At 69.9% G+C, this 55,854-nt stretch carries 56 protein-coding genes and 1 tRNA gene (2 of these 57 only partly in view); 35 read left to right on the forward strand and 22 right to left on the reverse strand.

The features are described from left to right. The 3 genes in view from ACFWHT_RS14590 to ACFWHT_RS14600 are tightly spaced (each overlapping or abutting the next) and all read left to right on the forward strand, a layout consistent with a single transcriptional unit that may run on beyond the window. On the forward strand, positions 1-160 hold the 3' portion of the coding sequence (locus ACFWHT_RS14590; RefSeq protein WP_378829835.1) for a response regulator. It extends 500 nt beyond the left edge of the window; 160 of the gene's 660 nt are visible here — the last part of the coding sequence; the start codon falls outside the window, past its left edge; it ends in the stop codon at positions 158-160. Next, a complete protein-coding gene (locus ACFWHT_RS14595; protein ID WP_378829837.1) occupies positions 153-1,385 on the forward strand; it encodes a sensor histidine kinase in 1,233 nt (410 codons plus the stop codon). The genes ACFWHT_RS14590 and ACFWHT_RS14595 overlap by 8 nt, the downstream gene beginning before the upstream one ends. Further along, positions 1,382-2,383 carry a hypothetical protein gene (locus ACFWHT_RS14600; protein WP_378829839.1) on the forward strand — a complete coding sequence of 334 codons (1,002 nt, stop codon included), beginning with the start codon at positions 1,382-1,384 and terminating at the stop codon, positions 2,381-2,383. Before ACFWHT_RS14595 ends, ACFWHT_RS14600 begins: the two co-directional genes overlap by 4 nt. A 211-nt stretch (positions 2,384-2,594) precedes the next feature. Here the strand turns inward: ACFWHT_RS14600 and ACFWHT_RS14605 are convergent, their stop codons facing one another. The 12 genes from ACFWHT_RS14605 to ACFWHT_RS14660 all read right to left on the reverse strand — a co-directional run bounded on the left by ACFWHT_RS14605 (position 2,595) and on the right by ACFWHT_RS14660 (position 12,219). Continuing rightward, positions 2,595-2,813 (reverse strand): acyl-CoA carboxylase subunit epsilon, encoded by a 219-nt coding sequence (locus ACFWHT_RS14605; RefSeq protein ID WP_378829841.1) that lies wholly within the window; start codon positions 2,811-2,813, stop codon positions 2,595-2,597. A 58-nt stretch (positions 2,814-2,871) separates the two neighbouring features. After that, entirely contained in the window at positions 2,872-4,470 is a 1,599-nt protein-coding gene (locus ACFWHT_RS14610) for an acyl-CoA carboxylase subunit beta (RefSeq protein WP_378829844.1), read from the reverse strand. 91 nt (positions 4,471-4,561) lie between these two features. Continuing rightward, complete coding sequence (locus ACFWHT_RS14615; protein WP_378829846.1) at positions 4,562-5,260, reverse strand: hypothetical protein; 699 nt, start codon at positions 5,258-5,260, stop codon at positions 4,562-4,564. 155 nt (positions 5,261-5,415) lie between these two features. Continuing rightward, entirely contained in the window at positions 5,416-5,961 is a 546-nt protein-coding gene (locus ACFWHT_RS14620) for a hypothetical protein (protein ID WP_378829848.1), read from the reverse strand. A 172-nt stretch (positions 5,962-6,133) separates the two neighbouring features. Further along, positions 6,134-6,664: a hypothetical protein gene (locus ACFWHT_RS14625; RefSeq protein WP_378829850.1), complete on the reverse strand. Its 531-nt coding sequence runs from the start codon at positions 6,662-6,664 to the stop codon at positions 6,134-6,136. A 302-nt stretch (positions 6,665-6,966) separates the two neighbouring features. After that, positions 6,967-7,506, reverse strand: a complete 540-nt coding sequence (locus ACFWHT_RS14630; protein WP_378829853.1) for a hypothetical protein — start codon at positions 7,504-7,506, stop codon at positions 6,967-6,969. Between the two features lie 80 nt (positions 7,507-7,586). After that, complete coding sequence (locus tag ACFWHT_RS14635; RefSeq protein WP_378829855.1) at positions 7,587-9,008, reverse strand: HNH endonuclease; 1,422 nt, start codon at positions 9,006-9,008, stop codon at positions 7,587-7,589. Beyond that, positions 8,971-9,135, reverse strand: coding sequence for a hypothetical protein (locus ACFWHT_RS14640; RefSeq protein WP_378829857.1), 165 nt, complete (start codon positions 9,133-9,135; stop codon positions 8,971-8,973). Before ACFWHT_RS14640 ends, ACFWHT_RS14635 begins: the two co-directional genes overlap by 38 nt. 37 nt (positions 9,136-9,172) lie before the next feature. Continuing rightward, complete coding sequence (locus ACFWHT_RS14645; RefSeq protein ID WP_378829859.1) at positions 9,173-9,478, reverse strand: hypothetical protein; 306 nt, start codon at positions 9,476-9,478, stop codon at positions 9,173-9,175. A 77-nt stretch (positions 9,479-9,555) separates the two neighbouring features. Then, the gene (locus ACFWHT_RS14650; RefSeq protein ID WP_378829861.1) at positions 9,556-10,473 is read right to left on the reverse strand and encodes a hypothetical protein; all 918 of its coding nucleotides are present in this window, start codon (positions 10,471-10,473) and stop codon (positions 9,556-9,558) included. An 84-nt stretch (positions 10,474-10,557) separates the two neighbouring features. Beyond that, positions 10,558-11,250 carry an NTP transferase domain-containing protein gene (locus ACFWHT_RS14655; protein WP_378829862.1) on the reverse strand — a complete coding sequence of 231 codons (693 nt, stop codon included), beginning with the start codon at positions 11,248-11,250 and terminating at the stop codon, positions 10,558-10,560. 252 nt (positions 11,251-11,502) lie between these two features. Beyond that, positions 11,503-12,219, reverse strand: a complete 717-nt coding sequence (locus ACFWHT_RS14660) for a hypothetical protein (protein WP_378829863.1) — start codon at positions 12,217-12,219, stop codon at positions 11,503-11,505. 100 nt (positions 12,220-12,319) lie between these two features. On the opposite strand from ACFWHT_RS14660, the gene ACFWHT_RS14665 reads away from it, so the two are divergent. The 3 genes from ACFWHT_RS14665 to ACFWHT_RS14675 are packed head-to-tail and all read left to right on the forward strand — an operon-like array spanning position 12,320 to position 15,351. Continuing rightward, positions 12,320-13,507 (forward strand): ATP-binding cassette domain-containing protein, encoded by a 1,188-nt coding sequence (locus tag ACFWHT_RS14665; RefSeq protein ID WP_378829865.1) that lies wholly within the window; start codon positions 12,320-12,322, stop codon positions 13,505-13,507. After that, positions 13,483-15,051 (forward strand): hypothetical protein, encoded by a 1,569-nt coding sequence (locus ACFWHT_RS14670; RefSeq protein ID WP_378829867.1) that lies wholly within the window; start codon positions 13,483-13,485, stop codon positions 15,049-15,051. Before ACFWHT_RS14665 ends, ACFWHT_RS14670 begins: the two co-directional genes overlap by 25 nt. A 33-nt stretch (positions 15,052-15,084) precedes the next feature. Next, positions 15,085-15,351 (forward strand): DUF3039 domain-containing protein, encoded by a 267-nt coding sequence (locus tag ACFWHT_RS14675; RefSeq protein ID WP_378829869.1) that lies wholly within the window; start codon positions 15,085-15,087, stop codon positions 15,349-15,351. Positions 15,352-15,393: 42 nt separating this feature from the next. Here the strand turns inward: ACFWHT_RS14675 and ACFWHT_RS14680 are convergent, their stop codons facing one another. Then, a complete protein-coding gene (locus tag ACFWHT_RS14680) occupies positions 15,394-16,713 on the reverse strand; it encodes a nicotinate phosphoribosyltransferase (RefSeq protein WP_378829870.1) in 1,320 nt (439 codons plus the stop codon). 91 nt (positions 16,714-16,804) lie between these two features. Here ACFWHT_RS14680 and ACFWHT_RS14685 point away from each other — a divergent pair, with 91 nt between their 5' ends. The 6 genes from ACFWHT_RS14685 to ACFWHT_RS14710 all read left to right on the forward strand — a co-directional run bounded on the left by ACFWHT_RS14685 (position 16,805) and on the right by ACFWHT_RS14710 (position 22,482). Next, entirely contained in the window at positions 16,805-18,277 is a 1,473-nt protein-coding gene (locus ACFWHT_RS14685) for a glycoside hydrolase family 3 N-terminal domain-containing protein (RefSeq protein WP_378829872.1), read from the forward strand. 15 nt (positions 18,278-18,292) lie between these two features. Then, complete coding sequence (murQ, locus tag ACFWHT_RS14690; protein ID WP_378829873.1) at positions 18,293-19,231, forward strand: N-acetylmuramic acid 6-phosphate etherase; 939 nt, start codon at positions 18,293-18,295, stop codon at positions 19,229-19,231. A 27-nt stretch (positions 19,232-19,258) separates the two neighbouring features. Beyond that, positions 19,259-20,119 (forward strand): glutamate racemase, encoded by an 861-nt coding sequence (gene murI / locus ACFWHT_RS14695; protein ID WP_378829875.1) that lies wholly within the window; start codon positions 19,259-19,261, stop codon positions 20,117-20,119. A gap of 15 nt (positions 20,120-20,134) precedes the next feature. Further along, positions 20,135-20,887 (forward strand): ribonuclease PH, encoded by a 753-nt coding sequence (gene rph, locus ACFWHT_RS14700; protein ID WP_378829878.1) that lies wholly within the window; start codon positions 20,135-20,137, stop codon positions 20,885-20,887. Beyond that, positions 20,887-21,480, forward strand: coding sequence for an RdgB/HAM1 family non-canonical purine NTP pyrophosphatase (gene rdgB / locus ACFWHT_RS14705; protein ID WP_378829881.1), 594 nt, complete (start codon positions 20,887-20,889; stop codon positions 21,478-21,480). Before rph ends, rdgB begins: the two co-directional genes overlap by 1 nt. An 81-nt stretch (positions 21,481-21,561) precedes the next feature. After that, a complete protein-coding gene (locus ACFWHT_RS14710) occupies positions 21,562-22,482 on the forward strand; it encodes a cation diffusion facilitator family transporter (protein WP_378829883.1) in 921 nt (306 codons plus the stop codon). A gap of 15 nt (positions 22,483-22,497) precedes the next feature. On the opposite strand, the gene ACFWHT_RS14715 is transcribed toward ACFWHT_RS14710, so the two are convergent. After that, on the reverse strand, positions 22,498-24,957 hold the full coding sequence (locus ACFWHT_RS14715; protein WP_378829885.1) for an ATP-dependent DNA ligase: 2,460 nt from the start codon (positions 24,955-24,957) through the stop codon (positions 22,498-22,500). A 67-nt stretch (positions 24,958-25,024) separates the two neighbouring features. Between ACFWHT_RS14715 and ACFWHT_RS14720 the strand changes: the two genes are divergently transcribed. Further along, entirely contained in the window at positions 25,025-25,891 is an 867-nt protein-coding gene (locus ACFWHT_RS14720) for a Ku protein (protein WP_378829887.1), read from the forward strand. A gap of 40 nt (positions 25,892-25,931) precedes the next feature. On the opposite strand, the gene ACFWHT_RS14725 is transcribed toward ACFWHT_RS14720, so the two are convergent. The 5 genes from ACFWHT_RS14725 to ACFWHT_RS14745 form a co-directional block, all read right to left on the reverse strand. Beyond that, complete coding sequence (locus ACFWHT_RS14725; protein ID WP_378830021.1) at positions 25,932-26,720, reverse strand: DedA family protein; 789 nt, start codon at positions 26,718-26,720, stop codon at positions 25,932-25,934. Between the two features lie 54 nt (positions 26,721-26,774). Next, a tRNA-Leu gene (locus tag ACFWHT_RS14730) sits at positions 26,775-26,856 on the reverse strand. Positions 26,857-26,929: 73 nt separating this feature from the next. After that, on the reverse strand, positions 26,930-27,865 hold the full coding sequence (locus ACFWHT_RS14735; protein WP_378829889.1) for an alpha/beta fold hydrolase: 936 nt from the start codon (positions 27,863-27,865) through the stop codon (positions 26,930-26,932). Positions 27,866-27,877: 12 nt separating this feature from the next. Next, positions 27,878-29,305: an amidase gene (locus tag ACFWHT_RS14740; protein ID WP_378829891.1), complete on the reverse strand. Its 1,428-nt coding sequence runs from the start codon at positions 29,303-29,305 to the stop codon at positions 27,878-27,880. Beyond that, positions 29,302-29,877 (reverse strand): TetR/AcrR family transcriptional regulator, encoded by a 576-nt coding sequence (locus ACFWHT_RS14745; RefSeq protein WP_378829893.1) that lies wholly within the window; start codon positions 29,875-29,877, stop codon positions 29,302-29,304. Before ACFWHT_RS14745 ends, ACFWHT_RS14740 begins: the two co-directional genes overlap by 4 nt. Positions 29,878-29,996: 119 nt before the next feature. On the opposite strand from ACFWHT_RS14745, the gene ACFWHT_RS14750 reads away from it, so the two are divergent. The 16 genes from ACFWHT_RS14750 (at position 29,997) to ACFWHT_RS14825 (ending at position 45,595) form a co-directional block, all read left to right on the forward strand. Beyond that, positions 29,997-30,974 (forward strand): LysR family transcriptional regulator, encoded by a 978-nt coding sequence (locus ACFWHT_RS14750; RefSeq protein ID WP_378829896.1) that lies wholly within the window; start codon positions 29,997-29,999, stop codon positions 30,972-30,974. A gap of 280 nt (positions 30,975-31,254) precedes the next feature. Next, positions 31,255-32,898 carry an LPXTG cell wall anchor domain-containing protein gene (locus tag ACFWHT_RS14755; RefSeq protein ID WP_378829898.1) on the forward strand — a complete coding sequence of 548 codons (1,644 nt, stop codon included), beginning with the start codon at positions 31,255-31,257 and terminating at the stop codon, positions 32,896-32,898. Positions 32,899-32,968: 70 nt separating this feature from the next. Beyond that, positions 32,969-34,693, forward strand: coding sequence for an ABC transporter substrate-binding protein (locus ACFWHT_RS14760; protein ID WP_378829900.1), 1,725 nt, complete (start codon positions 32,969-32,971; stop codon positions 34,691-34,693). After that, positions 34,693-35,649, forward strand: a complete 957-nt coding sequence (locus ACFWHT_RS14765; protein ID WP_378829903.1) for an ABC transporter permease — start codon at positions 34,693-34,695, stop codon at positions 35,647-35,649. Before ACFWHT_RS14760 ends, ACFWHT_RS14765 begins: the two co-directional genes overlap by 1 nt. Beyond that, a complete protein-coding gene (locus ACFWHT_RS14770; protein WP_378829905.1) occupies positions 35,646-36,644 on the forward strand; it encodes an ABC transporter permease in 999 nt (332 codons plus the stop codon). The genes ACFWHT_RS14765 and ACFWHT_RS14770 overlap by 4 nt, the downstream gene beginning before the upstream one ends. Further along, positions 36,641-37,531 (forward strand): ABC transporter ATP-binding protein, encoded by an 891-nt coding sequence (locus ACFWHT_RS14775; protein ID WP_378829906.1) that lies wholly within the window; start codon positions 36,641-36,643, stop codon positions 37,529-37,531. The genes ACFWHT_RS14770 and ACFWHT_RS14775 overlap by 4 nt, the downstream gene beginning before the upstream one ends. Next, entirely contained in the window at positions 37,528-38,397 is an 870-nt protein-coding gene (locus tag ACFWHT_RS14780; protein ID WP_378829908.1) for an ATP-binding cassette domain-containing protein, read from the forward strand. Before ACFWHT_RS14775 ends, ACFWHT_RS14780 begins: the two co-directional genes overlap by 4 nt. Beyond that, positions 38,394-39,683, forward strand: coding sequence for an alpha/beta fold hydrolase (locus ACFWHT_RS14785; protein ID WP_378829909.1), 1,290 nt, complete (start codon positions 38,394-38,396; stop codon positions 39,681-39,683). Before ACFWHT_RS14780 ends, ACFWHT_RS14785 begins: the two co-directional genes overlap by 4 nt. After that, positions 39,680-41,140, forward strand: coding sequence for an aminopeptidase P family protein (locus ACFWHT_RS14790; RefSeq protein WP_378829911.1), 1,461 nt, complete (start codon positions 39,680-39,682; stop codon positions 41,138-41,140). Before ACFWHT_RS14785 ends, ACFWHT_RS14790 begins: the two co-directional genes overlap by 4 nt. 26 nt (positions 41,141-41,166) lie before the next feature. Continuing rightward, positions 41,167-42,309 (forward strand): CpaF family protein, encoded by a 1,143-nt coding sequence (locus ACFWHT_RS14795; RefSeq protein WP_378829913.1) that lies wholly within the window; start codon positions 41,167-41,169, stop codon positions 42,307-42,309. After that, positions 42,306-43,163, forward strand: coding sequence for a type II secretion system F family protein (locus tag ACFWHT_RS14800; RefSeq protein WP_378829914.1), 858 nt, complete (start codon positions 42,306-42,308; stop codon positions 43,161-43,163). The genes ACFWHT_RS14795 and ACFWHT_RS14800 overlap by 4 nt, the downstream gene beginning before the upstream one ends. After that, entirely contained in the window at positions 43,160-44,098 is a 939-nt protein-coding gene (locus ACFWHT_RS14805) for a type II secretion system F family protein (protein ID WP_378829916.1), read from the forward strand. Before ACFWHT_RS14800 ends, ACFWHT_RS14805 begins: the two co-directional genes overlap by 4 nt. A 22-nt stretch (positions 44,099-44,120) precedes the next feature. Beyond that, positions 44,121-44,306 carry a hypothetical protein gene (locus ACFWHT_RS14810; RefSeq protein WP_378829917.1) on the forward strand — a complete coding sequence of 62 codons (186 nt, stop codon included), beginning with the start codon at positions 44,121-44,123 and terminating at the stop codon, positions 44,304-44,306. An 11-nt stretch (positions 44,307-44,317) separates the two neighbouring features. Further along, complete coding sequence (locus ACFWHT_RS14815) at positions 44,318-44,716, forward strand: TadE/TadG family type IV pilus assembly protein (RefSeq protein ID WP_378829918.1); 399 nt, start codon at positions 44,318-44,320, stop codon at positions 44,714-44,716. Next, the gene (locus ACFWHT_RS14820) at positions 44,709-45,164 is read left to right on the forward strand and encodes a TadE family protein (protein WP_378829920.1); all 456 of its coding nucleotides are present in this window, start codon (positions 44,709-44,711) and stop codon (positions 45,162-45,164) included. Before ACFWHT_RS14815 ends, ACFWHT_RS14820 begins: the two co-directional genes overlap by 8 nt. After that, positions 45,161-45,595 carry a pilus assembly protein TadG-related protein gene (locus ACFWHT_RS14825; RefSeq protein WP_378829921.1) on the forward strand — a complete coding sequence of 145 codons (435 nt, stop codon included), beginning with the start codon at positions 45,161-45,163 and terminating at the stop codon, positions 45,593-45,595. The genes ACFWHT_RS14820 and ACFWHT_RS14825 overlap by 4 nt, the downstream gene beginning before the upstream one ends. Before the next feature lie 7 nt (positions 45,596-45,602). Here ACFWHT_RS14825 and ACFWHT_RS14830 read toward each other — a convergent pair whose 3' ends face one another. Beyond that, complete coding sequence (locus tag ACFWHT_RS14830; RefSeq protein WP_378830022.1) at positions 45,603-46,826, reverse strand: MFS transporter; 1,224 nt, start codon at positions 46,824-46,826, stop codon at positions 45,603-45,605. 133 nt (positions 46,827-46,959) lie between these two features. Between ACFWHT_RS14830 and prfB the strand changes: the two genes are divergently transcribed. Then, positions 46,960-48,069 carry a peptide chain release factor 2 gene (gene prfB, locus ACFWHT_RS14835; RefSeq protein WP_378829923.1) on the forward strand — a complete coding sequence of 370 codons (1,110 nt, stop codon included), beginning with the start codon at positions 46,960-46,962 and terminating at the stop codon, positions 48,067-48,069. Between the two features lie 75 nt (positions 48,070-48,144). Here prfB and ACFWHT_RS14840 read toward each other — a convergent pair whose 3' ends face one another. Next, the gene (locus tag ACFWHT_RS14840) at positions 48,145-49,113 is read right to left on the reverse strand and encodes a DUF2510 domain-containing protein (protein WP_378829924.1); all 969 of its coding nucleotides are present in this window, start codon (positions 49,111-49,113) and stop codon (positions 48,145-48,147) included. A gap of 189 nt (positions 49,114-49,302) precedes the next feature. Between ACFWHT_RS14840 and ftsE the strand changes: the two genes are divergently transcribed. From ftsE to smpB, 3 genes are read left to right on the forward strand one after another with little or no spacing between them, the layout of a single operon-like run. Beyond that, positions 49,303-50,277 (forward strand): cell division ATP-binding protein FtsE, encoded by a 975-nt coding sequence (gene ftsE / locus ACFWHT_RS14845; RefSeq protein WP_378829926.1) that lies wholly within the window; start codon positions 49,303-49,305, stop codon positions 50,275-50,277. Next, positions 50,274-51,188 (forward strand): permease-like cell division protein FtsX, encoded by a 915-nt coding sequence (gene ftsX, locus ACFWHT_RS14850; protein WP_378829929.1) that lies wholly within the window; start codon positions 50,274-50,276, stop codon positions 51,186-51,188. The genes ftsE and ftsX overlap by 4 nt, the downstream gene beginning before the upstream one ends. Before the next feature lie 54 nt (positions 51,189-51,242). Next, a complete protein-coding gene (gene smpB, locus ACFWHT_RS14855) occupies positions 51,243-51,719 on the forward strand; it encodes an SsrA-binding protein SmpB (RefSeq protein WP_378829931.1) in 477 nt (158 codons plus the stop codon). A 1-nt stretch (position 51,720) separates the two neighbouring features. On the opposite strand, the gene ACFWHT_RS14860 is transcribed toward smpB, so the two are convergent. Beyond that, entirely contained in the window at positions 51,721-53,580 is a 1,860-nt protein-coding gene (locus tag ACFWHT_RS14860) for a prolyl oligopeptidase family serine peptidase (protein WP_378829933.1), read from the reverse strand. Positions 53,581-53,696: 116 nt separating this feature from the next. Between ACFWHT_RS14860 and ACFWHT_RS14865 the strand changes: the two genes are divergently transcribed. Both ACFWHT_RS14865 and metE read left to right on the forward strand, forming a co-directional pair. Next, positions 53,697-54,647: a methylenetetrahydrofolate reductase gene (locus ACFWHT_RS14865; protein WP_378829935.1), complete on the forward strand. Its 951-nt coding sequence runs from the start codon at positions 53,697-53,699 to the stop codon at positions 54,645-54,647. Further along, a protein-coding gene (gene metE, locus ACFWHT_RS14870) for a 5-methyltetrahydropteroyltriglutamate--homocysteine S-methyltransferase (protein ID WP_378829937.1) crosses the window boundary here: on the forward strand, positions 54,644-55,854 show its 5' portion. It continues 1,102 nt past the right edge of the window; only the first 1,211 of its 2,313 coding nucleotides appear in the window; the start codon lies at positions 54,644-54,646; the stop codon falls past the right edge of the window. Before ACFWHT_RS14865 ends, metE begins: the two co-directional genes overlap by 4 nt.

Consider the following 55,854-nt stretch of genomic DNA (forward strand, 5'->3'; position numbering starts at 1 on the left):
CGAGCGGCTCGGCGTGGCGTATTCCACGGCGAAGGAGAACATCACCCGCATCCGGGTCAAGTACGTCGAGGTCGGCCGTCCCGCGCCCACCAAGGTCGACCTGCTGCGCCGCGCGATGGAGGACGGCATCGTCGCTCCCGACGGGGTGCCGAGTGCCTGAGACCCGCAGCATCCGTGAGGCGTGGAACAGCATCCCGTCCCCGGGTGAGGTGGGCCTGGGGCTGGAGCGCTTCACGGGCCAGCGGATGGAGCGGATCCTCGCGACGGTCGCGGCGATCGGGTCGACCGCGCTGGGCATCCAGGCGCTGCTGGCCGCGATCACACGCCTGACGGTGCTCGATGCGCCGCACCTGGCGATGATGATCATGGTGTTCGGGCCGCTGCTGTGGATGATCGCGGCATGCGTGACGGGGCGCTGGGTGACGCAGGCGTGCGGGTCCTTCGCCGTCGTCTACACGCTCGCACTGCTGCTGTGGCCCGTCGTCGTCGAGCGCACCGTGACGGATCCCTCCGACCAGCCGTGGATCTTCTTCCTCGTGAACATCGGGGTCGTCGCGGCCGTGCTGGCCTTCCGCCCTCGACTGCAGTTCGCCTGGGCGCTGGGGCTGCCTCTCGTGTACGGGTACGTGCGTCTCGAGCAGGGCGGGTTCACGCAGGGATTCTGGATCACGACCGGCTTCGACGTGTCGTTCACGATCATCCTCGGCATGGTGATCGTCTCACTGGCCTGGATGTTCCGGCAGGTGGCCACCGGGGTCGACGACGCCCGCTCTCGCGCGGTGGAGTCGTATGCCGCGGCTGCGGCGGCCTCGGCGTCGGAGGAGGAGCGGGTCGCGATGTCGGCGCTGATGCACGACAGTGTGCTGGCGGCGCTGATCGCCGCGGAGCGGGCCGACACCGACCGCGAGCGCACCCTGGCGGTGGCGATGGCGCGTGAGGCGCTGACCCGTCTGGCCAACACCGAGGCGTCGATCGCGCAGGAGGGCAGCGACGAGCCCGTGCACCGCTCGCAGATCGTCGCGGAGCTGCGCCGCACGCTGTCGGAGCAGGGTGCGGATGCGGTCGTCGAGGAGCGCGGCGGTCCGGTCGCGATTCCCGGACGCGTCGCGCGGGCGATGGTGCTGGCGGGGCGTCAGGCCATCGGCAACGCACTGGTCCACGCCGGCGGGCGGGGCCTGCACGTCGTCGCCGAGTCGACGCCGGCGAACCGTCTGACGGTCACCGTGCTCGACACAGGGCCCGGATTCGATCCGGAGGCCATCGGCGAGGATCGCCTCGGCATCCGCGCCTCGATCGTCGCCCGGATGGCGGCGGTGGCGGGCAGCTCGCGCATCTCGTCGGATGCCGGGGGCACCGTGGTCGAGCTGAGCTGGGAGCCGTCATGAGACGCACGGTGCGCAGTATCACCACCGCGCTCGCGCTGGGCTTCGCCCTGTATTTCGCCGCGCGCGCCATCTGGTGGGTCGAGCAGCCCACGGCTCCACTGCTGATGGTCGCCGCGATCGTGCTGTATCTCGCCGCCGTGCTCACGGCCGTGCTGACGTCGACGAACGGGGCGGTGCGGATGCCGGTGGGCGCCGCGGTGCTGGCGCTCTTGGCCGGCACCGGTGTGCCGATCCTGGTGAGTCTGGCGCTGGAGCCGCAGATGCGCAGTGCGCCGTTCGCCACCTGGTTCATCGGCGCGACGGGACTGCTGGCGGTGGTGTGCATCGTGCGGCGCAACGCGCTGTGCGGCTGGAGCATCCTCGCGGTCCTGATCGTCGTGGCGTCGTTGTCGATGGGGCTCGGTGCGGCGTTCACGCTGGGCCTGGTCGGATCGATCACCTGGGTGGTGGTGGCACAGTTGCTGGTGCTGTTCTGGGATCGGGCGGTGCGCGACACCGAGCGGCTCGCCGACATCCAGCGGGCCGTGTCGGCTTGGCACGCGACCCAGCTCGTGCGGCAGCGGGAGCGCAGGGTGCGCGCACAGCGCGCCCTCGCGATCGCAGGCCCGGTGCTGACGCGCACCGTGGCGACCCGCGCGGAGCTCACTGCGCCGGAGCGGCTGGAGGCGCGTCTGGCCGAGGGGACGCTGCGGGACGAGCTCAGGGGCGCGAGCCTGCTGAACGACGCCGTCCGGCAGGCGATCTCGGATGCTCGCCTGCGGGGCGCCGTGGTGACCGTCTTCGACGAGGGCGGTCTGGAGGGCACGGATGACGTGCGCCTGAACGAGATCCGCGATGAGCTCGCGGGGGTCCTCGCGCGGGTCCGCTCGAATCGGGTGATCATCCGTGCGGGACGCGACGATGACGTCGCCGTGACGGTGGTCGGCCGCGCGACCGGCGGATCGCACGACGACGACGCCGTGGATCTCTGGCACGAGATCCGTCGCGTCGCGGACTGATCGACGTCTCGAGCCCCTGGGGGAAGAGAGTGGGCGAGGGGCGGCGAAGCCGCCCGCCCCTCGCCAGTGCGGAACAGCTACCCGAAAACTGTCCGCAAGGAAGCGGTAATGCGTCTGTCTACCCTGGGACAGAGCATCCGCCTAACGCGAAGCGTTGGTACAAGTCTGTCGACTCGCCAGCGGCCTGTCTGTAGGTATTTCGGGGGACAAATCAGCCGGAGAAGCGTCCCCACGGCAGGTCGCGGCGCAGCGGAGCGCGCAGCCCGCGCCGCGTGCGGTTCCAGACCGAGACGCGCGGCTCGTCGACCACGGCTTCCGCGGTCTCGCGCAGGTAGGCGTCGCTGACCACCGCGATCAGCGCGGCGAGTTCCTCTTCGGTGGGCGCGCCCCGCACGATCTCGACGCGGGGGGCCTGGTCGTCGGCGCTCACCGTGTCTCCCCGTGGGGTGCCGCCGGGTTCGCAGCGACGGCGCCTGCAGCTGTCGCGTTCACAGCGGGATGTTCCCGTGCTTCTTCGGAGGCAGCTCGGCCCGCTTGCCCTTCAGCGCGCGCAGCGCCTTGGCGATGGCGACGCGGGTGTTCGCCGGCTCGATGACCCCGTCGATCTCGCCGCGCTCCGCCGCGAGGAACGGGGAGGTGACGCTGTAGGTGTACTCGTTGGCGAGGCGCGTGCGGACCGCTGCGACGTCTTCGCCGGCCTCCTCCGCCTTCTTGATCTCGTTGCGGTAGAGGATGTTCACGGCACCCTGACCGCCCATGACGGCGATCTCGGCGGTGGGCCAGGCGAGGTTCACGTCGGCGCCGAGCTGCTTGGAGCCCATGACGATGTAGGCGCCGCCGTAGGCCTTGCGCAGGATCACGGTGACCAGGGGCACCGTGGCCTCGGCATACGCGTAGATGAGCTTGGCGCCGCGGCGGATCACGCCGGTCCACTCCTGGTCGGTTCCCGGCAGGTAGCCGGGCACGTCGACGAGGGTGACGATGGGGATCGAGAACGCGTCGCAGAAGCGCACGAACCGGCTGGCCTTCTCGCCGGCCTCGATGTTGAGGGTTCCGGCCATCTGGGAGGGCTGGTTGGCGATGATGCCGACGGAGCGGCCTTCGACGCGGCCGAAGCCGATGACGATGTTCGGGGCGAACAGCGGCTGCACCTCGAGGAAGTCGCCTTCGTCGACGACGTGCTCGATGACGGTGTGGATGTCGTAGGGCTGGTTGGGGGAGTCGGGGATGATCGCGTTGAGGCGCTGATCGGCATCCGTCGTCTCCCATTCGAACGCGGAGGCGTAGCCGGGGAGCTCGGCCATGTTGTTGTCGGGCAGGAAGCTGAGCAGGGTGCGCGCGTAGTCGATCGCGTCGTCCTCGTCGTCGGCGAGGTAGTGGGCGACGCCGGAGCGGGTGTTGTGGGTGTGTGCGCCGCCGAGTTCCTCCATGCCGACGTCTTCGCCGGTGACGGTCTTGATGACGTCGGGACCGGTGACGAACATCTGGCTGGTCTTGTCGACCATGATGACGAAGTCGGTGAGGGCGGGGCCGTACACCGCGCCGCCGGCGGCGGGACCCATGATGATGGAGATCTGCGGGATGACGCCGGAGGAGCGGGTGTTCATCTTGAAGATCTCGCCGTACTTGCTCAGCGCCAGCACACCCTCCTGGATGCGCGCCCCACCGGAGTCGAGGATGCCGATGACGGGCATGCCGCTGGTCAGGGCGAACTCCATGATCTTGATGATCTTGTCGCCGGAGACCTCGCCGAGCGATCCGCCGAAGGTGGTGAAGTCCTGCGAGTAGACCGCGACGGTGCGGCCGTGGATGGTGCCGATGCCGGTGACGACGGAATCGCCGTACGGACGGTTGCGGTCCATGCCGAACGCTGTGGTGCGGTGGCGCACGTACTCGTCGAACTCGACGAAGCTGCCGTTGTCGACGAGCAGTTCGATGCGCTCGCGGGCGGTCATCTTGCCCTTGGCGTGCTGCTTCTGCTTGGCGATCTTCTCGGGCTCGACGACGGCTTCGTCGAAGCGCGCGCGGAGGTCCGCGATCTTGGCGGCCGTGGTCGAGAGGTCAGGCGTGTCCGTCACGGGTTCCACCTTATCGCCGGGGTCCGCCGCGACGTTGGATGCTCGCCACAACGGGTGCCGCGTTCATTTGGTGCTGCTCGCCACATGCGGTTCGTGGGGTTCAGCAGCCGGCGGCTGTGGGGGTCTCGTTGCAGGTGTGGGCGACGAGGGCGGTGCGTGCTTCGTAGATGCGGATGTCCTGGGGTGGGCCGGGGATGGTGAGGGTTCCTGTGATGGGGAGGTATCCGGTGCCGAGGTCGATCTCGGCGGTGTAGATCGTGTCGACGGATGCGTTGTAGGTTCCGCGTTCGGTGTAGACGTGGCTGGTGTCGGTGGGGGAGAACTGTGGGAGGTTCAGAGCCTCCCAGCTCTTGCCCGCCGTGCTGCTCGTGCGGTGCTCACCGTCGCCGTAATGGAAAGTGAAGGAGGAGGGTGTGAAGCGTGCCGTGAGTGGGTAGCCGAAGAGCTCGCCGTCTCTGGTGTGGGCCCGCGCGTCGGCGGTGAAGTTGGTGGGCAGGCCCGCGACGCCGAGGTTGCCCGGTTCGCCGGTGAGAGAGCTGGGAGCGGGCGAGAACGACGCCAGGTCCGTGATCGTGATAGGTGGAGTTGCGGTACCATCTGGCGCCGCGGGGGTAGCGGCTTCGTACGCGGCACGCGGGATGCAAATGGAATTGGCTCCGCCGAACACTGCCGCGCATTTCTTGTAGGCCTCGGTGTCCTTGTAGGCCTGGGATTCAAAGGCTTGAGCCTTTGAGTCCTTGTCGGTTTTCGTGACCTTCGTCCGCCCGGGTGCGTGGTCGCCGGAGCCGTCCTTCGTCATCGTTCCTCGGGCCTCCGCGGAGTCCGCGGTCAGCGTCGGGTCGGGACACCCACCCAGTGCGAGCTTGATCTCTTTCGTGCACCGTGGTGCGCCGGCCACCGCTGGTGAAGCTACCTATGCAGTCATGATGATGAGCATGGTCGCTGCGAGTATTGTCAGCTTGCGCACTGCTCATCATCCTCATCGAGCTCCGCTGTGATGACGTAGCGTGTGTCGATCCAGCTCATTTCGACCCTCTGCGCAACTGCTGATGGTCGGTCGATCGGAGTGACGTCTTCTCCGGCAGCATTCACTGTCGTGATCTTCGATGCATCAAGGCACACAACGACAGCCAACCTCTCGCCGTGTGACTCGATTGATCCCCCGACGGGGAGGAATTTCGTCACCGTCGCGCTTCCCGTGGTTTTCAGGCCAGCAGCTTTGAGGTCCTGGCGGCCTCGGATGTCCGCATCAAGTGCAGTGCCCGTGAGGTAATCTTGCGGATTCGACTCTTCGTTCCCGTTACGGCGAGCATTGCCCGCATCGTTGTACGCCCGGTATGTCTTTTCGGCCGCGGCGAAGGCCTCCTCGTCGGAGGAGAACAACGCGGTCTTCGTCGGCTGCGGCTCCGGCGGGGGAGTGCATGCCGTGAGTACTCCCAGCGCGAGCAGGCCGGCGGTCAGCGCGCCGACGACGCGGGCGGAGGATTTCGCCGGAGTCACCCGGCCACGGTAGCCCGATCATCGGCACCCGCGCAGAAGTTATCCACAGGCGCGTCCAGTGGCACAGTGGAGCGACCGTTCAGAAGGGAGTGGCGCCGCCCTGTCCGATTCACTCGATCACGCTGTCGGAACGCAGCGACGTCGGATGCCCGCCACATGCGGTTCGTGGGGTTCAGCAGCCGGCGGCTGTGGGGGTCTCGTTGCAGGTGTGGGCGACGAGGGCGGTGCGTGCTTCGTAGATGCGGATGTCCTGGGGTGGGCCGGGGATGGTGAGGGTTCCTGTGATGGGGAAGTATCCGGTGCCGAGGTCGATCTCGGCGGTGTAGATCGTGTCGACGGATGCGTTGTAGGTTCCGCGTTCGGTGTAGACGTGGCTGGTGTCGGTGGGGGAGAACTGCGGGAGGTTCAGAGTCTCCCAGCTCTTGCCCGCCGTGCTGTTCGTGCGGTGCTCACCGTCGCCGTAATGGAAGGTGAAGGAGGAGGGTGTGAAGCGTGCCGTGAGCGGGTAGCCGAAGAGCTCGCCGTCTCTGGTGTGAGTCCGTGCGTCGGCGGTGAAGTTGGTGGGCAGGCCCGCGACGCCGAGGTTGCCCGGTTCGCCGGTGAGAGAGCTGGGAGCGGGCGAGAACGACGCCAGGTCCGTGATCGTGAATGTGGGTGTCGCCGGCTCGTCGTCCTCGGGAAGCGGCTCGTCTTTCGAGGGCACAGGGACGCACCGGACCATCAGACCCCAAGCGATGTCGCACCACTCGAACGGATTCGGCTCGCGAGGCCTGGGTGCGGAGCCGGTGCCGACGTTCACGACCGGATTGGTCGAGGCAGACCTATCGCCTTGATGATGAGCGGAATCACCGGTGCGCTCGATCACCGAACCGACATCGATCCCGCGGCCGTCCTCGCTGACGTCGGTCCAGACTTGATCGAGACCGACTTGTTCCGGTGGGGGTGGAGCGGCTCCCATCTGCACGGTGAGCGCGAATATGATGCCGGCCGCCGCGCTCGACGCCCTCAGCATGGGAAGTCTCTAGCGATCACGTTTGACCTGATAACCAGCCCGGTGGGCGTCTGGCCCTCGGTCATCTCGATCTCGAGCGGTTGTCGAGCTTCTCGTTCTTCGGGCACAACGGACTTGCCCCCGGCGTCCAACAGATCGACATCTGAGGCATCGGCGCACAATCGGACGGTAACGATTCCGTCGTCAAACGAGATTGGAGTGAACGTGTCGAACCTCGTTACGCCCGAACGGGAGACGTTCTCGGCATAGTAGGTGCTGTAGTTCTTGCGACTGGCCGCTTCGGCAGGATCTTCCAACCAGTCATAGACGGGCTCGATTGACTCGGGTTCCGAGAGGTCCGCCGCATTCACCGCGTCCGTGTACGCCCGATACGTCTCTTCGGCCGCCTCGAACGCCTCCTCATCCGATGCGAACAGTGCGGTCTTCGTCGGCTCGGGCTCCGGCGGGGGAGTGCATGCCGCGAGCATTCCCAGCGCGAGCAGGCCGGCGGTCAGCGCGCCGACGACGCGGGCGGAGGATTTCGCGGGAGTCACCCGGCCACGGTAGCCCGATCATCGACACCCGCGCAGAAGTTATCCACAGGCGCCGTCGGCGGGCGCAACGGTGCCACCGTTCAGAAGGGAGCGTCATGAGCGAGCGCGGCCCAGTCGGCGGGGCCCGGAGGTGCCGTGTTCGGCGTGGCCTCCGGTTCTGAGGGCACGAACATCACGCGTCGTGGCGGACGGTCGAGGTGGGTGGCGCCGTCCGGTCCGATCCACTCGATCACGCCGTCGGAACGCTGTCGTGCGGACCACCGGTGCTCGTCGGGGATGTCCGGATGCTTCAATGCGTGGTGCGTCCGGCACAGGTGCGCGAGGTTGGTGATGCTCGTCGCGCCGCCCCTGGCGTGGTCGTGCGTATGGTCGGTCTCGCAGCGGTGGACCGGCATGCGGCAGCCGGGGAAACGGCAATGCTGGTCCCTGGCCCGCAGATACCGGCGCATGCCCGCGGTCGGGACGTAGGTGTCGGTGTGCGTGACGAATCCGTCGGCATCGAGGAAGAGACGCGTCCAGCTGGTCGCGCTGCCGGCCAGGCCCCGTGCGATGTCCGGATCGAGGGGCCCATGACCGTCGAGCTGTGCCGGGCGATCGTCGTGGCCCGCGAGTGTCGTCGCGGCGACCGTCACCTGCACGTGAGCGGTGATCTTCGCGAGATCGGCTCCGAAGACGTCGGACGGCGCCGCCGTGAGAAGTTGATCGATGAGCAGTTCGGCGCGGATGCGACCGAGGCTGCGAGGATCCTGCGGAATGGGGAGTGGATCCGGACGAATGGCGAGTGCACGATCGTACGCCTCCGCGACCTGCGGATCGTCGAGCGGATCGGTCGCCGGCACCCAGGTTCCCTCGAAGGCGCACCCTCCAGGGTGGAACGGGTCGACGGTGTAGGTGTCGGCGATGCCGAAGATCGCGGTGGAGTCCACCGAGCCGTCGGGCATCAGCTCGGGATCGTCGCTGCGCAGCTCGACAGTCGGATGGTCCTTGATCTCGCGAGCCTGCGCGGTGAGTCGTTCCATGATGGCGACGGCCTGGTGCATGGGAAGCAGCGCCATCAGAAGTCCCATGTCGTCGTCGCGCGGCCGCACCGACACGAACTGTTCGTCGAGCGCGGCGCGGTGGCGCTCCAGGACCGTCTGCGGTGCGAGAGCGGCGGCGAGTTCGCGAACATGCGCCCGGGTGCGCGCCGGGGCCTCTGCTTCGGCGAAATCCAGGGCGCCGGCCTCGAACAGTCGCAGCCGATCCGCATCGACCGCGCCCTCGTTGATCGCCTGCAGCAGAGGGGCGGCGGCGCGCACGATCTCCCGGACGTGCGCGCCGGTGACGTCTCCCGCGGCGAACGACGCGCGCAGCGCGGGGAACACCTCGTGCAGCAGCCGGGCATCGCCGAAAGCGTGCTCGACGCTGCCCTTGGCGATCTTCCCCGCTGCGGAGAACTCGGCGACCATCGACCGCCAGATCGCGTCACGGTGCATCGGCGTCTCGGCGACGTCCGCGTCCATGAGCGAGACGCTCGGACAGCAGCTCCGCTGAGCGGGCTTCGAGCGCGGCGATCTGCCGACGGGTCCGGGTCCACTCGCTCAGCAGCACGTTCTGCTGTTCGAAGCGGCGGATGACCTCGGCGTCCATGCATCCAGTATAGAACAAAGTTTCGAAGAAGGGAAGGTCATGCGACGAATCGCCAGACGTACTCGAGCCCGTCGTGCTGTCGGAACCAGGCGATGGTGAGGACCAGCTCCTCGTCCCCCGAGTCGCACAGGCAGATCTCGACCGTCTCGCCCGGCAGTACCTGACCCCAGAGGTCGACCAGCTCGCCGCCGACCGCATCGCCGCGCATGACCTTCACGAAATCGACCGGTTCGCGTCCGGCGTTCATCACGATGGGGTGCGTGTGGTCGCGGCGCGTCACGACCCAGGGAACGCAGTACGCGGTCGGACGGGTCGGCTGGGTCGGGTCGATGGGTTGGAGCATCCCGCCACGCTAGGAGCGCCGACGGACCCTGCGGCCGTACAGAAAGGGGTCGTGACGGTGAGTGTGGAGAAGTGCTCTCAGCTCTCGGCTGTGGAGGGGTAATCGCCGCTTTCGGTCGCCGAGGAATTCTTGGTGGCCACACCCTCTTCTTTCCTGCGCCGCGGCAGCCGGGAGGCGACGTTCGCTCCGATCAGGCGGGCACCGTGCAGCATCCTCCGTTCGATCCTGTCGCTCCCCGGTGCCGGCTCGAGCTCCGCGGGGAGCCAGGCGGGAGCGGTGCCGAACGCGAGGCGAGAGTTGCTCAGCACCCGGCGTCCGAGCAGGTGATTGCCGGCGCCGCCGATCACCGCACCGACGCCGAACGGCAGGGCCTTGCCGATGAACGATGCGCCGCCGCGCGAGGCGAACTGACGGATGAACGCGGACTTCAGCCGATCGACCAGAGGCCCGACGGCTGCACGCGGAAGAGACTTGGTCACCAGTTCGCCCCAGTAGGACGAGCGTGTGGTTCCCTTGCCCGAGGCCTGCCGCGCCAGCTGAGAGACCAGGTCGACGCCCTCCTTGCCCAGCATCAGCGCCATGACGAGCGCGCGTGCGCGCTCGGGACTCTCGATGGCGATGCCGTGCACCTCGGCCACCGACTGCGCGAACAGGGCAGTCGATTCCATGAAGCCCAGCGTCTCCACGCCGGAGAGAGCGAGCGTGACGCCCGTGCCGATGCCAGGGATCACCGCGGTCGCGCCGACGGCCGCCCCGCCCGTCGTAACGGCGGCGAGGTAGCGGGTCTCGAGGATGCTCACGATCTGCTGCGGGGTCGCGTGCGGGTGCCGGAGGCGGATGCTGCGAATGTGCGCGACCACGAGGGGGCGCTGCACGGCGAGCACGCGGTCGAGGCTGCGGGCCGTGAAGGACCGGTCCTCGGTGGAGACGGGCGCCTCGGGCGGCAGTGGCGCCCCATCCGGGAGGATGTAGAGCTTGTGGACCTTGTCGGACATGGGGTGATCCTATGCGCGGCGACCGCGAGAATGCCGAAAGCCGTCTCCCCCGGGGGAGACGGCTTTCGTGGAAGTCGCGAGGGGTCAGACGTAAAGGTTCGCGCGCTCGAGGTCCTCGGCGAAGTCGATCTCCACCGCATAGAGATCGGAGACGTCCATCGGCTCGAGCAGCAGACCGTCTTCGGCGATCGCCAGTTCGAGACCTCGCTCGAAGTAGTCCTGATCGTCGACGCGCTGCAGCTGGCGCATGAAGGCCTTCTTGTCCGCCGCCGAGATGTAGTTGATGCCGACGGCCTCGCCGAGACCGCCCTTGACCGTCTTCGAGAGCTCGTTGATGAAGCCCTCGGCGGTCACGGTGTACTTGACCTCTTCGTCGCTCACCTTGGAGGTGTTCACGGTGACGAAGGACTGGTCGCGCTCGATGAACTCGATGGCGCGGCCCAGGATGCGCGGATCGAAGACGACGTCGCCGTTCATCCACAGCACCCCGCCCTTGCCCGTGGTGCTCAGCGCACGCAGCAGGCTCTTCGAGGTGTTGGTGACGTCGTACCGCTCGTTGTGCACGTACTTCGCGGTCGGGAAGGCTTCGATGATCGTCTCGGCGCGGTAGCCGACGACCGCGGTGATCCGAGCATCGCGGCCGAAGGCCGCGCGGATGTTGTCGTGCTGCTGCTGCATGATCGTGCGTCCGTCGCTCAGCTCGGTGAGCGGCTTCGGCAGCGCTCGGCCGAGGCGCGAGCCCATTCCGGCTGCGAGGATGACGGTCTGAAGAGTCACGATTTCTCCTAGAAAGAACTTGTGTTCACTGTCGATTCATCGACGGGACACCTCTTCGTGCCAGGGCAATGCTACTGATCCGACCTGGGAGAGGCCCGGTCGCACCTGCCCCCGTTGCCGTTTCGTGACCGTTTGCACACCTTCTCTTCAGGGTCGCGAATGGCTCGACCCACGCCGGGAAGGGTGTCTCCCGCTTGATACCGTAGTACCCGTGACAGCTTCGATCGATTCCGGGGACGACCGCGACACCTCTCAGAACGCGGATGCCGCTGAATCCCCCGCCGTCGAGAAGAAGTCGAGCTCTTCGCCTGCGAAGCCGGCGACGACTGCGGCGAGGCCGTCCGCGGCGAAGAAGCCCTCGTCGGCGAGAACGGCCTCCACCGCGAAGGCAGCTGCCTCGAAGTCGTCTGCCGCGAAGGATTCTGCGACGAGGACCGCCGCGGTGAAGAAGGCCGCGACGACGAGCGCGGCCGCGAAGTCGGATGCCGGGAAGCGCACAGCGGCGGCGACCGCGGCGAAGACCGCCGCGGCACGACAGGCCGCGTCGGTGGCGGCTGAGGCGAAAGCCTCCACCAAGGCCGCATCGGCCAGGACCGCGGCGGCCAAGGCAGCGGCCGCGAAGGCCGGCGCCGCCAAGGCGACGGCCGAGACCTCGCCCTCCAAGGACACGACGGCGAAGAAGACCGCTTCGAAGACGAGTTCTGCCTCGAAGACGAGTTCTGCCTCGAAGACGAGTTCTGCCTCGAAGATGAGCTCTGCCTCGAAGACGAGTTCTGCACCGAAGAAGTCGACCGCCTCTGCGAAGCAGGGGACCACGCCGAAGCCCGCCGCGAAGAAGACGGCGGCATCGACGACCGCGAAGAAGCCGGCGACGGCAGGGGGATCGAAGACGGCGGCTTCCAAGCCGGCGACCTCGAAGCCGGCGACCTCGAAGGCGGCGACCTCGAAGGCGGCCCCTTCTCGGACCACCGCCTCGAAACGGTCCGCGTCGAAACCCGCCGCCGAACCGCAGGCGCTCGATACGCCGCTGATCAGCTACATCCCCGCGCTCCCGGCGACCGAGCCCGCGGTGGACTCAGCGCCCGAGACCGCGCCCGCCGTCGAGCCGGTCCGTCGCCTGACTGCGGCCTCGAACAGCGCCGCCGCTCCCGCCGAGGCACGTCCTCCCCGCCGCATGCCCGCATCGGCCACCTTCGCGACCGAGGCCCCGGACGAGTCGCCGGCGGAGGCGGTGGAATCGGCGCCCGCGGGTCCGGAGCTCACCGAACCGGAGCCGACCGAACCGGAGTCCGCGCCGGTCGACGAACAGACGCCGCCGACGCAGGCGGTCACCTCGCCTCCCGTCGCAGAAGATCCGGCCGATTCCGTCGCGTCCGGGAGCGCCGATCCCGTCGACGCGAGCACCGCTCCAGCGGGCGCTGCCGAGCCGGAGGCATCCACTGCCCCGACGGCCATCGCCGAACCCGAGGCCGCCGACTCCGGTGCCTCCGCGGAGCAGACCGACGCCATCCGCATCCGCGGCCTGGTGAAGCGCTTCGGCGACTCGACCGCCGTCGACGGCATCGACCTCACGGTTCCCGCCGGATCCTTCTACGGTCTGGTCGGACCCAACGGCGCCGGAAAGACGACGACCCTGTCGATCATCGCAGGTCTCCTGATCCCCGACGCGGGCACCGTGCACATCGGCGGCATCGACCAGAAGGCGAATCCGCTCGGCGCGAAGCGCGTGATGGGCGTGCTGCCCGACAGACTGCGCACCTTCGACCGCCTGACGGGTCGTCAGCTGCTGCACTACTACGGCCAGCTGCGCAGGCTGGAGCGTCCGGTGATCGAGAAGCGCGTCGCCGACCTCGCTCGTGCCTTCGACCTCAGCGAAGCACTCAGCCGGGTGGTTTCCGACTACTCCGCGGGTATGACGAAGAAGCTCATGCTCGCGGGGGCGATGATCCACTCGCCGCGCGTGCTGGTGCTCGACGAGCCGTTCGAGGCCGTCGACCCGGTCTCGTCCGGGGTGATCCTCGACATCCTGCGCTCTTATGTCGCCCACGGCGGCACGGTGATCCTGTCCAGTCACGGCATGGATCTCGTCGAGCGGGTCTGCTCCCGCGTGGCGGTGATCGTCGGCGGCGAGGTGCTCGTCGAGGGCACCGTCGATGAAGTGCGCGCGGGTCAGACGCTGGCCGCGAGGTTCGTCGAGCTCTCCGGCGCCGGCGGCGAAGTGGAGGGGCTGGAGTGGTTGCACACGTTCTCCGGCTGAGGCTCGCCCTGCTCGCCGGTGCGCTGCGCGGCGAGCGCCCCGGGCGAACTCTGCTCGCCCTCCTTGCGACGGCCGCGATCACCGTCGCCGTGTGCTTCGCCGTGCTGGGACTCGGGAGTGCGCCACTGGCCACCGGCCGGACGGTGATCGTGCTGGGCGCGGCGGCCGCATTCCTCGCCTTCTTCCTCGGGCCGATGCTGACCGGCACGCCCGATCAGCTCGACCCGCGGCGATTCGCACCGTTCGGCGTGGACGAGAGGCGGATGCCGTGGATCCTCGCTGTGGCTTCGCTGATCAGCGTGCCGAGCCTGGCCCTCATCGCCGTCAACGTCCTCTTCGTCATCACCGCGATCGCCCTGGGCGGCATCGCCTGGCCCGTCGCGGCCCTCGCCGGGCTGGTCGGAGTGCTCTCCACTGCGCTCGTGGCGCGGATCGGGATGGCGATCAGCGCGCTCGCCCTGCCGGAGCGGCGCTCGCGCGAGCTGACGGTGCTGTTCACCATCCCCGTGATCGTCATCGCCTTCCCCGTGGCCGCGTATTTCGCGTCGCTCAACTGGGACGGGCACGTGCCGGATGCCGTGCGGGCGGCGACCTCGGTGGTCGGCTACTCGCCGCTGGCCGCGCCGCAGGCGTTCCTCTTCCACGTGGCCGCCGGCGAGACCGCGGCGGCGTGGACGAGCGGTCTGATCGCCCTGGCATCCCTCGCCGGACTCCTCGTCCTCTGGGCCTACCTGGTCCGCCGCCTCCTGACCACCACGGAGCGCCCGTACGCGACCCGCGAGCGGTCGGGACTCGGCTGGTTCGGGACGCTCCCGGCGGGCGCCTTCGGTGCGGTCGCCGCGCGCAGCCTGGTGTACTGGCTGCGCGATCGTCGCTACATCGTGAACATCCTCGTGGTTCCGATCGCGGGTGTGCTGACGGTGTTCCCTCTGATGGTGGCCGGCGTCCCGCTCTGGGCCGCCGCGCTCGTGCCGGTGCCGATCATGGCGCTGTTCTTCGGCTGGCTGCCCCACAACGACGTCGCCTACGACTCGACGGCGCTGTGGATCCACGTCGCCAGCGGGGTGCGGGGGCTTCCCGATCGCCTGGGTCGTCTGGTGCCGGTGCTGCTCGTGGCCGTTCCGGTGCTCGCCGTGGCGGTCTCGGTCACGCTGGCGTACATCGACGAATGGCACCTGTTGCTGCCGCTCATCGGGCTGGCGTCCGCGCTGCTGCTGACGGGCCTCGGGATGTCGAGCATCGCCTCGGTCGTGGCCCCGTACGCGGTCTCACGACCCGGCGACAGTCCGTTCCAGCAGCCGCAGCGCTCCTCGGCGCACGGCTCGTTCGGCGCGGCCGGCACCTTCCTGGGCGCGCTCGTCTTCAGCGCCCCGACGCTGTGGTTGTTCACCCTCACGGTCATCGAGGGCGAGCAGCACGCGCCCGCCGCGTTCTGGGTGGGCGTCATCACCGGCGTGCTGGTGCTCTTCGGCGGCGCCGCGGCGGGTGGGGCGATCTTCGAGCGCAGCGGTGCGAAGCTCATGGAGTTCGTCGAGACCACCTGAGCCGGCGTGCTCTGCGGCGGCTAGAATCACGGCATGAGTACTCCGCTGGACAGCCCCGATCAGGGTGGCGTGGCAACACTTGATCGCGAACTCGAAGAGCTTCTCCGCGAGGAGAATGTCGAGCCCGGCGACCATGAGCGCTTCTCGCACTATGTCAAGAAGGACAAGATCCTCGAGTCGGCGATCACCGGCAAGCCCGTCCGGGCCCTCTGCGGCAAGAAATGGACGCCAGGGCGCGACCCGGAGAAGTTCCCGGTCTGCCCGACCTGCAAGGAGATCTACGAGAGCATGATGGGCTGATCCCGCCCTCGGGAGGGATCAGGCCGACCGCCCTCGGAACGCCTACCCGGCGTCCTCGAAGACGGTCGGGATCGCGGGATCGGACTTGCTGAGCGCGAGCGCCCGCACGGGTAGCTCCTCGCGCACGCGCAGATGATGGGCGCGTGCGGCCTCGGTTCCCGCCGCTCCCTCGTGAGACGCGTCGATCTCGCCGCCGTCCACCAGCACGACCTGCAACGCACGGGCATCCGGGTGGTCGGATGGGGTGTCGACCTGCTCGAAGCCATCGGCGACCGAGACCGTCTCGGCGAAGGCGACGCCGCCGTCCAGCGAGCGGAACGCCGCCTTGCGGCCGCCCTTTGATCCCTTGTCGGTCGACGCCTTCGCGACGGCGACCCAGCCTCCGGCGGAGTCCTGACGCGCCACGAGCTTGTACACCATGCCGGCGGTCGGATAGCCCGAACCCGTGACCACCGAAGTGCCGACGCCGTAGGCGTCGACCGGGGAGGCGGCCAGGGCGGCGATCGCGTACTCGTCCAGATCGCTGGTGACGGTGATCTTCGTCTCCGTCGCGCCGAGTTCGTCGAGCTGGGCTCGCACCTCGGCGGCGACGATGGGCAGGTCTCCCGAGTCCAGGCGCACCCCGCCGAGGTTCGTGCCCGCGACGCGGATCGCCGTCTCGACGCCCGTGCGGATGTCGTAGGTGTCCACGAGCAGGGTCGTGCTGACTCCGAGGCTCTCCACCTGCGCGCGGAAGGCGTCCTCCTCGCTGTCGTGCAGCAGCGTCCAGGAGTGGGCGGCCGTGCCCATGGTGGGAATGCCCCACTGCCGGCCCGCCTCGAGATTGCTCGTCGCGCCGAAGCCCGCGATGTAGGCGGCGCGTGCTGCGGCGACGGCGGAATGCTCCGCGGCGCGCCGCGAGCCCATCTCGGCCAGCGGGCGCTCGCCGGCGGCGATGCTCATCCGCGAGGCCGCCGTGGCCACGGCGGAGTCGTGGTTGAGCACGCTCAGCGCCAGCGTCTCCAGCACCACGGCATCCGCGAAGCTGCCCTCGACGGTCAAGATGGGGGAGCCCGGGAAGTACAGCTCGCCCTCGCGGTAGCCGCGGATGGTCCCCGTGAACCGGTACCGCTCGAGATAGCCGATGGCGGCGGCATCCACGACGTCGTTGTCCCGCAGGAACCGCAGCTCGTCCTCGCCGAAGCGGAACTCGCGCAGCAGCCGAAGCAGGCGCCCGGTGCCGGCGACGACCCCGAAGCGCCGTCCGCCGGAGAGCCGTCGGGAGAACAGCTCGAAGACCGAGGGCCGGTGCGCCGTGCCGTCGCGCAGCGAGGCGGCGAGCATGGTCAGTTCGTAGCGGTCGGTCAGGAACGCGGAGCTCATCCGCTCAGTGTATCGACGCGGCGGATCGGGGATACTGAGGACCGTGCCGGAAGCCCCGGCGCCCCGTGCTGCGACACAGGAGGAGCCGAGGATGGCGCACGCCGACGAGCTGGAGCGACTGGTCAACGGCGTGCTGTGGCCGGGATTCCTGGGTGAGGGCGTCCCCGACTGGCTCGCCGAGGCGCTCGGCGACGGGCTGGCGGGCGTCGTGTACTTCGCTCAGAACCTCGGCGGTGACACCTCGGCTCTCAGTGCGCGCATCCACGGGATCTCGCCGAGGGCCCTGATCGGGATCGACGAGGAGGGCGGCAGCGTCACGCGCCTCGAGAGCCGTACCGGATCGACCCTTCCCGGCGCAGCCGAGCTGGGCGCACTGGACGACGTGGACGCCACGAGGGCGACAGGGTACGAGATCGCCCGGCGGGTCGACGCCATCGGCGCGGATGTCGTGATCGCGCCCGTCGCCGACGTCAACACCGACCCGCGCAATCCCGTCATCGGAGCGCGTGCGTTCGGGGCGACGACCGACGTCGTCAGTCGTCACGTCGCCGCTGCCGTGCGCGGCATCCAGGCCACGGGGCTCGCCGCCTGCGCGAAGCACTATCCCGGCCACGGCGACACCCACACCGATTCGCACCACGACCTTCCGCGCATCACCCTGAGCCGAGAGGAGATCGAGCGGGTGCACCTGCCGCCGTTCGCCGCGGCGACAGATGCGGGAGTGTGGGCCATCATGACCGCGCACATCGCGGCACCGCACTGGGGTGCAGCGCCGGCCACGGTCAACCCGCGCGTGCTCGCAGGACTTCGCGACGCCGGGTTCGACGGCGTGATCGTCACCGACGCCCTCGACATGGCCGCCATCCGCGAGAGCGTCGGCATCGGCGGCGGGGCAGTGCGGGCGCTGGCCGCGGGCGCCGATCTGCTCTGCATCGGCAACCCCACGAACCCCGGGGCGGCGATGCTCCCCGATCAGGACGAGCGCGACTACCGGTCGGCCCGTGATGCCGTCGTCGCCGCGGTCCGCGACGGCGAGCTGCCGCGCGAGCGCGTCGAGGAGGCAGCGTCGCGGGTGGCGGCGATGGCGCGGGCCGTGCGCGCCCGCGGTCCGGTCGCCGAGGAGCCCTTCGACGCCGAGGGGATCGCCGACCGCGCGCTGCGCATCGACGGCGCCCCGCAGGCGCTCGCCGACCTGCCGACGAGAGTCATCGACCTGCGCCGCGCATCCAGCCTGGCCGTCGACAGCGCCGCCTCCCACGTCGCGCTCGCGCTCGCCGCGGGCGGCGACATCGTCCGCATCGATCCCGAGAGGGTGACGGATGCCGCCGTCGATTCCGCCGCCCGCGCGGCCGGCGACGCGCAGAGCGTCGTCCTCGTCGACCGGATGGACGCGGATGCCCCGCAGCGCGCCGTGCTCGAGCGCATCCGCGCCGTGACGCCTGACATCGTCGCCGTGAACGTCGGACTCCCCGTCGACGGCGCGGGCGCCGTGATCACCGCATCCGCCGCGAGCCTGCTCGCCGCCCGCGCCGCCCGACGGGCACTGCTCGACCCGAACCGCTGAGAATCCGGAGACGCCATGACCGACCGCGCAGAGCTGCGATCCACCCTCGACACCTTCGCGACCGAGCGCATCGATCCGCGTTTCGCCGGGCTCGACCTGCTCGACACCCGCGCGCAGGTGCAGCTGATGGCCGAACAGGGGCACCGGGCTGCGGATGCCGTCGATGCGGCGAGCGGGAGCATCGCACTCGCCGTCGACGGGATCGTCGAGCGGATGCGTCAGGGCGGCCGGCTCATCCACATCGGCGCCGGCTCTCCCGGGCGGCTGGGCGTGCTGGACGCCAGCGAGATCCCGCCCACGTTCGGCGCCGACCCGGGGCTCGTCGTCGGCGTCATCGCCGGGGGCGACCGGGCACTGCGCTCGGCGGTGGAGAACGCCGAGGACGACGCCGCCGCCGGGGCTGCGGCGCTCGCCGAGCTGGAGGTCGGCCCACTCGACAGCGTGGTCGGCATCTCGGCATCCGGGCGCACGCCGTACGTCATCGGTGCGCTGCGCGCCGCCCGGGAGCGCGGCGCCCTGGCGATCGGGCTGTCCGGCAACCACGACGCGGCGATGTCCGCCGAGTCCGACATCGCCATCGAGGCGGTGGCCGCCCCTGAGATCGTCGCGGGCTCCACGCGGCTGAACTCCGGCACGGCGCAGAAGATGGTGCTGAACATGCTCTCGACGCTGGCGATGGTGCAGCTGGGCAAGGTGCACGGCAACCTCATGGTCGACGTGCAGTCGACCAATGAGAAGCTGCGCGCCCGTGCCGAGCGCATCGTCATCGCGGCCACCGGCTGTGAGCCGCAGGCCGCCGCGCAGGCGCTCGCGGCAGCCGACGGCTCGGTGAAGCTCGCCATCGGGATCGTCTCGTCGGGTTCGGATGCCGCGGCGGTGCGCGCGGCGCTGGCGGCGTCCGGCGGGCGCCTGCGCGATGCGCTCGCCGCGCTGGGCGCCGGCGCGGCCGAATAGCGGACGGCGCGACTAGGCTGGATGATCATGAACGACGCGCCCATCGGCATCTTCGACTCCGGAGTCGGCGGGCTGACGGTCGCCAGAGCGATCCGTGCGCAGCTGCCGCAGGAATCGCTCGTCTACATCGGCGACACGGCGCATTCGCCCTACGGGCCCAAGCCCATCGCCGATGTGCGCCGCTACAGCCTCGAGGTGCTCGACACGCTCGTCGACCAGGGCGTGAAGATGCTCGTGATCGCCTGCAACACCGCATCCGCGGCCATGCTCCGCGACGCGCGCGAGCGCTACGACGTGCCCGTCGTCGAGGTCATCGGCCCGGCCGTCCGCCGGGCAGTCTCCACGAGCCGCAACGGCCGCATCGGCGTCATCGGCACGGTCGGCACCATCGGGTCGCGCGCCTATCAGGACATGCTCGAGGTCAACGAGCGTCTCGAGGTCTTCACCGCGGCGTGCCCGCGCTTCGTCGAGTTCGTCGAGGCGGGGATCACCGGAACGTCCGAGGTGCTCGCCGTCGCCGAGGGCTACCTCGCACCGCTGCGCGATGCCGGCGTCGACACCCTCGTGCTCGGTTGCACGCACTACCCGTTCCTGCGCGGCGCCATCAGCTACGTCATGGGCGACGGCGTCTCGCTGGTCTCGAGCGACGACGAGACCGCCGCCGACGTGTACCGTCAGCTCGTGCGGCAGGACCTGCTCGCGCCGCCCGACGCGGTCGCGAGCCACGTGTACGAGGCCACAGGCGAGTCCGCAGACGACTTCACCGCGCTGGCGAACCGGCTGATGGGCCGTGAGGTGCGCGATGTGCAGCTCGTGCAGACCGGCGTCATCACGCTTCCCGATCTGTCCGAGGCGGGCGTCGACGGCGCCGCGCCCGCGCAGCACTGAACCCGAGAGGACCCCATGTCAGACATCGTCCGCGCCGACGGCCGCAGCACCGACCAGCTCCGTCGGATCACCATCGAACGCGGCTGGTCCGCGCACGCCGAAGGGTCTGCGCTGATCAGCTTCGGCGGCACGAAGGTGCTGTGCACGGCGTCGTTCACCAACGGCGTGCCGCGCTGGCTGACCGGCAAGGGCAAGGGCTGGGTCACCGCCGAGTACGCCATGCTGCCCCGGGCCACGAACAGCCGCAACGATCGCGAGAGCGTGAAGGGTCGCATCGGCGGACGCACCCACGAGATCTCCCGTCTGATCGGCCGCGCCCTGCGGGCCGTGGTCGACACCAAGGCACTGGGTGAGAACACGATCGTCATCGACTGCGACGTGCTGCAGGCCGATGGGGGCACGCGCACCGCGGCGATCACCGGCGCCTACGTCGCTCTGGCCGATGCCATCGAGTGGGGTCGCGGCAAGAAGTTCATCGGCAGGAACTCGACGCCGCTGCTCGACACGGTGGCCGCCGTCTCCGTCGGCATCATCGACGGCGAGCCCATGCTGGATCTGGCATATGTCGAGGACGTGCGGGCCGAGACCGACATGAACGTCGTCGTGACCGGTCGCGGGCTGTTCGTCGAGGTGCAGGGCACCGCCGAGGGGGCCCCCTTCGACAAGCGCGAACTGGATGCCCTGCTGGAACTGGGCATGCAGGGCTGCGCTTCGCTGCAGGAGCACCAGTTGGCGGCGCTGGCACCCGGCTCCGGAGGCGAGGCGTGATGCGCGTCGTCCTCGCCACCCACAACCCGCACAAGATCGCCGAGTTCCAGCAGATCGTCGCCTCGACGCGCCCCGACCTCGAAATCATCGGGTACGACGGGCCGGAGCCGGTCGAGGACGGTGTGACCTTCGCCGAGAACGCGCTGATCAAGGCGCGCGCGGCCGCCGCGCACACCGGCCTGCCCGCGCTCGCCGACGACTCCGGCATCTGCGTCGACGTGCTGGGCGGCTCGCCCGGCGTCTTCTCGGCCTACTGGGCCGGGCAGAAGAAGGATGCCGCCGCCAATCTCGAGCTGCTGCTCGACCAGTTGCATGACGTCGCCGACCCGCACCGCACCGCGCAGTTCCACTCCACGATCGCGCTCGTGACCGCGGATGGCGCCGAGCACACGGTCGAGGGCATCTGGCCCGGCCGGCTGGCGCACGGGCCGGCCGGCGTCGGCGGCTTCGGGTACGATCCGATCTTCGTGCCGGACGGGCAGGACGCGGCATCCGAGCGCACCGTCGGCCAGTTCACGGATACCGAGAAGCAGTCGCAGTCGCACCGCGCCCGGGCGTTCCAGGCGCTCATCCCCCTGCTCGCCGGGCTCTAGCATCCACTACTGAGAACCGTTACCGTTCCCGACTGCGCCGGACCGCGTCCCGGCCGAGCGCTTCCGGCCTAGCCTGGATGCATGCACGATCACGCACCTGCTCCGGGCGGCATCCGCGATGCCGGCCATCGGCGTCTGCTGACCGTCTCGCTCGCGCTGACCGGCACGGTGATGATCGTGCAGGTCATCGGTGCGATCCTCTCCGGCTCGCTGGCGCTGCTGGCCGACGCCGCGCACATGTTCACCGATGCGTCGGCGCTCGTCATCGCGCTCATCGCGACTGCCGTCGCGGCACGGCCCGCCGACGACCGGCGCACCTTCGGCTATCAGCGCGCGGAGGTCTTCGGAGCGCTCATCAACGCGATCATCCTCAGCGTGCTGATGGTCGTCGTGGCGGTGCAGGGCGTCCAGCGGCTGCTCGATCCGGGTGAGGTCGAGGTGGCCGGGCCGCTCATGCTGGTGGTCGCCGTGGTCGGCATGGTCGCCAACGCGATCTCGCTGTGGCTGCTGAGCAGGGCCCAGCGCTCGAGCATCAACGTGCGCGGCGCGTACCTGGAGGTGCTGGGCGATCTGATCGGCTCCGTGCTGGTGATCGTCGCCGCCGTCGTGATCGTCACCACGGGGTGGACGCCCGCCGACGCGATCGCGTCCCTGCTGATCGCCGTCATGATCCTGCCGCGGGCGGTCTCGCTGCTGCGCGAGGTCTTCTCGGTCCTCGCCGAGTCGGCGCCGAAGGGCACCGCGGTCAGCGAGATCCGTGCGCATCTGGAGGGCTACCGGGGTGTTGTCGGCGTGCACGACGTGCACGTCTGGCAGCTCACCCGTGGAGCGCCGGTGTTCACGGCGCATGTGAGCGTGGATCCGGCCGTGTTCGAGGCGGGGCGCTCGTCGCAGCTGCTGCAGGAGCTGCAGTCGTGCCTTGCCGATCACTTCGACGTCGAGCACTCGACCTTCCAGCTCGAGCCCGCCGACCACGACGAGTGCGAGGCGACGCACGCCTGACCCGAGGCATCGTGGTCACGCCTCCCGGTGCACCTCCGCCGGGGACTTGTCGGCGCGGAGACCGCGCCACCGGGAATGGCGCAGGATGCCGCCCGGCGTCCACTCCGAGAACTCCACCTCGCCGACGAGCTCCGGCCGCACCCACAAGGCATCCCGCGCCTCTGCCCGGGGCACATCGTGCACAGGCGCGTCCTCGATCCGCAGCGCCTGCAGGCGCGCGTTCAGATCGCGAAGCACGCGACCGGAGAAACCGGTGCCGACGCGGCCCACGTACTGCAGCTCGCCGTCGTCGCCGGTCACGGCGAGAAGCAGCGAGCCGAACGCGCCGCTGCGGTCGCCCTTGCCCGGTCGGATGCCGACGATGACGACCTCCTGCGTCCGGGTGTTCTTCAGCTTGAGCCACGCCGAGGAGCGGGCGCCGGGGCGGTAGGCGGAGTCGGGGTCCTTGGCGACCACGCCCTCCAGACCGTGCTGCCGGCTCATCTCCACGGCCGCGTCGACGTCCTCGAAGACGGGCGGCACCTGGATGGGTGCGTCCAGGTCGCCTGCCAGCTGCTCGAGCAGGGTGCGACGCTGTCGCAACGGCACGCGGGTGAGGTCGTGGCCGTCCAGGCTCAGCAGATCGAACAGCATGTACACGATCGGGGTGCGCACGACCTCGCGCTCGATGTCGCGGCCCTTAGTGAGATGCATCCGGTTCTGCAGGCGGGTGAAGCTGGGCCGGCCCTGCGCGTCGAACGCGACGATCTCGCCGTCCACGACGGCATCGGCGGCGGGCAGGTGCGGCGCGCCGTCGGCGGTGAGCTCGGGGTAGCGGGCCGTGATGTCGGTGCCGCTGCGGGCCTGCAGGATGAACCGGCCGTCGCGCCACGTGCCGATCGCCCGGATGCCGTCCCACTTGATCTCCGCCCAGGCATCGGCGCCGACGCTGCGGGCGATGCCGGCGGACCCGGATTCGGCGAGCATGGGGGAGTAGGAGCTGCGAGACGGCGTCACCGGTGCGCTCTCCGGCGGGTTCGGGTGCGATGGGGGGTCGGCATCCGGTCGCGCCACGGGCGCCGCTGCGCGCACGCCGGAGCGCGCCGCGACGGCGGCGTCCTTCATGCGATGCAGCAGCCACTGCGACTTCTCGCCCTCGCCCTCCGTGCGGATGAGTGCGAGCCGTGCCGAGCCCAGCCGTCCGCCGGCGCGGCCGGTGAAGGTGCCGATCACCTCGTCGTCGCGCCACTTCTCCAGCGCCACCGTGCCGGTGTCCCACACCGTCATGGAACCGGCTCCGTACTCTCCCTGCGGGATCTCGCCCTCGAAGGTGAGGTACTCCAGGGGGTGCGGTTCCGTCATGACGGCGAGGTGGTTGCGCGCGGCGGTCTCGGGGACGCCCTTGGGCACCGCCCAGCTGACGAGGACGCCGTCGCGCTCGATCCGCAGGTCGTAGTGCAGCCGGCTGGCGTGATGCTCCTGGATGACGAAGCGCGGATCGCCGCCCCCGCCGGTGTGCGCGGTCCCCGGCATCGGCTCCGGCGTCTTCGCGGCGTCGCGTTTGGCGAGGTACGCGGCCAGGGCAGGACTGGGCGGCGCGAGGGAGGCGAGCGGGTCGATCCCCGCGTCCACGCGCTCGAGCACCTCAGGGAACTCGAGGTGGCGCAGCTCGGCATCCTCCAGCTCCGCCCAGGTGCGCGGCGCCGCCACCCACGGGCGCGAGCGCCCGCGCAGCGAGTACGGCGCGATGGTCGTCTTGGCGGCGTTGTTCTGACTCCAGTCGATGAACACCTTCCCGGCCCGCACCGACTTCGACATGACGTGCGTGGCGAGGTCGGGATGATCGGCCTCGATCAGGCGGGCCAGCTCCTTCGCCACCGCCGACACCTGGTCGCTGGTCTGCAGGCCGGTGCCGTCGTCACTGGTCGGCAGGCGCGCGTACAGGTGGATGCCCTTGCTGCCGCTGGTGACGGGCATCGGCTCCAGGCCCATGCCGGTGAGGATGCCGCGCGCGATGCGCGCCACCTCGGCGCACTGCGCGAGACCCACGCCCGGCCCGGGATCCAGGTCGAGCACCATCCGGTCGGGGTGCGCGCGCCCGCCGGAGTGCGTGAAGCGCCACTGCGGCACATGCAGCTCGAGCGCTGCGATCTGCGCGAACCACACGAGCGTGGCCACGTCGTCGGCCAGCGGATACTCCTTCGGTCCGTCGGAGTGCTCGATGGGCATCCGCCGGACCCAGTCGGGCGCACCCTGTTCGAGCTGCTTGGTGAAGAAGCTCTCGGCCGGGGCATCCGCCGTTCCCGTGCCGTCCACCCAGCGCTTGCGGGTGACAGGCCGCCCGCGCAGGTGCGGCAGCATGGCCGGGGCGATGCGCGAGTAGTACGAGATGACCTCGCCCTTGGTCGTTCCCGTCTCGGGATAGACCACCTTCTCGAGGTTCGTGACGCGCAGGCGACGGCCGTCGACCTGCACGACCTGCCCGCTCGCTGCCATGGGGACAGAGTAGTCGCCGCGGGTCAATCCCCTGGCCGTAACGGCTGTGACTGGTGATACTGGTGTCATGAGGAGCATCTGGAAGGGCGCGGTGACCTTCGGCCTGGTGAACGTGCCGGTGAAGGTGTATTCGGCCACCGAGGATCATGACGTGTCGCTGCACCAGGTGCACGATGAGGACGGCGGCCGCATCCGTTACCAGCGCATCTGCGAGCTGGACGGCAAGCCGGTCGCCTACGCGGACATCGACCGGGCCTATGTCGACGACGACGGGCAGACCGTGGTGCTCACCAAGAAGGACCTCGCGGCCCTCCCCGCCGAGAAGAGCCGCGAGATCGACGTGGTGGAGTTCGTGCCCAGCGAGCAGATCGATCTGCTGACCCTCGACAAGCCGTACTACCTGGAGCCGGACTCGAAGTCGCCGAAGGCGTACGTGCTGCTGCGCAAGACGCTCGAGCAGACCGACCGCACCGCGATCGTGCGCTTCACGCTGCGGCAGAAGACCCGCCTGGCGGCGCTGCGGGTGCGCGGCGACGTGCTCGTGCTGCAGACGCTGCTGTGGTCCGACGAGGTGCGCGAGGCGAGCTTTCCCGCGCTGGACGAGGACGTGAGGATCAGCAAGAAGGAGCTGGAGCTGTCGGCATCGCTGGTGGACAGCTATTCGAGCGACTTCGATCCCGAGGAGTACGTGGACGAATACCAGAAGGAGCTGCGCACCCTGATCGACGCGAAGATCGAGGCGGGCGACACCTTCGACGCGTCGGAGACGTTCGCGGAAGAGGGAGTCGCCGCCGGCGGCGAGGTCATCGACCTGATGGAGGCGCTGCGCGCCAGCGTGGAGAAGTCGAAGGCCGCCAAGAAGGATGCCGGGTCGAAGGGATCCGGCGCGGACAAGTCCGGCCGGAAGGGCTCGGGCAAGAAGAAGGCGGGCTGACGATCGGGCGCCGCACGGTCTCCGCGGCGCCCGGAGTCCGTCAGTGCTTGCCGTCGCCGTCCAGGTCGGGAGCGCGGTCGAAGACCTCGGCGTCGAGGGCGAGGGCCTGCGCCTCCGTGGCATCCGTGTCGGCGTCCGCGCCTGCGGCGGCCGCCTTCTTCGCCTTGTAGCGCTCGCTCAGGTAGTGCCAGAGGGTGACGAGCGCCGTGCCGCCGACAGCCGCGAGCAGGATCAGATCGATGTAGTTCTTGACGAAGCCCGCCACCTGCGGGATGAAGCCGATCGCGTAGCCGAACATCGTCAGCCCGAAGCCCCAGATCACCGCGCCGATGAGGTTGTACAGCGTGTACCGCCGCCACGGCATGTGGCCGACGCCGGCCGCGACGGGAGCGAACGTGCGCACGATGGGCACGAAGCGGGCGAGGATGACGGTGATGCCCCCGAAGCGCTCGAAGAACGCGTTCGTGCGCTCGACGTTCTTGCGGCTGAACAGGCCGGATTCCTTGCGTTCGAAGACCGCGGGTCCCCCCTTGTGCCCGATGAGGTAACCGACCTCGCCGCCGATGAAGGCGGCGAGGCCGATCAGCAGGGCGACCAGCCAGACGCTCATCCCGAAGACGCCGTGCTCCGAGCCCGCGAGCGAGTGCGACAGAAGACCGGAGATCACCAGAAGGGTGTCCCCGGGCAGGAGGAAACCGACCAGCAGGCCGGTCTCCGCGAACACGATGAAGCACACGACCAGCAGCGCCCAGGGTCCGACGGCGGTGATGATCGTCTCGGGGTCGAGCCAGGGGATGAGTGCGGTGGGCGCGTAGGCGAGTGCATGCAGCAAGGGAGGTCCCGTCGTTCGTGATTCGGCGGTGGCGATGCGGGGCATCACACGTGCGGAAGGTGGGACTTGAACCCACACGCTCGAAAGCACAGGAACCTAAATCCTGCGTGTCTGCCAGTTTCACCACTCCCGCGCTCGGACAAGTCTATCCAGCGGGCCGTGCGGGTTTTCCGTACATCTGCCGAGGACGCGCCCGTCGAGCCTCGCTATCGTCCCTCTCGGGCATCCCGGCCGTCGACCGGTCCGCCGGCCCGCCAGAACACTTCGAGGATGGCCTCGTGCACCGCCTCGGGCTGCTCCTGCGGGATCATGTGTCCGGCGCCGTCGACCACGATGACCCGGCCCTGCGGCGTCGAGGCCATCATGCTCTCGGCGATCGCGTTCCAGCGCGGTCGCACCTTCGCGGTCGCGCGGGTGACGTTCCCGCCCTGCAGGACGATGGTCGGCACGTCCGGGGTCCCTTCGGCCTCGAGCTGCTCGAGCAGCGGGACCGCCGCCGTGATCTGCTGAGCCTCGCGCCGGCCCGCGGCCATCGCCTGCACGCCGGCGTAGTCGCGGGCGAAGCGAGCCTGGTCGTCGGCGCTGATGGTCTCGGCGAATCCGTCCGGAAGCATCGCTCGCACGATCAGATCCGGACGACGCAGCCGCGCGAGCAGCGCGTTGATGCGGAACGACACGAGGTTGAGGCGCACGATGGCGGGTGTCATCAATTCCGCGACCGTCGCGTCGACGAACACCATCCCGGCGACCCGCTCGGGGTGCCGGCCGGCGAAGGATCGGATGATCGGTCCGCCCCAACTGTGGCCGACGAGCACCACGGGCCCGCTCTCGCCGATCGCGTCCAGCAGGCTCGTGAGGTCTTCGGTCAACCGCTCCAGTGTGCGGTCGTGGTCGTCGACGTCGCTGCCGCCGTAACCGGACCGGTCGTAGGAGAGGGTGCGCGCGTGCGCGCTCAGTTCGCGCTGGGTGTGAGCCCAGCAGGCGGCAGGAGCGCTCATTCCCGCCTCGAGCACGATCAGCGGGCCGGGCCCGTCGCCGGCGCGGATGGTGCGGATTCGCCTGCCGTCCGGCAACTCGACGAACTGCTCATCGAGTCCAGCGCCCGGATCCAGCATCGGTGATGGAGGGACGGTTTGTGACATGGTGACTGCCTTTCATCGATACCACTGAGGAGGATGGACCGCTTCCCAGAGCCCTTCGTGCTCCAGTTGCGCGGCCAGGGAGAGCAGCGCGGCGTCCTGGCGGACGCGCCCGATCAGCTGGATGCTGTAGGGCAGTCCGTCGTCGTCCAGATGGGACGGCAAGGCGATCGCGGGCTGACCGGTGAGGTTCGCCCATGGCGTGTAGCACGACCACTCGATCATCCGCTGGCTGACGTGTTCGATGCCTTCGGACTCGAAGTGCCCCACGGGGACGGGAGGCCCGCTGGTCGTCGGTGTGAGAGCGAAGTCGAAGTCGTCGAACGCCGTCAGGAACTTCGTCGCGTAGCGGGCGAGCACGGCCTGCATGGTCAGCACGTCGGCGCCCGTCATCGCTTCGCCCGTCGCAGCGAGGTGCCGTGTGTGAGCGGTGAGCTGATCCCGCTTGTCGTGCGGCACCATCGCCGCCGTGTTCATGGCGGCCGAGATGGCGAGCATGTCTCTGACCGCCCGGGCTGTGACCTCGTCATAGCGGGCGGGCGGAGCGATCTCGATCACCTCGTGACCGAGCTCGCGCAGCAGTTCGACGGTGCGGCGCACGGCGCGGATCGCTTCGGGATGCGGGTCGACGTCGTCGAAACCCGTGTCGGTCCACCAGGCGATCTTCAGGCGCCCGTGCGGCCTGTCGCGGCCGGCCTCGGCCAGGTCGACATCGGACCGCCAGTGGTAGAGGTCTCCGACCGGACCGCGGGCCATGACCTCCAGCAGGAGCGCAGCGTCTTCGACGGTTCGCGCGAGTGGGCCTTCCACACCGGTCGCGAAGAACGAGCCGGCGGGAGCGAGGCTCACCAGGCCCCTGCTCGGCTTCACTCCGACGAGATGACAGGTGGCCGCAGGGGTGCGGGTCGAGCCGGCTCCGTCACTCGCGTGTGCCAACGGAAGGAGACCGGACGCCACCGCGGTGGCCGCGCCGCCGCTCGATCCGCTCGAATAGCGACGGGTGTCGAAGGGCGTGACCGCCGGGACGGGAGCCACGCCGTCGTCGATGTAGCACGCAACGCCGAACTCGGGTGCGTTGGTCTTTCCGAGCAGGACCGCCCCGGCATCCCGGATGAGCCCGACGGTCCAGGCGTCGTCGGTCGGCATCGACCCGGCGAGCGGCTTCGAGCCGAAGGAGGTGGCGAGCCCGGCGGTCGCGTGAAGATCCTTGATCCCGATGGGGATCCCGCCGAGCGGAGTGTGCACGTCCCGGGCCAGCTGCTCGTCCGCTCGATCGGCATCGCGCAGGGCGAGTTCGGGATCGACGGTGATGAACGCGCCCAGCTCGCCGTCGAGCCTGTCGATCCGGTCGAGGTAATGCTCCGCCAGTGCCCGTGCGGTGAAGTCGTGACCGCGCAGGCCGCGCAGCTGGTCGGCGGTGGAGAGCTCGTGCAGCGCGCTCATCGCACGGCCGCCATCGAGGTGACGATCCGATGAGCGGCGTCCGCGACGGCGTCGAGGAACTCCGCGGACGGGACACGGCCGGCGACCAGCCGGGAGTGCATCAGCGGACCCTCCAGAAGGCCGCTGATCAGCTGGGCGTCCGGAAGCTCCGGGATCTCGCCGCGCTCGACCGCCTTCTCCAGGGAGCGCCGCAGCGAGCGCCCTCGTCGCAGTCCCAGCTCGCGGAAGGTCGTCTCCGCATCGGCGTCGTCGGCCAACTCGGCCAGCCAGCCCACGACGCTGTCCATCCACGGTGCCGACCATGACCTCGTGAGGTCGTCGAGGTACACGCGGAGGTCGGAGCGGAGGGACCCGGTGTCGATGTCGGAGATCGGTGGCACATGCACGGCCAGCGCATCGGCGACCAGTCGGCTCTTGGTGGGCCAGCGGCGGTAGACGTCGCTGCGGTGGGCTCCGGCGCGAACGGCGACGCGGGCGAGAGTCAGCTCCGCGTAGCTCCCTTCCGTCATCAGCTCCCAGGTCGCAGCGAGCAGCCGCCGCTCGAGCTCGGGATCACGGGGTCTTCCGGCCATTGTCGCCACCTTTGGTCAATCAACTACACGACGTCGTGTAGTTGATGGTAGAGCAACCCCACAGCCCACACAAGGGGCCTCTTCCTGGACGCCGCACGGCAACGCCTATGCTTCAGGGCATGAACATCGAAGTTCGGCACTTGCGGATGCTGTGCGCGATCGCCGATGCGGGCTCGCTCTCGCGCGCCGCCGCGGATCTCGGATTGTCGCAGCCCTCGGTGACATCGGCACTGCGCCGGCTCGAGGCCCATGTGGCCGGGCGGCTCTTCTGGCGCAGTCATCGCGGTGTCGAGCCGACCGAACTCGGCATTCGGCTCATCTCCCGAGCCCGCATCGCTCTGGCGGAGGTCGACCAGCTCGAGGGGGAGCTGAGTGCGCGCCGGTTCGGTGGACCTCTGCGCATCGGTATCAGTCAGATGTCGTGCACGCCGCAGATCATCGCCAACCTCGACGCCGCATTCGGAGCGTCGACGACCTTCTCGGTCGACGGCTCCACTGCCGTGCTCGCGCACGAGCTCAAGCATCGCCGACACGATCTGTCGGTCGTGGTCGTGAGCGAGGACAACAAGCGAGAGCTGCCGGGCGACGTGCACGTCCGCGTGATCCAGCCATCGGTGCCGGTCTTCGTGGCGCTGCCTGAGCGGCACAGACTCGCCGGATGCACGGAGGTCGAGCTGGCGGACCTCGCCTCCGACGCCTGGGTGGGGCCTCCCGGCGCCGACGACGGATCGCTGGCCGAGCTGAGAGCCGCGTGCGCCGACGCCGGGTTCGTGCCGAACGTGCGCTTCGTCGTCCCGGCTGGTGTCGGCCGGTCGATCGTCACCCAGACCGACGCGGTGCAGCTGGTCGAGCCCGCCTCACCCGAGACGCCTGGCCTCGTGACCCGTCCGCTGGTGGGCGATCCGATCCGTCTGCGGCTGGTGCTGGCCTGGCAGCGGGACGATGTCCGACGCGACGCGCCGGACATCGCGCATCGCGCCGCGATGAGCGCATACACGCAGTTCGCGAGGAGCAGCCCGGTGTACGTCGACTGGTGGCGTCGCAGTCGCGCGGAGAAGAGCTGGGCGAAGCAGCTGGATCCCGTGTTCGCCGACTGATCCCGCGAGCCGGATCAGTCGTCGTCGCCGCTTCGTCCTGGCCGGGGCGCGTCGCGCAGTCATAGCCGGCGGTGATGGGTTGCGCCTGCGCGTCCGTATGTTCTTCGGACGCCTCCCATAGCTCACACCTATACCCGGGCGGGATAGGCACAGCATCCGCGGCGTTGGGACAGTAGCGAGTACCGCATCTCACCGCCCGGTCGACCCGACAACCGGCCGGAACGGCCGACAAGGTCTCCGCGCTGTGCGATGCGATCACTCGACGACGAAAGGTGCTCCAATGGCGGAGTCTCGATCCACCCGCGTGCGGTCCCGATGGGCCGCACCGATCCTGTCCCTGAGCCTGACGATCGGCATGTGCGCGGCCGGCGCCCCCGCGTTCGCCGACGAAGCGCCCGCGCCCGAGGGCACCGCGGGGGAGACGGTGCTTGCGGCCGAGCAGGCGCAGGATGGCCTGCCGCAGGAAGATGCGGTCACGGCAGGAGCGCAGGACGCGGACGCCGTGCGGCCGGATGCCGGTGACGGCACGGCGGTGCCCTCGGGCACACAGGATGCCGATGCTTCCGAGCCCGGCGGCGCGCAGGAGGCGCCGGGTGCCGAGACGACCGGCGATGAGGCGGACGCCGCAGAGACGCAGGATCCGGCGGCGCAAGCCCAGGATGCGGCCGACGCACAGGCCGACGCGACACAGGCCTGCCTCGACGGTCACCTGCAGTACACGCTGCTCATCGCCGAGATCAAGGCGGAGCAGACCCGGCCCGCGCGCAGCGCGGCGTGGACTCTCGTGGGCGCGACGGAGGAGGGCGGTGCCGTCGCACCTCTGGCCCAGGGCGCCACCGACGCGAACGGAGACTTCAGCGCCTGTGCGCCCGTCGCGACGATCTACGACGCGGCTGTCGAGTTCTCCTCGCACAGCGACAAGCCCTGGCGTGTCGTGGTGGACGACGGCGATGCTCCCGCCGAGCACAGCTTCACGGGTGCTGAGCAGGCATCCGTCTCGGGCATCGTCGACGTGGGCACGATCGACGTGCCCGAGGCGCTGGCCGGCGCCTGGAAGATCATCGACGATGTGACGCTGCTCTGGGACCTGCGGGCGAGCGGGACGCCGTGCTGGACGGTGCACGAGACCGACGCCGACGCGTGCACCGAACTGGAATACGCCTGGCCGGATGCCGAGGAAGGCGTCGCGTACTTCGCCCTCTCCACGACGCAGCGCATCGTGCTCGGAACGGATGTGCCTCCGTCTCAGCACACCGTGCTGCACGAGGCGGGGCACTGGCTGCAGTGGGTGCTGGCGGGGAAGGACTTCCCGGTGGTCACCGGCTGCGATCCCCACTACATCGAGAAGCCGAGCTCGAAGTCCTGCGCGTGGACGGAGGGATTCGCCGACGCGGTCGCCGCGTGGGCGCTGGGAGACCGTCGCTTCGTGTTCCCCAGCGGATTCTCCTGGCCGCTGGAGAACCCGGACGGCATCGCCTGGGAGGGTGGTGACGTCACGCAGGGCAACGTCGCGGGAGCGCTGCTGGACCTCTGGGCGGCGGACGGCCCCGACGGACGCTGGGACGCGAACATCGCTCTCATGTCCAGGCACAACCCCGCGGACTTCCGGGACTACTTCCTGAATGCACGGCCCGCTGAGGGACTCGCCATCGATCAGGCCGCCAGAGACGTGATCGCGCGTCACGGCATCGTCTACGAGAGCGCACCTGTGGTGGAGCCGGTTCCGGACGACCCCGCGCCGGTCGACGAGGACCAGGCCGTCACCGCGCCGGTCTCCGACGACCGATCGGCCACCCGGGCCGCGGCGCTCGCCAGCACAGGGGCGGATTCCTCGCCGCTGCTCGCCGCCGCCATCGTCCTGATGCTCGCCGGTGCCGCCGCGTTCACGCTCAGCCGCCGCTCGCGTCGTCGCGTCGCCGGCTGACCGATCCACTCAACGACAGATGCGCAGCACCCGGCCGCGCACCGACACGACCGACCCTGAAGGAAACACCATGACACGGCACCATGCTCACCGAGGCGACCGCAGCCGGACGCTGCACGCCGTCAGCCGCTCGACGAGGCTCATCGCCCTGGGCGCGACCGCAGCCCTCCTGCTGTCGGCCTGCGCGCCCACCGGCGATGCGGAGCCGTCGTCGTCGGGAGCGGGGGCGAAGCGCGGCGGCACCATCCACATGCTGCAGCAGTCGGACTTCTCCTACCTCGACCCGGCGCGCGGCTGGGACACCGGCGTCGCGCAGATCTACCGGCTGCTCTACCGAGGCCTCACCACGCAGGCGGCGGGCGACTCCGACGACCCGAGCTCCGTGGTCCCGGACCTGGCCACCGACCTCGGCACCGTCTCCGACGACGGCCTGACCTGGACCTACACGCTCAAGGACGGGCTCGCCTTCGACGACGGCACTCCGATCACCTCGGCGGAGGTGAAATTCGGCATCTCGCGCGCCTGGGACCCGCAGATCGGCATCGGGTCTCCCTACCTCGTGAAGACCATCGCGGCCCCGGACGACTATCAGGGCCCGTACGTCTCCGGTGAGCTCGACGCGATCGAGACGCCGGACGCGAAGACCATCGTGTTCCACCTCAAGAAGCCCTTCCCGGAGTTCGATGCCGTGCTCGCTCAGCCGAACGGGGCGCCGTTCCCGGTGGGCTCGGGCGGAGGAGAGGAGTTCCTGAAGAAGGTCATCGCGTCCGGGCCCTACACCCTGGAGGAGTACACGCCCGGCACGCGGATCGAACTGAAGCGGAACCCGAACTGGCAGGCCGAGACCGACGACGTCCGCAAGGCTTATCCCGACGAGTGGGTGTTCGACCTCGGGCTGGACCCCGCCACGATCGATGAGCGGCTGATCGCCGACCAGGGGGCCGATGTCAATTCCATCGCCTCGGGAATCACCAAAGCCTCGCTGCCGCGGCTCACCGACCCCAAGCTCAAGAAGCGGCTGCTGTCGGCGGAGGGCGTCTGCACCTCGTACATGTCGATGAACACCGCGGAGGGTCCGTTCGCGGACGTGCGCCTGCGTCAGGCGGTGAACTGGGCGCTCGACCGCGAGATGATCGTCAACGCCATCGGCGGACCCCAGATGACCAAGGCGGTCACCACGATCGTGCCCGCCAGCATCAACGGCCACCTCGACTACGACCTGTACCCCGGGCCGGACGCCGACAAGGCGAAGCAGCTGCTCGCCGAGGCGGATCACCCGGACGGCTTCACCTTCACCCTCGACATCGCCTCCGCCGACGCCACGAAGGACCGCGCCATCGCCATCCAGGAGTCGCTGTCGAAGGTCGGGATCGACGTCGAGCTCAACGTCATCGACACGTCCATCTTCTACGAGACGGTTCAGACCCCTGCCAACGCACACGACGCCGCGCTCGCGAGCTGGTGCCCGGACTGGTCGTCCAGCGCCAGCACGTTCATCCCGCCGCTGTTCTCGTCGTCGGCGATCACGGAGAAGGGGAACCAGAACCTCGCCCAGTTCAGCGATCCGGCGATCGACCGCCGGATCGAGGAGGTGGCCGCGATGACCGACATCGCGGAGGCGAACAAGGCGTGGGGCGAGCTCGACAAGCTCATCATGGAGAAGGCGCCCTGGGCGCCGCTCACGGTCGGCAAGGGGCTCTTCCTGCCCGGCAGCAACGTGGCGAACTTCACCCCGAGCACGGATCTTCTCGACCTGTCGGTGATGGGGCTCAAAGACCCCCAGAAGGGGAACTGATGTCGCTCGAGACCTCCGTTCGCGCGAGTGACATCGAGCCGGGGGCAGCCGTCGCGCTGCCCCCGGCTCGGGCGCGGGGGACGTGGCGCCGGCTGCTCTCGGACATACCCCTGACGCTCTCCGCGGGCTACATCCTGCTGATCATGCTGCTGGCGCTGTTCGCTCCGGTGCTGACGGCCTGGTCGGGCTGGGATCAGTACACCTTCGACCAGACGGCCATCGATCCGGAGGTCGGGGGCATCCCCCGCGGAGCATGGGGCGGCATCAGCGCCGAGCACTGGCTGGGGGTGGAACCGGCGACCGGACGGGACATCTTCGCACGCATCGCGTTCGGCGCACGCGTGTCGATCTCGGTCGCGCTCGCCGCAACCGCCGTCACCACCGTCGTCGGGGTCGTGCTGGGACTCGCGGCCGGCTATTTCGGCGGGTGGGTCGACGCCGTCGTCTCGCGCAGCATGGAGTTCCTCATGGCGTTCCCGGCGCTCATCTTCATGATCGCCATCCTGTCGTCCATACCGGCGGGCAACCGCATCGTCCTGCTCGTCGCCGTGATCTCTTTCTTCGGGTGGCCCTACCTCGCTCGCGTCGTGCGGTCGCAGACGCTGTCGCTGAAGGAGAAGGAGTTCGTCGAGTCCGCGCGCGCCTCCGGCGCGAGCGGGCTCTCGATCATCTTCACCGAGATCCTCCCGAACCTCCGCTCGACCGTGCTGGTGCTCGCGGCGCTCGCCGTTCCGGGCTTCGTCGCGACGGAAGCGGGTCTTTCGTTCCTCGGCGTGGGCGTGGTCCCGCCGACACCGAGCTGGGGTCAGATGATCGCGGAAGCGGCCCGCTGGTACGCGGCGGATCCGGTCTTCTTCCTCGTCCCCGGAATCTTCCTCTTCCTGCTGGTGATGTCGTTCACGACCTTCGGCGACCGCCTGGGCGCTCTGCTGGACCGAGGGGAGGCGCGCGCATGATCGGCGTCATCGCCCGGCGTCTGGCCGCCATGGTGCTCATCCTCTTCGTCGTCACGGTCTTCACCTACGTCATCTTCTTCGCGCTGTCGCCGGATCCGGCGCTGCAGATCTGCGGCAAGAACTGCACGCCCGAGCAGATCGATCAGCTGCATGCGAACCTCGGGCTGGATCAACCGTTCCTCGTGCAGCTGTTCGGGTACATCGGCGGCCTGTTCTTCGGGCACACCTACCTCATCGGCGGCGCCGAAGTGGCGTGCCCCGCACCCTGCCTCGGCTACTCCTTCCAGACCGGCCAGTTCGTGACCGAGATGATCCTGCAGCGGCTGCCGGTCTCCCTGACGATCGCGCTCGGAGCCGCAGTACTGTGGCTCGTCGTCGGCGTCGCAGCCGGCCTCCTCAGCGGGGTGAAGGAGGGCACGGCCACCGATCGAGTGATCGCCGGGCTCAGCCTCGGCGCCATGTCCGTGCCCGTATACGTCTCCGCCCTCGTCCTGCAGTACGTGTTCGTCGTGGTCCTGGGATGGCTGCCCTTCCCGCAGGCGGTGGAGTTCTCCGAGGACCCGGGACGCTGGTTCGCGAGCTACCTGCTGCCCTGGGTCGTGCTGTCGATGCTGTACGCCGCCGTCTACACGCGGCTCACGCGCATCAACGTCATCGAGACCCTGCAGGAGAACTTCGTGCGCACGGCGCGTGCGAAGGGACTGCAGCCCGCACTCGTGTGGCGGCGGCACGCGCTGCGGCCGGCCCTCACTCCGGTGGCGACCATGCTGGGCATGGACATCGCCGGTCTCCTGGGCGGAGCACTCATCACCGAGACCGTCTTCGGGCTCAATGGAGTCGGCAAGCTCACCGCCGACTCGATCACCAAGAACGATCAGCCCGTCATCATGGCCGTCACGCTGCTCTCCGCGGTGTTCGTCATCGTCGGCAACCTCGTGGTCGATCTCGTCTACGCGGCGATCGATCCTCGGATCAGGACGGGAGCGACGGCATGAGCGGCGCATCGGAGGCACTGCTGAAGGTCGAGGACCTCAGCGTCGAGTTCCGCACCGGGCGAGGCCCGTTGCGGGTGGTGGAGTCCACGAGCTTCGAGCTCGCGCCCGGTGGCACGCTCGGGATCGTCGGCGAGTCCGGATCGGGCAAGTCGATGACGAGCCTCGCGATCATGGGGCTGCTGCCGAAGGGCGGACGTGCGGAAGGAAGCATCCGGTTCGGCGGCGTCGACCTGCTCTCGCTGCGTGAGTCCCGCATGAGGGCGGTGCGGGGAGGTCGGATCGCCATGATCTTCCAGGACCCCCTGTCATCGCTGAATCCGTATTACACGGTGGGCACCCAGATCGCCGAGGCGTATCTCGCGCACCATCCGACCGCAGGGCGCCGCGAAGCGAGGAAGGTGGCCATCGAGGCGATGGAGCGGGTGCGCATCCGCGATGCGGCCGCACGCGTGGATCAGTATCCGCACCAGTTCTCCGGAGGGATGCGCCAGCGGATCATGATCGCGATGGCGCTCTCGATGCAGCCGGAGCTGATCATCGCCGACGAGCCCACGACGGCGCTGGACGTGACCGTGCAGGCGCAGATCCTGAGTCTGCTCGACGAGATCCGCCGGGAGAGCGGTGCCGGGCTGATCCTCATCACGCACGACCTGGCCGTCGTGGCGGAGGTCGCCGAGGAGGTGCTCGTCATGCGGCAGGGGAGGACCGTCGAGCAGGGCGCGACGCGAGAGGTGTTCCGCAGTCCTTCCCACGAGTACACCTTCCGCCTTCTCGACGCCGTCCCGCGCATCGACGACGAGGTGGGGGAACTGAAGCGCATCGGGTTCGCGGAGCGACCGGGACCGCTGGCGAACGCCGGGGTCGGAATCGGAGAGGAACGGGCATGACGGAGGACGGCACGCAGACGAGGACGCCGATGCTTCGCGCTTCGCGCCTCGTGAAGGAGTTCGGATCGAAGAGGGGTCCGCTGCAGCGCAGAGCGGGGTTCCGTGCCGTGGACGACGTCTCGTTCACGGTGGACCGTGGTGAGACCCTCGCTCTCGTCGGCGAGTCGGGGTCGGGCAAGTCGACCACCGCCCGGCTCATCGCCCGGCTGCTCGACCCGACCTCGGGCTCGATCGAGTTCGAGGGTGTGGAGGTGAGCTCTCTCGCCGCGAGGCAGCTCCGCCCGTACCGCTCGCAGGTGCAGGTCGTGTTCCAGGACCCGTTCTCGTCCCTGAATCCGAAGCACAGCGCGGAGCAGATCATCACCGCGCCCCGCCGGCACCTGGGACTGCCGATGCCCACCGGAGCGAGTGCCTTCGCCCGCGACCTGATGGCCAGGGTCGGGCTCGACCCGGATCACTCCACCCGGCGGCCGGCCCAGTTCTCGGGCGGGCAGGCGCAGCGCATCGGCATCGCGCGAGCGCTCGCCGTCTCGCCGAAGCTGATCATCTGCGACGAAGCCGTTTCGGCGCTGGACGTCTCCGTCCAGGCGCAGGTCATCAACCTGCTCAAGCGTCTGCAGGCGGAAGAGGGCTTCGCCTATGTCTTCATCGCGCACGACCTCGCCGTCGTGCGCCAGATCGCCACGCGTGTGGCGGTGATGAGCCAGGGACGGATCGTGGAGTCCGGTGAGCGGGATGCCGTCTTCGACGCGCCGCGGCATCCGTACACGCGCGAGCTGCTGGCGGCCGTCCCCCGGATAGACCCCGAGTGGGATGCCCATCGGCGGGCAAACTCGCCGTTCGCCGGCCAGGAGGCGGCAGCGTGACCGTGGAATACCACCTTCCCGGCATCCACGTCACGGAACTGCTCGTGCGCGTCCCGCTCGACTGGAACGCCGTCGGGGCAGCGGCCGGTGCCGAGATCGATCTGCTGGTGCGAGAGCTGGTGGCACCCGATCGCAAGAACGACGAGCTGCCCCTGCTGCTCTACCTGGAGGGCGGCCCCGGTGGCGCTTCTCCGCGTCCGCTGGGGCGCTCCGGCTGGATCGACGAGGCGCTCGAGCACTACCGCGTCGTGCTCATCGACCAGCGCGGCACGGGCCGCAGCAATCCACTGGAAGGCGCCGACTTCATCCGGCTCGACGCTGAGACCGGAGCGGATTTCCTGTCGTTCTTCCGCGCCGATTCCATCATCCGCGACGTCGAGCATGTGCGTCGCACCCGCTACGGCGGACGGCAATGGGCGATCCTCGGGCAGAGCTACGGCGGGTTCCTGGCGCTCACCTATCTCTCCACGGCGCCCGCCGGGCTGAGCGCCTGCTACATCTGCGGCGGCATCCCGGGCGTCCCGCCGTCCGCCGACGAGGTCTACCGGCGGACGTTCACCCGCGCGCGGAGGCGGAGCGAGGAGTTCTACCGGCGCTTCCCCGACGACCTCGAGCTCGTCGAAGCGATCGCCGACCGGCTCGCCGACGGCCCGGTCCACCTGCCCGACGGTGACATCCTCACCGTGCGGCGTTTTCAGAGCCTGGGCCTCGCCTTCGGCATGGGGCCGGGTCTCGCGCGGATGCACTGGCTCTTCGAGCGGGCGCTCGTCACGCAGTCGCGATTGTCGACGCACTTCCTCGAGCGGGTCATGGTCGAGACCTCCTCGGCGGAGGACCCGCTGTTCTGGACGCTCCAGGAGAACATCTACGCGGATGCCGGAGGCGGACCGACCGCATGGGCGGCCGAGCGTCGACGCGATTCGCATCCGGAGTTCGGCGAGGAGCGCAGACCGCTGCTGTTCACCGCAGAGATGGCCTTCCCCTGGATGTTCGACGAGATCCGGCTGCTGAGACCGTTCCGCGACGCGGTTCATGCGCTCGCGGCACGATCCGGATGGCCCGCCCTGTACGACGAGGACGCGCTCGCGGCCAACGAGGTCCCGCTGGCCGCGGCGGTGTACTTCGACGACCTCTACGTCGATTCCGGCCTGCAGCTGGACACCCTCGGCCGCATCGGCGGCGCACGCGCCTGGGTGACGAACGAATTCGAACACGATGGCATCAGCTCCGGACGAGTGCTCACCCGTCTGCGGGAGCTGGTGCGCGACAGCGGAGGAGAGAGATGATGACACCGGCAGACACCACCACGGCGCAGACCGGCCCGGCGAGGCCCCTGCACTCGGGTGTGCGCCCGCCGAGGCTGACCGCGAGCCCCGGATTCGTGGAGCACATCGGCACCGGCTGGGGGGAGATGCGCACCGAGACCGGTGTGCAACCGGAGGCGGCGGCCGCCGCGCTCCGGCACCGGGAGCGCCTGTCGGCCGCGTTCCCCGGACGCACACTCGTCGTGGCGTCGGGGAGCGCACCTGTTCGCAACGACGACTGCTCCTACGAGTTCCGCGCCGACTCGGCCTTCGTGTGGCTGACGTCATGTCAGGCCGAGAACGCGGTGCTCGTCCTGCATCCCCGATTCGGCGGGCACGACGCCACGCTGTACCTCCCGCCGCCGTTCCGGCCCGGCGAGGACGGATTCTTCGACGACTCCGATCACGGCGAGCTCTGGGTCGGTCCGCAGCCCGGCCTTGCGGAATGGCAGAACGATCTCGGCATCGATGTGCGTCCGCGCGGCGAGCTGTCGTCTCGGTCGTGGGAGCGGGCTCTCGGAAGTGCGGCGGCCGTGCGCGCCGGCCTCGACGCTCAGCCGTCGGACGACTTCGATCGGGTGCTCTCCACCCTGCGCATGGTGAAGGACGAGTGGGAGATCGCCCAGCTGCGCCAGGCGGTGGACGCGACGACCGAGGGTTTCGCGGCAGTCGCGGCGGAGTTCGCGAACGCGGTCCGTCCGGGGCTGGGGGAGCGCTGGCTCCAGGGCACTTTCGACAGGCACGCGCGCACCTTCGGCAACGGCCCGGGGTACTCGACGATCGTGGGCTCGGGCGCCCACGCTCCCGTGCTGCACTGGTCGCGCTGCGACGGACCGCTGGATCCCTCGGCATCCGTGCTGCTGGACATGGGCGTGGAGGCGCGCACGCTCTACACCGCCGACGTCACCAGGGCGCTGCCGGTGGGCGGGACCTTCACGGATGCCGAGCGCACGGTGCACGATCTCGTCGAACGCGCCCACCGCGCGGCGCTGGCCGCGGTCGGTCCCGGAGCGCTGTTCAGCGACTTCCACCATGCCTCGATGCAGGTCCTCGCGCAGGGGCTCCACGACTGGGGACTGCTGCCGGTCTCGGTCGATGAGGCGCTGTCGCCTGAGGGACAGCATCACCGTCGGTTCATCTGCTGCAGCGTCGGGCACCATCTCGGCCTGGACGTGCACGACTGCAGTCGCGCCCACGCGTCCGACTACTCGATGGGAGAACTCGCACCGGACATGGTGATCGCCGTGGAGCCCGGGCTGTACTTCCACGCCAATGACCTCACCGTCCCGCCGGAGCTGCGCGGCGTCGGCATGCGCATCGAGGACGACGTGCTCGTGACGCCGGACGGCAACGAAGTGCTCTCCCGTGCGCTCCCGATCGACGCGCGTGGACTGGAGGCGTGGGTCCGCGCGCAGTCTGTGGATAACTCCGGCCGCTGATCCGCGGATTCTGTCATGATTCCCGCGTGAGTCATCCGTCCCTGGTCGTCGCCGAGCGGGTGCGACGACGCCTGCGCCTCGAGCACACGGATCCCTCGTCGCACCCCGACGCGGCGCGGCACATCGCGCAGACCGAGGTTCGCAGGCACAACGACCTGGCGCTGCAGCGCGGCGAACCCATGATCGACGACGAGGCGGCGCTCGTGCGTGACGTGCTCGCCTCGGTCTCCGGGTTCGGCGCGCTGCAGCCGCTGCTGGACGACCCGGAGATCGAGGAGATCTGGCTGAACGGACCGGACCGCATCTTCGTGGCCCGCGGTGGCACGACCGAGCGGGTGGACCTGCACCTCACCGACGCGATCGTCCGCGATCTCGTCGAGCGGATGCTGCAGTCCACCGGCCGCCGGGTCGACGTCAGTCAGCCGTTCGTCGATGCGTCCCTGCCCGACGGCTCGCGCCTGCACGTCGCGATCGCGGATGTGGTGCGCGGATCCTGGGCGGTGAACATCCGGAAGTTCCTGCGGCAGCACCGCACGCTCGAGTCGCTGGTCGCCCAGGGATCGGTGCCGGCCCACGTCGCGGACCTTCTGCACCAGGCGCTGCTCGACGGGCGCAGCATCATCGTCTCGGGCGCCACGCATGCCGGCAAGACGACGCTGCTCGGTGCGCTGCTGGCGGCCTGCGCGGACCGTCAGCGCATCATCACGGTGGAGGAGACGTTCGAGCTCGCGGTGGACGGCCCCGACGTGGTCGCGCTGCAGGGGCGCCAGGCGAGTCTGGAGGGCACCGGTGAGATCACGCTGCGACGGCTGGTGAAGGAGGCCCTGCGCATGCGGCCCGATCGCATCGTCGTCGGCGAGGTGCGCGACGCCGAGGCGCTCGACCTGGTGCTCGCGCTGAACACCGGAGTACCCGCGGCGGGCACCGTGCACGCCAGCTCTGCCGACGAGGCGCTGGAGAAGCTGGCACTGCTGCCGCTGCTGGCGGGGAGGAACATCGATCGCGCCTTCATCGCTCCCGCGCTCGCCACCTCCATCTCGTACGTGGTCCACTGCCGCCGGGAGCCCGACGGCTCGCGCCGCGTCGCGGAGGTGGTCGCGCCGACGGGCGAAGTCGTGGACGGCCGCATCCGCAGCACGACCGTGTACCGCGCGGAGGTCGAAGGATGACTCTGCTGATCGGTGCGCTGCTCGGGGCCGGCCTGCTGCTGTGCGCGTCGCCCTGGCTCTGGCCGAGGCGCGAGCGAGTGGCCAGGCCGGCCCGTCGCGGACGCCTGCGCCGACTCCTGGAGGAGTCGGGCCACTCCCGGTCCTCCTCACGGGCGCTCGTCGCGATCATGGCGGCGCTGGCTCTGCTCGCCGCCTGCATCGCCTGGCTCGTCACCACGCTCCCCGTGCTGGCGATGCTCGCCGCGCTCATCGGCGCGGCATCGCCCGTCCTCTACCTCCGCGGCCGGAGGCTGCGCCTGCGCAAGGCGCGCCGACAGCTCTGGCCCGACGTGTGCGATCTGCTGGTGGCCGCCATCCGCGTCGGCCTCTCGCTGCCGGACGCCGTGGCGAGTCTCGCCGAATCGGCGCCGCCCGCCGTGCGCCCCGCGTTCGTCGTGTTCGCGCGCGACCTGAGAGCGACAGGTCGCTTCGAGACGAGCCTGGACAGACTCAAGGAGACGCTCGCCGACCCCATCGCGGATCGCATCATCGAGACCCTGCGCATGGCGCGTCAGGTCGGTGGAACCGAGCTCACCGGCGTGCTGCGCGCGCTGTCGTCGTCGGTGCGGGCGGATGCGGCGCTGCGCGGCGAGGTCGAGGCCCGACAGTCCTGGATCCGTGGTGCCGCGGTGCTGGGAGTGGTGGCGCCCTGGGTGATCCTCGCCCTGCTCGCGATGCGCCCCGAGGGCAGGAGCGCGTACGCCAGCGCCGAGGGGGTCGTCGTGATCATGGTCGGCGCCGTCGTCTCGGTCGTCGCCTACCGGATCATGCTGCGCATCGGCCGGCTGCCGGAGCCGGAGAGGTGGTTCGCGTGAACCCCGTCACGGACATCGCGCTCGCGGTGCTGCTCGGCGGATGCTTCGCACTGGGCGTGCTGGGAGTGCTCTCAGCGCTGCCGCGCTGGGGCGCACTGCCGCTCGACCGCCGCATCGCGCCCTACGTGCGAGACGTCGTGCCGGACGAGGCGTTACCCGCCGGCATCCTTCCGCGGGTGGGCGCCATGCCCGTGCGCGGACACCGTCTGCGCGAGATGGCCAGAGAGCGGTTCGAACGACTCCTCGGCGGCGGCGATGCGCTGGCGCTGCGGCTCGCCCAGGCGGGCGACGCACGCACGCCCGGGGCGTTCCGCGGACGACAGCTCGCCTGGGGCGTGGGCGGGTTCGTCGCCGGCGCGCTCGCCGTGGTCCTCATCGCCGTCTCGGGCCGGATGACGCCTCCCGCCGTGCTCCTGCCCGTGATCGCGGGGGCGGGAGCCGCCGTCGCATACGACATGCAGCTCACCGCGCGCGCCACCTCGCGTCGTGCCCGCCTGGCCGACGAGCTCCCGACGACGCTGGAGTTCCTCGCACTCTGCCTTTCCGCCGGAGAGTCCCTGCTGGACGCCCTGCGCCGCGTGTCGGGAATCGGCACCGGCGAGCTGACGGCGGAGCTGCGGCAGACGGTGCTCTCGGTGCACACCGGCTCTCCGCTGGCGGACGCGCTCGCAGAGACGGCGACGCGCCTGCAGCTGCCCGGGCTGTCCCGCGCCGTCGATCAGATCGTCGCCGCCCTCGAGCACGGTGCGCCCCTGGCCGCCGTGCTGCATTCCCAGGCGGCGGATGCGCGTGACGAGGCCAAACGCGTGCTCATCGAGCAGGCCGGCCGCAAGGAGATCGTCATGCTCCTCCCGCTCGTCTTCCTCATCCTTCCCCTCTCCGTCCTCTACGCCGTCTATCCCGGCCTCTTCATCCTCCGGCTCGGCCTCGGCTGAGCCCCGACCACAGGGAGCACATATGACCAGCAGCAGACTTCGGAACATCAGATGGCGCGCGCTCGCCGAGGACGAGCGCGGCGATGTGCCCGGATGGGTGCTCGTGACCCTCATGACTGCCGCGCTGGTCGTCGTGATCTGGGCCGTCGCCGGTCCCGCTCTCGTCGACCTCTTCGAGCAGGCCATCGGCCGCGTGTCGGGCATCTGACCGGCGTCCGCATGCGTGGCCGGCAGGCGTTCGCCGATGAGCGCGGATCGAGCCCCGTCGAGTTCGTGCTCGTCGGAGCACTGCTGACCGCGCTCACGCTCGCGGTGCTGCAGATCGCCCTCGCCGTCTACGTCCGCAACGTCGTCCACGACGCCGCCGTCGAGGGAGCGCACTACGCCGCGCTCGCCGACACCGACCTCGCCGAGGGGGCGGAACGCACGCGCGCTGTGATCACCCGGGCCGTCGGCGCCGCCTACGCACAGGACGTCGCCGCGGGGCAGGACGCCGCCCTGGGCCACGAGAGCGTGCTCATCCGCGTGCGCACGACCCTGCCGGTGCTCGGACTCATCGGGATCCCCTACGGATTGGAGGTGCAGGCGCGTGCGCCCGCGGAGTCGTTCGATGAGTGAGCGCCGCCGGGACCTCGCGAGCGAGGACGGCTCGGCGGCGCTGGAGTTCGTCGTCCTGGGTGTGCTCCTGCTCGTGCCTCTCGTCTACCTCGTGCTCACGCTCGGATCGGTCCAGGAGCAGACGCTGGGAGCAGAGGCCGCAGCCAGGCATGCGGCGCGAGTGATCGGTCAGGCGCCGGACGAGGCGACAGCGTCCGCCCGGGCGGACGCCGTGCTGGACAGCGTGATCCGCGAGTACGACATGAACGCCGACGCCGTGGACGTCGCGATCAGCTGCCGACCCGCCGGACCGAACTGCCCCGCAGCGGGAAGCACGGTCATCGTCACCGTCCGCACCCGTGTCAGCCTTCCGCTCATGCCGCCGCTGTTCGGCCTCGACCGCATCGCGGCGATCCCCGTCGAAGCGGAGTCCGTGCAGCGCGTGTCGAGGCTGTGGGGGACGGAATGACCCGTTCAGGCACGTTGCGCACGCTCGCGCGCGACGACGACGGGAGCATCCTGCCCCTGATCCTCGGGTACGCGCTGCTGGCGATCGCGGTGATCCTCGTCTGCGTGTGCGCCACCGACCTGTACATCGCGCAGAAGCGGCTGGACTCCCTGGCCGACGCGGCGGCGCTCGCCGGCGCCGACGGGTTCACTCTCGCCGCCGACGGGAACAGCGTGAGCGCCGAGCTCACGGACGAAGGGGTCCACGACCAGGCCGCGTCGCTCATCGACGCAGTCTCGCCGGAGTCCCGACTCGTCTCCGCCGTGACGCCCGACGGCGTCTCGGCGAGAGTCACGGTGAGCGCCGACTGGCATCCACCGCTCGTCTCCGCCTTCGTTCCCGACGGCGTGTCACTGGAGGCGACCGCCACCACCCGCACCGCGCTCCGCTAGCCGCGGATCACTCGTCGTGCCGGGCCAGGTACCTCGGCGTCCACCGCAGGAAGCCGGCCGCCCCGAGCAGGGCGATCACGCCCATCAGACCGGTCGCGAGCGACAGCGACACGGCGGCGGTCACGGCGGACACGATCAGCGGCGCCGCCGCGCCCCCGGCATCCGTCAGTGTCCGCCACGACCCGAGGAAGGTCGCCGGCTCCCGCTCCGGCGCCAGATCGGCGCCGAACGTGAGCAGGATGCCGCTGGAGAGACCGTTGCCCACACCGAGCACGGCCGCGAGCGCGCCGTACCAGAGCATCGCCGAATCCAGGTCATGCGTGAAGGAGAGCGCGACGAACCCGAGGCCCATCAGCAGCAGGGCGGGCATCCCCGCCCAGATGCGGCCGAAGCGGTCCATCACCTGCCCGCTCGCATAGAACAGTGCGAAGTCGATCGCGCCGGAGACGCCCACGATCAGGGCGATCGTCGTGGCATCCAGACCGAGCGAGACTCCCCACAGCGGCAGCACCACCTGACGCGCCGAGCGCACCGCCGAGAGGCAGGCCGCCGAGATGCCCAGTCTCGAGAGCACCCCCCGGTACGCCCACATCGTTCGCAGCACACCGCGCTGATCCGCGACGGGGATCGATCCGGTCACGACCTCGCCGGTGTCCTCCGCCACCGCTGCGCCCGTGGGCTTGAGCAGCGCCGGACTGCTGCGCTCCGGATCCGGTCCGAGCAGCACCAGCACCACGAGCACCGCCACGCACGCCAGCATGAACCAGACGGTGGCCAGCTCCGCACCCGTCACGCGGATGAGGGCCGCCGCGACGAATGGACCCACGAAGACGCCCAGACGGAAGCATCCGCCCAGCAGCGACAGCGCTCGGGCGCGGAACCTCGTCGGAACGCGCGTGGTCATGAACGCGTGCCGAGCCAGTCCGAACGCGGCCGCGCAGAAGCCGAGCAGGAACACCGCCGCCGTGAACAGCGGCAGCGAGGTCGCCAGCAGCATCCCGGAGCCGGCGACCATCGCGGCGAGGCCGGCATAGACCATCGTGAACCGCTCGCCGATCTTCGACACCAGCCGGCCCGAGGGGATGTTGCCGCACAGCTGGCCGACCACCAGGGCCGACGCCACCAGCGCCGCCATCGGCACGTCGGCTCCGAGCCCGGTCGCGAGCACGGGGATCAGCGGCAGCACGGCGCCCTCGCCGACCGCGAACAGCACGGTCGGCAGATAGACCATCGGCCCGAACCGCTTCAGAACACTTCCCGCACTGTCGCTCACACGCCCACGCTATCCGCTCCGTCGCGCCGCAGAACGGCCGACATCCCCGTGGCGCTCGGAACAGCGGCGCGGCGCGATAGGCTGAACTGCCATGTTCGAACTCGATCTCTCCGCCGACATCCAGGCCCTGCGACACACCTTCGGCGACATCCGCGAGGTCGTCGACGTCAACTCCCTGCGCCACGACATCGCGCGCCTCAGCGAGGAAGCCGGGGTGCCAGACCTCTGGGACGACCCCGAGAAGGCGCAGAAGGTCACCAGCGCGCTCAGCCACAAGCAGGCCGACCTCAAGCGCGTCACCGACGTCGAGCGCAGGCTCGACGATCTGGAGGTCCTCGTCGAGCTCGCCAACGAGATGCAGGACGACGACTCCGCCGACGAGGCGCGCAAGGAGCTCGCCTCTCTCACCGAGACGGTCAACCAGCTCGAGGTGCAGACCCTCCTCGACGGAGAGTACGACGAGCGCAACGCCATCATCACCATCCGCTCCGGTGCCGGCGGCGACGACGCCACCGACTTCGCCGAGATGCTCATGCGCATGTACCTGCGCTGGGCCGAGCAGCACGGCTACCCCGTCAAGGTCATGGACACCTCCTACGCCGAGGGTGCGGGCATCAAGTCCGCGACCTTCGAGATCACCGCGCCCTACGCGTTCGGCACGCTCTCGGTCGAAGCCGGCACGCACCGACTCGCCCGGATCAGCCCGTTCGGCTCGGCCGACAAGCGGCAGACCTCCTTCGCCGCGGTCGAGGTCATCCCGCTCATGGAGGAGGCGACCGAGGTCGACATCCCCGAGGGCGACATCCGCGTCGACGTGTTCCGCTCCTCCGGTCCGGGCGGGCAGTCGGTCAACACCACCGACTCCGCCGTGCGCCTCACGCACCTGCCGACCGGCATCGTCGTGTCGATGCAGAACGAGAAGTCGCAGATCCAGAACCGTGCCGCAGCCATGCGCGTGCTGCAGACCCGCCTGCTGCTGCTGCAGAAGGAGGAGGAGGCCGCGAAGAAGAAGGAACTCGCCGGCAACATCACCGCGAGCTGGGGCGACCAGATGCGCTCCTACTTCCTCTACGGTCAGCAGCTGGTCAAGGATCTGCGCACCGGTCACGAGTCCGGCAACCCCGCGAGCGTGTTCGACGGCGACCTCGACGACTTCATCTCGGCGGGCATCCGCTGGCGCAAGCGCAAGGACGAGGACTGATCCTCTCCACCGCACGAAGGAGGGTCCGGGAGCGATGCTCCCGGACCCACCATAGTCGTCCGCGCACGAGGTGCGTCAGCGAGCGCACTCCGCGATGGCCTCCTGGGTGACCTGCTGAGCCTGCGCGGCGTCGGCACCGAAGATGTCGGTGCCGCTCGCGATGGTGAGCAGGTTCACGTCGCTGAGGTCGGAGTCGTAGAAGTACTCGCCGATGCACAGCGCCACGTCGGGGTCGTCGTAGTCGGAGATGCCGTTGTCGTGCATCACCACGATGAAGCCGTCAGCGATCGCCTGCGGCTCGGGACGGATGTCTGCCGTCGTGGGGAAGCCGCTGGGCAGGCTGTCGATTGTCTGCTGGGTGATGAGCAGGGCGATCGAGGCCAGCAGCGTGAAGATGGCGACGATTCCGCCGACGAAAGCCAGGGCGGCGCCGACGATGCCGGGCCACTTCGCCGTGCCGGCCTTGAACAGCGAGATGATCGAGATCACGAAGCCCGCGAACAGGATCACCATGCCGATGACGATGACCGCCGGGTGCACGGGGATGCACGCCAGGATCGTGCCGAGCACGGCCAGGCCCAGCCCGATGAAGCCCAGGACGGGCAGCCGCTTCGGGCCGGCGGGTGTACTGCCCGGGTACGGCGTCGCGCCGTACGCGGGAGCGCCGTAGGCCGGCGCGTTCCCGTAGGCCGGCGCACCACCGTAGGCCGGCGCACTCCCGTACGCGTTCGCCGAACCGTCGGCCGCCGGGGCGGTGTAGCCGGGGGCGGTGTAGCCCGGCGTCGCACCGTACTCCGGTGCTGCGCCGTAGGGAGCGGATGCCTCAGGAGCGGGTGCCTCGGCAGGCGCCCCGGCGACAGGCTCGGATGCGGAGCCCGGAAGGTCTTCGCGACGCACCGTCGCGTCGGGGTCCGCGTCCGCCGGCGGGGCGGCCGCAGCCGGCGTCTCGCCGCTCCCCGGGGCGAAGTGCTCGGTCCACTGCGCGCCGTCCCACCAGCGCTGCCTCCCTGAACCGTCGTCGTACCATCCAGCCGGAATGCTCATCGCACCCTCCTCCTCGTGCGGGTCTCGCGTGCGATGGACGCGGATATCCCCGTGCGGCGCCGAACGCGCCCCCTCTGCATACGTGTATAGCAGGAGCGGGTGACGCGCACGCACTCCTGAGCGCGGCACGCGCCGGGTGGGAGTGTCGCTGGTCGCCGATCGGGTGGCCGCGCTTAGGCTCGAATGGCCATGATCCGGTTCGAGAACGTCACCAAACGCTATCGCGGCACGAAACGGCCAGCCCTCTCCGACGTCGACTTCAACGTCGAGGCGGGGGAGTTCGTGTTCCTCGTCGGAGCCTCCGGCTCCGGCAAGTCCAGCTGCCTGCGACTCATCCTCCGCGAGGACGTGCCCACCACGGGCCGTGTCGCCGTGCTCGGACGCGATCTGCGTTCGCTGGCCAATCGCAAGGTCCCGTACTTCCGGCGCCACATCGGCTCGGTCTTCCAGGACTTCCGCCTGCTCGCCTCCAAGACCGTCTACCAGAACGTCGCGTTCTCGCTGCAGGTGATCGGCTCCTCGCGCGGGTTCATCCAGCAGGCGGTGCCCGAGGCGCTCGCACTGGTGGGGCTGGACGGAAAGGCCAAGCGGATGCCGCACGAGCTCTCCGGTGGAGAGCAGCAGCGGGTCGCGATCGCGCGCGCCATCGTGAACCGCCCGAAGGTGCTGCTCGCCGACGAGCCCACCGGAAACCTCGACCCCGCGACATCCGTCGACATCATGCGGCTGCTCGCGCGCATCAACGCCGGCGGCACCACGGTGGTCATGGCCACGCACGAGGCCGGATTCGTCGATCAGATGCAGCGCCGCGTCATCGAGCTCAAGGAGGGCCTGATGGTGCGCGACGAGGTGGGCGGCGGATACGGCGACACCTCCGGCATCCCGCGCCTGCAGCCCGAGACGGTGCCTGGCGCGGCCGCGGCCGCGGCCCTCACCGCCGTTCAGGAGGTGCAGCGGCAGACGGCGGACGTGCCCGTCGCAGAAGCGGATGCCCCGCAGCAGGCTGCCGCGCCGGTCGACACGCCACCGGAGGAGCCGGCGTCGACCGTCGGACCGCGCACCAACCCCATCGTCATCCCGGAGGTGCAGGTCGACGAGCTGGGCATGGCCGATCGCCTCGGTCTGTCCGGTGACGACGAAGAGGAAGTGGGGCCGACCTCGTGAACTTCGGACTCATCGTCGGCGAGGCGCTGCTGGGCCTGCGTCGCAACCTCTCCATGGTCATCTCGGTCGTGCTCGTCACGTTCGTGTCTCTCACCTTCGTCGGCGCCGCGATCCTCATGCAGACGCAGATCAGCACCATGCGCGCCTACTGGGGCGAGAAGGCCGAGGTGACGGTCTACATGTGCTCTCCGCTCTCCACCGCGCCGACCTGCGTCGGCGGCGAAGCCACCGAGGAACAGATCGCCGAGGTCGAGCAGGCGCTCGAGGGCGACGCGCTGGCACCGCTGATCAGCGAGGTGCGCTTCCAGACCAAGGAGGAGGCGTTCCAGGACATCGTCGCGCAGCTCGGCGAGGAGCAGGCGGGCGTGATCGGAGTGGACAACACCTCGGTCGACTTCCGCATCACCATGAAGGACCCTCAGCAGTCCGAGGTGATCTCCGAGGCGTTCGGCGGGCAGGCGGGCGTCGACGCCGTGAAGGACCAGCGCAAGCTGCTCGATCCGCTGTTCTCCGCGCTCACGGTCGCGACGTACATCGCGGTCGGCGTGGCCGCGCTGATGCTCATCGCGGCCGTCCTGCTGATCGCGACGACCATCCGGCTCTCGGCGTACGCGCGGCGCAAGGAGATCGGCATCATGCGTCTGGTCGGTGCGTCGAACAGTTCGATTCAGACACCGTTCGTGCTCGAGGGCGTCTTCGCCGCGTTCCTCGGCTCGGTTCTCGCGAGTGCGGCGGTGCTCGCCGGCGTGCACTTCGGCGTCGAGGGGTATCTCGCGGAGCGCGTGCCGTTCATGCGGCCCCTGGTGGGAATGCAGGACGCCGCGTTCGTCGTGCCCGTGCTCATCGGGATCGGCGTGCTGCTCTCGGCGCTGTCCGCCGGCTTCGCGATCCGCCGCTGGCTGCGCACCTGATCGGCCGGTCGAACCGGATAGACTGATGGGCTGTCCCATCGTCAGGAGAAGAACATGCCCAGGGAACGCGGTGAGAAGGTCGTCGCGACCAACCGTCGCGCGCGTCACGACTACAACCTCGAGAAGTCGTATGAGGCTGGCCTCGTGCTCACCGGCACCGAGGTCAAGTCGCTGCGCCAGGGGCGTGCCAACCTCAGTGACGGCTACGCCTACATCAAGGGCGGTGAGGCGTTCCTCGACGCCGTGCACATCCCGGAGTACTCCCAGGGCCACTGGACCAACCACTCCGCCAAGCGCATCCGCAAGCTGCTGCTGCACCGTGACGAGATCCACAAGCTCGAGCACGCCGTCTCCGCCGGTGGGTACACGCTGATCCCGCTGCGGCTGTACTTCTCCGACGGGCGCGCCAAGGTCGAGATCGCGCTCGCGAAGGGCAAGCGCGAGTACGACAAGCGCCAGACGCTCCGAGAGCGTCAGGACACTCGCGAGGCCGAGCGCGCCATGCGGTTGCGCAACCGCGTGGGGGAGTAGCTCAGCCCCGCGGTTCGAAGCCGAAGGTCCGTGCGAGGAACGCCAGCTCGGTCTCCAGGGACGAGATGATGGTCTCGGCGCGGCGGAAGCCATGCCCCTCGCCCGGGTACAGCACGTATTCGTGCTGTACGCCGCGGGCCGTCAGGGCGTCGCGGATCGCCTCGGCCTGGGAAGGCGGCACGACCCGGTCGTCCTCGCCCTGCTCCAGCAGCACCGGGACATCGATCCGGTCGGGGTGCGAGAGCGGGGACCGTTTGAGGTACACGTCCTCCGCCTCGGGCAGGGGTCCCACGAGCCCGTCGAGATAGCGCGCCTCGAAGTCGTGCGTCTCAGCCGCCAGCATCCGCAGATCGGCGACGCCGTAGCGCGAGATGCCGGCGGCGAACGCGCCGCCGCGCACCAGCGCGCACAGCACCGTCCACCCACCGGCGGATCCGCCCCGGATCGCGATCCGGTCCGGGTCGGCGAGGCCGGCGTCTGCGAGCCCGCGCGCCGCGGCGATCACATCGTCGACGTCGGCGATGCCCCACCGGCCGTCCAGTCGCTCGCGGTACTCGCGCCCGTAGCCGGTCGACCCACCGTAGTTCACGTCGAGCACGCCGATGCCGCGGCTGGTCCAGTACGCGTAGGCGGTGGATGCCGCACCCGAGACGTGGGAGGTCGGTCCGCCGTGCACCATGACGATGTAGGGCGGCAGCTCGCCCTCGCCCGCCTCGGCGTCCGGGTGGGTGGGCGGGTAGTCGAACGCGTGCACGGGCCCGTGCAGGCCGTCGAACGTGACGGGCCTGGCGAGGGGGATCCAGTCGGCGTCGACAGGGGCACCGCCGCGCACGGCCGTGACCTCGCCGGAAGCCGAGTCGACGAGCCAGAGCCCCTTGTCGACATCCGCGCCGCTGCCCGAGATCAGCACGCGCGTCCCGGCGGCGTCGTCGACGCTCGCATCGCCGGTGACGGGCACCGCGAGCGGGTGCGCTTGGCCGGTGGCCGGGTCGATGAGCACGATCTCGTCGGCGCCGTTCGTGCGCACCGCCACGATCCGTCCGTTCTCGAGCATCCGGTACCACCGGTTTCCGAGCACCCACAGCCCGCCGCCGGTATCGGCGTCGGCGGGCGCGACGTCCTCGACCGACACCGTCTCCGCGCCGGACAGGTGCAGGCGTCGCAGGTTCCACCGCCCGCTCGTGTCGTCGAGGTGCAGCAGCTCGTCATCGGATGCCCAGTGCGGCTGCAGCGCCGTGCGGGCGCCGGCGTCCACGATCCGCTCCGGGCCGGCGACGAGCAGGTGGGCGCGCTGCCACGGCATCGCACCGACAGGCCATTCCACGAACGCGACCCGCTCTCCGTCGGGGGAGAGTGCGGGATGCGCGAAGAAGCCAGGGCCCTGAGCGTGCACGCGCAGGGCGCGCTCGTCGTCCGCCGCCGAGCCATCCCGCGGGATCTCCACGATGGCGCGCAGGTGCGGCTCCGCGCGCAGGTCCTCGCGCACCGCGAACAGCCGGCCCTGCTGCAGTGACAGGCCGCCGAAGGCGGCGCCCTCCGCGGTCAGCGGCCGCGGCTCGCCGTCCCGCGGCATGCAGTGCACCCGCTGGTCGGTCGCGTTCACGAAGAACAGCGTGCCCTCGGCATCCGCCGTCCACGCTCCGCCTCCGTACTCGTGCACGCGGGAGCGCGCGTTCCAGGGCTCGGGCAGGATCTCGGCACCCGTGGAGCTGCGCACCGTCACCCGGCCGCCCTGGTCCGGCACGGACTCGCCCCACCAGATCTCCTCGCCGACGAAGCACGCTCCGTCGATGCGGGCGGGCGCCCGGGACACCTCCGCGGCAGAGAGGGGCGAGGGCCAGGAACCGTACGGCGCGATCATGCTGCGAGCCTATCGAGCGTCCACTCGACACACGGCGTCACACAGTGTGCGCCCGGCCCTGAGCGCGTTCTACCGTGCTGAGACACCACCCGTGCGCCCGTCAGTGAGGAGAAGACATGAGCCAGGTGCCCTTCTCCTTCGAGCTCTACCCGCCCCGCTCGGCCGAGAGCACCCGCGCGCTGCACGACACCATCGACCGGCTCGCCGCTGCGGGGCCGGATTTCCTCTCCGTGACGTACGGCGCCGGCGGATCCACAGGCGGACGCTCTCTCGACGTGCTGCGCTACATCCGAAACCGCACGGCCGTGGAGCCGTTGGCGCATCTCACCTGCGTGGGCAACACCTACGCGGGGGCTGCACGGCTGATCCGGGAGTTCCTCGATGCGGGCATCCTCAGCTTCCTCGCCCTGCGCGGCGACCCGCCCGCGGGGCACGACGAGGCCGAGCCCTTCCTCGGCGATCTGGAGAGCTCCGCGCAGCTCGTCCAGCTGATCGACCGCGTCCAGGCGGAGCGCGCCCCCTACGAGGAGTCTCCGGTGCCCGGCAATCCGGGAGCCGTGCGGGTGGCCCCTCGGCGCAAGGTGAGCATCGCCGTCGCGGCGTTCCCCAACGGACATCCCCGCTCCGCCTACAGCAGCCAGCACGTCGACGCCCTGCTGGCCAAGGAGGCCGCCGGGGCGACTCTCGCGATCACCCAGCTCTTCTTCCACCCCGACCACTATCTGGCCTTCGTCGAACGGGCGCGGCGGGCGGGTGTGACCATCCCCATCCTTCCCGGCATCATGCCCATCACCTCGCCCGCGCGTCTGGCGCGCGTCCTCGAGCTCACCGGCGAGGAGCTTCCGGGCGAGCTCTCGATCGCGCTCGAGGTCGAGCCGACCGTCGAGGGCCGCCGGCGGATCGGCGTCGAATGGGCGGCCGGGCTCGCGCGAGACGTCGTCGCGGGCGGCGCTCCCGGCGTCCACCTCTACGCGTTCAATCAGCACGAGACCGTGCTGGACGTGCTCGCTCAGGCCGGCCTCGTGCCCGAACCGCAGCTCTCCCGCCCATCGAAAGGAACCTCATGACCGCTTTCCCCGCCGGGACGATCCTCGGCTATCCCCGGATCGGACGCCGCCGCGAGCTGAAGAGGGCCGTCGAGGCGTTCTGGGCCGGTCGCATCGACGAGAACGCGCTCGAGACGGCCGCCGCAGAGCTGCGTGCGGAGAACAGGGAGCGGCTCGCCGGTCTCGGGCTCGGACGCGATGACTCGTCGATCCCCGAGTCGTTCTCGTTCTACGACCAGGTGCTCGACGCGGCCGTCACGGTCGGTGCGATCCCGTCGCGCTTCGAGGACCTCCGCGAGGCGGACGGCACGATCGGGCTTCCCGCCTACTTCACGATCGCGCGAGGCGAGGGGGATCGCGCGCCACTGGAGATGACCAAGTGGTTCGATTCCAACTACCACTACCTCGTGCCCGAGATCGGGCCGGAGACGGTCTTCTCCCTCTCCAGCCATCGCCTCGCCCGCGAGGTGGGAGAGGCTGCGGCGGCGGGGCTGCGCACCCGGCCCGTCATCGTCGGGCCGGTGACACTGCTGGCCCTGGCGAAGGCGTCGGATGCCGCGCCGGAGGGCTTCGATCCGCTGTCGCGTCTCGACGACCTCGTGGCCGTCTACGTCGAGCTGCTCGCGTCCCTCAAGGCGGCGGGAGCCGACTGGGTGCAGCTCGACGAGCCGGCGCTGGTCAGCGAGTCGCTGCCCGCCTCCACCGTGCGCCTGGCGGACGCCGCACGTCGCGCACTGGCGGTCCTGGGCGGCGCGACCGAGCGCCCGGCGATCTTCGTCGCTGCTCCGTACGCGGATCTCGGCGAGGCGCTGCCGGCACTGGCCGCCGCGCCGATCGAGGCGATCGGCATCGACCTGGTGCGCGGCGCACTGCCCGCAGAACTGCCCGAACTGGGAGAGAAGACCCTGGTCGGCGGCGTCGTCGACGGACACAACATCTGGCGCGGCGATCTCGCCGGGGCCTTCGCCGAGCTGGAGGCGCTGCGCGACCTCGGCGCTCCGGCGGTCGCGGCGTCCACCTCGACGTCGCTGCTGCACGTGCCGCACGACGTCGACGACGAGGCGAAGCTGGATCGGCGCCTCGTGTCGTGGCTGGCCTTCGCCGACCAGAAGGTGGGTCAGGTCGTGACCCTGGCCCGCGGACTCGGCGAGGGCCGCGCGGGGATAGCCGCCGAGCTGGATGCCGCGACGGCGGCGCTGGACGACCGCCGCGATGCGCCCGGCGTCCG

The organism is Microbacterium sp. NPDC058342 (assembly GCF_042723935.1).
Taxonomy (GTDB): Bacteria; Actinomycetota; Actinomycetes; order Actinomycetales; family Microbacteriaceae; genus Microbacterium.

Excerpts from the sequence above, each read along its gene's own strand:
- ACFWHT_RS14600 (WP_378829839.1), top strand. The coding sequence starts at position 1,382 with ATGAGACGCACGGTGCGCAGTATCACCACCGCGCTCGCGCTGGGCTTC.
- ACFWHT_RS14615 (WP_378829846.1), bottom strand. The coding sequence starts at position 5,260 with ATGACGAAGGACGGCTCCGGCGACCACGCACCCGGGCGGACGAAGGTC.
- ACFWHT_RS14635 (WP_378829855.1), bottom strand. The coding sequence starts at position 9,008 with ATGGACGCGGACGTCGCCGAGACGCCGATGCACCGTGACGCGATCTGG.
- ACFWHT_RS14640 (WP_378829857.1), bottom strand. The coding sequence starts at position 9,135 with ATGGACGCCGAGGTCATCCGCCGCTTCGAACAGCAGAACGTGCTGCTG.
- ACFWHT_RS14645 (WP_378829859.1), bottom strand. The coding sequence starts at position 9,478 with ATGCTCCAACCCATCGACCCGACCCAGCCGACCCGTCCGACCGCGTAC.
- ACFWHT_RS14650 (WP_378829861.1), bottom strand. The coding sequence starts at position 10,473 with ATGTCCGACAAGGTCCACAAGCTCTACATCCTCCCGGATGGGGCGCCA.
- ACFWHT_RS14675 (WP_378829869.1), top strand. The coding sequence starts at position 15,085 with ATGAGTACTCCGCTGGACAGCCCCGATCAGGGTGGCGTGGCAACACTT.
- ACFWHT_RS14680 (WP_378829870.1), bottom strand. The coding sequence starts at position 16,713 with ATGAGCTCCGCGTTCCTGACCGACCGCTACGAACTGACCATGCTCGCC.
- ACFWHT_RS14685 (WP_378829872.1), top strand. The coding sequence starts at position 16,805 with ATGGCGCACGCCGACGAGCTGGAGCGACTGGTCAACGGCGTGCTGTGG.
- murQ (WP_378829873.1), top strand. The coding sequence starts at position 18,293 with ATGACCGACCGCGCAGAGCTGCGATCCACCCTCGACACCTTCGCGACC.
- murI (WP_378829875.1), top strand. The coding sequence starts at position 19,259 with ATGAACGACGCGCCCATCGGCATCTTCGACTCCGGAGTCGGCGGGCTG.
- rph (WP_378829878.1), top strand. The coding sequence starts at position 20,135 with ATGTCAGACATCGTCCGCGCCGACGGCCGCAGCACCGACCAGCTCCGT.
- rdgB (WP_378829881.1), top strand. The coding sequence starts at position 20,887 with ATGCGCGTCGTCCTCGCCACCCACAACCCGCACAAGATCGCCGAGTTC.
- ACFWHT_RS14710 (WP_378829883.1), top strand. The coding sequence starts at position 21,562 with ATGCACGATCACGCACCTGCTCCGGGCGGCATCCGCGATGCCGGCCAT.
- ACFWHT_RS14715 (WP_378829885.1), bottom strand. The coding sequence starts at position 24,957 with ATGGCAGCGAGCGGGCAGGTCGTGCAGGTCGACGGCCGTCGCCTGCGC.
- ACFWHT_RS14720 (WP_378829887.1), top strand. The coding sequence starts at position 25,025 with ATGAGGAGCATCTGGAAGGGCGCGGTGACCTTCGGCCTGGTGAACGTG.
- ACFWHT_RS14735 (WP_378829889.1), bottom strand. The coding sequence starts at position 27,865 with ATGTCACAAACCGTCCCTCCATCACCGATGCTGGATCCGGGCGCTGGA.
- ACFWHT_RS14740 (WP_378829891.1), bottom strand. The coding sequence starts at position 29,305 with ATGAGCGCGCTGCACGAGCTCTCCACCGCCGACCAGCTGCGCGGCCTG.
- ACFWHT_RS14745 (WP_378829893.1), bottom strand. The coding sequence starts at position 29,877 with ATGGCCGGAAGACCCCGTGATCCCGAGCTCGAGCGGCGGCTGCTCGCT.
- ACFWHT_RS14750 (WP_378829896.1), top strand. The coding sequence starts at position 29,997 with ATGAACATCGAAGTTCGGCACTTGCGGATGCTGTGCGCGATCGCCGAT.
- ACFWHT_RS14755 (WP_378829898.1), top strand. The coding sequence starts at position 31,255 with ATGGCGGAGTCTCGATCCACCCGCGTGCGGTCCCGATGGGCCGCACCG.
- ACFWHT_RS14760 (WP_378829900.1), top strand. The coding sequence starts at position 32,969 with ATGACACGGCACCATGCTCACCGAGGCGACCGCAGCCGGACGCTGCAC.
- ACFWHT_RS14765 (WP_378829903.1), top strand. The coding sequence starts at position 34,693 with ATGTCGCTCGAGACCTCCGTTCGCGCGAGTGACATCGAGCCGGGGGCA.
- ACFWHT_RS14770 (WP_378829905.1), top strand. The coding sequence starts at position 35,646 with ATGATCGGCGTCATCGCCCGGCGTCTGGCCGCCATGGTGCTCATCCTC.
- ACFWHT_RS14775 (WP_378829906.1), top strand. The coding sequence starts at position 36,641 with ATGAGCGGCGCATCGGAGGCACTGCTGAAGGTCGAGGACCTCAGCGTC.
- ACFWHT_RS14780 (WP_378829908.1), top strand. The coding sequence starts at position 37,528 with ATGACGGAGGACGGCACGCAGACGAGGACGCCGATGCTTCGCGCTTCG.
- ACFWHT_RS14790 (WP_378829911.1), top strand. The coding sequence starts at position 39,680 with ATGATGACACCGGCAGACACCACCACGGCGCAGACCGGCCCGGCGAGG.
- ACFWHT_RS14800 (WP_378829914.1), top strand. The coding sequence starts at position 42,306 with ATGACTCTGCTGATCGGTGCGCTGCTCGGGGCCGGCCTGCTGCTGTGC.
- ACFWHT_RS14810 (WP_378829917.1), top strand. The coding sequence starts at position 44,121 with ATGACCAGCAGCAGACTTCGGAACATCAGATGGCGCGCGCTCGCCGAG.
- ACFWHT_RS14815 (WP_378829918.1), top strand. The coding sequence starts at position 44,318 with ATGCGTGGCCGGCAGGCGTTCGCCGATGAGCGCGGATCGAGCCCCGTC.
- ACFWHT_RS14820 (WP_378829920.1), top strand. The coding sequence starts at position 44,709 with ATGAGTGAGCGCCGCCGGGACCTCGCGAGCGAGGACGGCTCGGCGGCG.
- ACFWHT_RS14825 (WP_378829921.1), top strand. The coding sequence starts at position 45,161 with ATGACCCGTTCAGGCACGTTGCGCACGCTCGCGCGCGACGACGACGGG.
- ACFWHT_RS14830 (WP_378830022.1), bottom strand. The coding sequence starts at position 46,826 with ATGGTCTATCTGCCGACCGTGCTGTTCGCGGTCGGCGAGGGCGCCGTG.
- prfB (WP_378829923.1), top strand. The coding sequence starts at position 46,960 with ATGTTCGAACTCGATCTCTCCGCCGACATCCAGGCCCTGCGACACACC.
- ACFWHT_RS14840 (WP_378829924.1), bottom strand. The coding sequence starts at position 49,113 with ATGAGCATTCCGGCTGGATGGTACGACGACGGTTCAGGGAGGCAGCGC.
- ftsE (WP_378829926.1), top strand. The coding sequence starts at position 49,303 with ATGATCCGGTTCGAGAACGTCACCAAACGCTATCGCGGCACGAAACGG.
- smpB (WP_378829931.1), top strand. The coding sequence starts at position 51,243 with ATGCCCAGGGAACGCGGTGAGAAGGTCGTCGCGACCAACCGTCGCGCG.
- ACFWHT_RS14860 (WP_378829933.1), bottom strand. The coding sequence starts at position 53,580 with ATGATCGCGCCGTACGGTTCCTGGCCCTCGCCCCTCTCTGCCGCGGAG.
- ACFWHT_RS14865 (WP_378829935.1), top strand. The coding sequence starts at position 53,697 with ATGAGCCAGGTGCCCTTCTCCTTCGAGCTCTACCCGCCCCGCTCGGCC.